Here is a 57,671-nt window from a genome sequence, read left to right as displayed (position 1 = left end):
AAGGGCTGGTCCTCACGAACTCCGGCTGGCGGCGCCCGGGCGAGTGCCTCATCGGCGAGCCACTGTTCGGAGCGTCACGGGCCTTCGCTCCTGTGTTCACTGGTGGCGAGGCGTTCTGGACGCGGCTCGGGGCGCGTCGGCCGACCGTCGACGACGCTGTGAAGGTGATCAGGGAGTTGGCGCAGCAGGACAGGAGGGAGCGACGGAACGTTCCGGAGGGAACTACTCAATCGGTAGTCCTGGAGACCCTGAAGATGCTCCGTCGCCCCTCTGCCGTCCGGTCGGAGGAGCTGACAGCCGGGCGGCTGGGAAGACTTCCCCTGGTCACGAGCAAGGGATGGCTTAGCAAGCGGCCTGTGTACGCGGTCGAGGACCCCATGGTCGCCGACGGCTTGGGCCGTGACCACGCCGTGTGGCGGCCGGGGGCAGAGCTGGATCAGTTCCGTCCACTGGCCGGGGCCCTGCGCCTCACGTGGATCGGAGTGGAGCAACTCAGTGTGCACAGCTCCACTGTCGCTTCGCACGATCCGGACGCGACGGAACTGGTCCGCGCGGCTGTCACCCATCTGCGCGAGGACCTGCAACGCAACGCCCCGGAGGTGGCCCGCGGCCTGGACGGCTCCTGGGACGGACTCGCGACACTCACGGTGAGCGTGGCACCGGACCTGATCTGCCGGGTGGAACTGTCCGGTACTCCGGTGGAAGTACCCGTCGACGCCGGTGTCGACTGGGCTTCCAGCACCCTGTACGTCCGTGACCTGTCAGCGGTTAACCGGCCCTCTGCGGGCGGTGCTTCGATCGCCACCAAGTTCCCTGGACACCGCAGGGCGGCGGCCCTCGCCTGGACCGCCGCGTGTGACCGGGCGGAGCGGGGCCGCACTGCCGTGGACCTTAGCCTCGCGGAGGATCAGGTCCGCCGTGAACAGGAAGCCGCCGTCGCCGAACGCTATCGCCGGCTCATGGAGATGCGGGAAGAAGCGGACCGACGCGGCCGGACGAACGGACGGGAAAGGCGTCCGGTTGCGGGAGCCCCGTCGACGATCAGTGGCCGGGCGCCCGCACTACCCGCGATCCCGCACGGCCGGGGCCCCTCCGTCCCCGCCGTGCGGCCCCCCGCTTCGTTCCGCCGACTGGTGGATCCCGCCACCCTCCGTCTCGTCGTGGACCGGGGAAACCTCACGGCACCGCAATCCGGGGCCGGGCCCGCTACGGGCACCGCCCCGAAGAAGGGCCCGGTCGGCCTGCCCCAGCCCCGGTCTGGCTCGGCCGTCTCCCAGCAGCGCACCGCCGCACGTCCCTATACGGCCGTGGAGCAGGAGAAGGCGGCACTGGACCTCGTACGCCGGGCTCTGGCGCTGGACGAGACCGAGCTGCGTGACCTGAGGGCTCAGCACGGTTTGGGGGCGGACGCAGTGGACGAGCTGGCCCGGTTCTACGAACTCAAGACGTACGGCGGTGCCGAGCCGGACACGATCCAGCTCACCCCTGCGGAGTTCCAGCGGGCGATCGAAAGCGACGATTTCTTCCTTGTGGTCGTCTCCGGTTTGGAGGCCGGAGCCGCACCGGTCACCGTACGGATCATCCTGGAGCCGTTGAAGCACCTGCCCTACCGTCCGAGCAGCAACGTGCTCGTCTCCGGCATCCGGGGCGCGCAGAGCCTTGTCTACCCGTTCGAGAGCACGGAGTAATCCTCGGCCGTGACTGCCATGAGAATGATGACAGCGACTCGAGAACGTGATTTCGGACCGCCCCTTAACGTGGGCGCCGAAGTGCCGCAGGGGTGGCGGCGGAGGGGACGTACCAGCATGCGCAGGGTTCCGCCGGAGATGTTCCGGTTCACCACGGGGGAGACGGCCGACTTGAACGGGGCCGTGCTCGAGGCTTTCGGGGTGGCCGGCGAGCACCTGGAGACCGCGCTCGGGCTCGACGGCGTACGGGAGCGGCTGCGTGCGGTCGGCTGGGTCTCGGACCTCGAGGACGAGGAACTGCACGAGACGCTGAAACGGCTGGTGAAGTGGGAACTCCTCGACGTGGTTCACAACCACGCCCAGAACTACCGCACGGCCGAGGAGTACGAGCGGCGCAACCTGCACTACTCGCTGACCCGTCGGGGCGAGGCCGCGCTCGTCGGGGTGCGACACGCCCTGGAGGTGCTGGCCTCCACAGGGGCGCTGCAGACCGCGGTGCTGGAGGCGATCGCCGACCGGCTCGACGAGCTGACCGTGCTGTCCGGCGAGCCTGCCGCGGCCGACCGACGGATCTTCAGCACCCTGCGGGAGCTGGAGGGTCATCTAGAGGGCCTGGTGGAGAACACCAAGGCCTTCAACGGCCAGTTGCAGAGGCTCCTTCGCACCGAAGGAGTGGATCTGGACGTGTTCCGTGAGGTGAAGGCCGCCACCGTCGCGTATCTCCAGGAGTTCCTGGTCAATCTCGACCGGCGCGGCGAGACGGTGGCTGCCGCCGTGGCCCGCGTGGAGGAGCGGGGCATCGCGGTGCTGCGTGAGCGGGCCCTGCGCGGTGCCGAGCTGCCTCCGACCCCGGGAGAGGACCCGGCAGCCGGCTGGCTGGAGAGCCGGCGGGCGCGCTGGGCGGGGCTGAGGGCCTGGTTCCTGCCGGGCGACGGGGCGCGCCCCCGGATCGAGCAGCTGCACGACATCGCCCGGCGCGCCATCGTCTCCCTCCTGCAGGTGCTGGAGCGGATCAACGAGTCCCGGCGCCGCCCCTCCAGCGCCGTACAGGACTTCCGCGAGCTCGCGCGCTGGTTCGCTGCGGCTCCCGACGAGGAGGACCTGCACCGGCTGTGGTCGGCCGCCTTCGGCCTCGGCCCGGCCCGCCATGCCCACCTCGCCCACCCGGACCCGGAGCTAATCCCCTCGTCCCACTCCTGGTCCGTGGCGCCGCCGGTACAGGTGTCGGCCCTGCTGAGGACCAGCGGACGGACCGAACGCTTCACTCGTACGGCCACGGTGCGGGACGTTGCGGCGGTCAGGGCGGAACGCGCCGAGCGGGCCCGGGCGGAGCGAGCGGAGCTGGCACGCGCCTGGCAGGCGCTGGAGACGGACGGCCCGGTACGGCTCTCCTCTTTCAGCACCCTCGACCCCGCGGCCTTCGACCGTCTCCTCGATCTGCTTGGCCGGGCGCTGGCCGCCCGGCCGGACGCGGGTGGCCGGCGACGGGCCACGACCGGCGACGGCCGGGTGGAGGTGGCGCTGTCGCCGCCCCCCGACGGGCGCACCGCCGTACTGCGTACCGTGCAGGGGACGATGGCAGGACCGGACTACGTCATCCACGTCACGGCCGTGGGTGGGGCGATCTCCTTCCCGGCAGTCCGCGCCGCCACGGGGCAGGAGGCCGCAGGATGAGCACCCTCGCCAACCAACTGGCTTCCGCCGAACGGGAGGAGGTCGCCCGTGCCATCCGCCTCCTTCTGGCCCGCCCGCTGCTCACCGAGGCAGCCGACCCGACCGGTTTCGATCTGGTGCGCCGCCGCCGTGACCCGCTGACTCGTTGGTTCGACTACACCTGCGGCTGGAATCTGGTCGTGGAGCCCCGCCGGGGCTACGCCCGCCTCACCAAGGTCCGCGTCAACCCCGACGGCTCCCGCCCCGCTCGCCGGGCGCGTTCCGGCCGGGCCCCGTTCGACCGCCGACGGTACGTCCTGCTGTGCGTGGCCGCCGCGGAGCTGCTGTCGATGCCGATGACGACCATCGGCATGCTCGCCGACCGCGTCGTCCAGGCCATGGCGGCCGACCGCGCGCTGGCGGGGTTCGACCCGGTCCACCGGCCGGAGCGCATGGCGTTCGTCGACGTCCTGAAGCTGCTGGAGTCGTACGACGTACTGCGTGTGGTGGACGGCACGACCGAGACGTACGTCGACTCCGCGGAGGCGAAGGTCCTCTACCGCGTGGACAACACGCTGCTCATGCGGCTGCCCGCCGCACCGGTCGGCGCCTCCCGGCTCGCCGTGCCTCCGGAGGAGGTGCCCGCGCGGTTCGAGGACCTCCTTGTCGGCCTGGTCAGGGAGCGCCGCTACGGAGGCGCTTCTGCCGACGACACGCACGCCGAGACCACCGCGATCACGGACGCCCAGCGCAACCTGAGGCTGCGCCACTCGGTGCTGCGCCGCCTCTTCGACGACCCCGTGCTCTACCGGGCCGATCTCGCCGACGACGAGCTCGCTTACGTCACCTCTTTGACCGGACGCCAGATCCTGCGCCGCTCTGTCGAACAGGCCGGTTTCCTCCTGGAGGAACGGGCGGAGGGCTTTCTACTCGTCGACCCGGACGCCATCGCCACCGACGTCCGCTTCCCCGACGACAGCTCCACAGCCCGAGTCGCCGCGCTGCTCCTCCTCGCACCGCTCTGCGCCACGCCCGCGGGTCTGCTGCCCGAGCAGCTGGCCGAAGCCGGAGCGGAGCTGCTGCGCCGCTTCCCGGGCTGGGCCAAGGCGTACCAGTCGGAGGAAGGCCCGGCCCGCCTTGCCGACGACGCCATACGGATCCTGCTCGACGTCGGCCTGGCAGGCAGGGCCCGAGACCGTGTCGTCGCGCGACCGGCCGCGTACCGCTACCGCCTGACGGAGACCACCGGCCCAGCCCCGAAGAACGATCCGCTAGCCGTGACCACCGCCGGCAGCGTCGGAGAAGGAGACAAGCAGTGAGCGTGACGGAACTCCCCCTCCAGCGACGGCCCGAGGAGACCATCGAACCGTCACCCGTTCACGAGGCGGACACCGGCCGCGGACGCTGGCAGCCCCATCGCGCGGGCATCCTCAACGTCTGGCGCTACTACGACGAGACCTTCACCTTCCACCAGGGTCGCCTGCTGCTGCGCGGTCAGAACGGCACCGGCAAGTCCAAGGCCCTGGAACTGCTGCTCCCCTTCCTCTTCGACGCCAGCCTCCGCCCCAACCGCCTCTCCACGTTCGGCGGTTCGGAGCGCACGATGCACTGGAACCTGCTCGGCCAGGGAGCGTCCGGAAAGACCCGTGTTGGGTATGTGTGGATGGAGTTCCGCCGCGTCGGAGACGACGGCACCGAGCACTGGTTCGGCTGCGGAGCCCGCCTGCACGCGAGCGTGCACACCACCACGGCGCACGCCGACTACTTCACCACCACCGCTCGGATTGCCCACCCCGACGGGGTTCACCTCGTCAACGACGCCGGGCAGCCCCTGACCAAGACGGCCCTCACCGAAGCCCTGCGCGACCGCGGCGAGGTACATCCGGCAGCCACCGACTACCGCGCCACTGTGCGGCGCGAACTCTTCGCGGGCATGGGCGAGCAGCGGTACGAGTCCCTGCTCTCCGCCTTGCTCCAGCTCCGCCAGCCCAAGCTGTCCGAACGGCTCGACCCCTCCCTCCTGTCCACCCTGCTGTCCCGCGCCCTGCCCCCGCTCGGCGAAGGAGAGATCACCGAGCTCGCCGAGGGCTTCGAGCGCCTGGACCGACAGCGGGACCACCTCGACCGGCTCGACGCCGAGGTGACGGCCGCCGAGAACGTCGCCTCCCGGCAGCGCGCCTACGCCCGTCGGGTCCTGCGGGCCGGCGCGGCAGCGCTGATCTCTGCGACCACCGAGATGGACGACCTCACCCGGAACGCCCGCGTCAGCGCCGAGGAGTACGAGAAGGCGTGCGAGGAGCGCGCCTCCACCCTGGCCCTGCGCGAGGAGCTGGAACTGCGGGCGCACGCCTTGGACGAGATCATCGAAGGGCTTCGGGAGAGCGACGCCTACCAGAAGGGGGAGGAGCTCGACCGGCTCCGCCGCGGCACCGAGGAACAGGTCGCGGCCGCCGCGGAGCTGCGTACCGCCGCCCGGTCCGCCGAGGCCGAGGCGGAGGAGGACCGGAAGCACGCCGACGAGGTCGCGGGACACGCCCGCTCGCGCGACGAACACGCCCGCGCGACTGCGGACGAGGCACACCGCTCGGCCCGGGCCGCAGGCATGGAGTCCATTCACCACGAGGTGAAGACGATGCTGGACGCGGAAGGGGAGGTGAAGCCCCTCGGCAACGAGTCGGCGAACACCCCGGTCAGGACGGGGAGCAGGCGGTCCGATGCTCCTGGCACCGCCGCCCGCCGACTGCTCCGGGGCGCGGTCACCGCCCGACGGCAGCAGGTCGCCGACATCACCGACGCGATCGACGCCCACGACCGGGCGGTACGCGACCGGGGTACCGCCGAGGGCCTGCTGGACGAGGCCCGAACCCGGCTCGCGGACGCGATCACCCACCGCGACACGACCGCCGCCGCCTGGGACGAAGCCCTGGCAGCCCAGGCGGAGCGGCTGCTCGCCTGGGCCCGGGACTGCACCGAGCTGCGCATCCCCGACCTCGATGAACTGGCCGCCAGGGCGGCCGTCGAGGCAGACGTGCGCGAGCTGGTCGAAACGGTCGCACGACCGCTGGACCAGGAGATCACCACGGAGCGGGCCGGAGTCCGCACGGCGCAACAGGGGTTGGAGCAGGAACGTGCCCTGCTCGACGCGCGGAGGCGCAAGCTCAGCGGCGAGACCGATCTCCAGCCCGTCGCTCCACCCACCCGCACCACCGTCCGCACGGCTGCGGCGGGCGCGCCGCTGTGGCGGCTGATCGCCTTCCACGAGGACGTCCCGCTCCCCGTACAGGCCGGGGTGGAAGCGGCACTGGAGGCGTCGGGCCTCCTGGACGCATGGGTGAGCGCATCCGAAGGGCTCACCCTTCCTGGGCACGACACCCGTGTCGAGGTCGGCCTCGCCACGACCGCCCCCGGCTCCAGCCTGCTGGACGTGCTGAGGCCCGAGGAGGACATTCCCGTACCGGCCGGCACGGTGACCCGCATCCTCGCCGGCATCGCGTACGGCACCACCCTGCCCGGCGGTCACCCTGCGGCAGTCTCCTCCGACGGCGCCTGGCGCCTCGCGCCGGCCACGGGTTCCTGGAGCAAGCCGGAGCCCGCCCACATCGGAGCCCTCGCCCGGCAGCGGGCCAAGCAGCGTGAGATCGCCGAGCTGACCGAGCTGATCGCCGAGAAGGACGCCTCCCTGGCCACCCTCGCCGACCGGCTGCGGGAACTCGGAGCCCGCGCCGCCCGGCTGGCGGAGGACCGCACCGCCCGGCCCGACCACCGGGAACTCGACGCCTGCCGACGGGACTGGGACCGGGCCGAGGAGAAGGTGGCCGCCCGGGACGACGCCGTGCGTGACGCGACCGAGCATCTGGCCGCACGCGAGGGTGACGTGGCCGGCGCGCTGCGCACGCTGAGCCGCAGGGCCGCCGAACACGGACTGCCCACGGACCGCGACCGGCTGCGCGAACTCGGCCGCGACGTGGAGAGCTTCCGCGACCTCGCCGATGCCTGGACGGACGCCCGCATCGACGCGATCGCGGCCGCTGAAAGGGCTGGTGAGACGGCCGCACGGGCGGACCGGTCACGCCTTCGCGCGGAGAAGCAGACCGCCGACGCGGCCGCTGCGGAAGCGAAGGCGGCTGGTATGACAGCACGCCTGAAGGCGGTGGAGCAGACGGTCGGCGCGGACTACCGGCAGATCGTCGCGCGCGTTGCGGAGACCCGTGCCGAGCGGGTCCGCTGCGGCAAGGAAGCCCGCCAGGCAGCCGAGCTCCTCCTGGGCCTGGAAGGCCGCATCGGAGAGCTGCGGGCCACCAGTGGCCAGGACGCCGACCGGCAGGAGAAGGCAGCCGAGGCCCGCGACGGCGCGGCGCGGCGGTTCCGGCACCTGTGCCTGGTGGGTCTGGCCGAGGACGCGGGCGTCGTACCCGAACTCGACGCCGGGGACGGCACCAAGGCCACTCTGGAGGCCGCGCGCGCCATGGCGGCACGGTGGCCCCAGGTCCCGCACGCCCCGCGCCACCTCGGCGACGCCGCCACCCGCCTCTCCGAAGCCGTCCACGAGGCCCGCCGCCACCTCGGCGTCCGCGCCGACCTGGAGCTGGAGCCCGACGACGACATCCAGATCTTCACCGCCAGCCTGGAGGGCGTCCGCGTGGGGGCGACCGGTCTGCTCGCCGCGCTCACCCAGGAGCGCGACCGCAGCCGCGAGGACATCAGCACCGCCGAACGGCGCCTCTTCGACCAGATCCTCACCGGTGACATCCGCCGCCACCTCGCCGCCCGCATCCGCCGGGCCGGCGAACTCGTCGCGCACATGAACGGGCACCTGGAGCGGGTCCGTACCGCCTCCAACGTCGCCGTCCAGCTCGTTTGGGACGTCCGCCCGGACCTCCCCGACAGCACCCGCACCGCCCGCCAGCTGCTCCTGAAGGATCCCGGTCGGGTCACCGAGTCCGACCGGGAGGCCCTGCACGCCTTTTTCCGTGCCCGCATCGAGGAGGCCAAGGGCAGCGACACGGCCGCGAGCTGGGAGGAGCACCTCGGCGAGGTGCTCGACTACACCGCCTGGCACACCTTCACCGTCCGCCTCGACCGGGCGGACGGGAGCGGCTGGCAGCCCCTGACCAAGCGGCTGCACGGCGCGCTCTCCGGCGGGGAGAAAGCCATCGCACTGCACCTGCCTCTGTTCGCCGCCGTCGCTGCCCACTACGAGGACGTGCCCCTGGCACCCCGCCCGATCCTCCTCGACGAAGTCTTCGTCGGCGTCGACACCGTCAACCGCGGACAGGTCTTCGCCCTGCTCACCGCACTCGACCTGGACCTCATGATCACCTCCGACCATGAGTGGGGAAACTACAGGGAGCTACCTGGAATCGCCGTCCACCAACTCCTGACCGACGGAGACGAGGCCGTCACCAGCGCGCGTTTCGTTTGGAACGGCATCGGAATGGAGGAAGGATGACCTTGCGAGACCACCCCGTGTCGGGCGGAACGACCTCTCGGGAGCATCTTGCGTCGGGCGGCGCGACCCTTCGCCGCCCCGAACTCCATCCCGTCTGGCAGACGGTCCACGACCGTCTCTCCTCCGGCCGCCCCGTCACACGCGTACGCCTCGGACTGCTGGACGAGACCCAGCGCGAAGCTCTCGCGGACCTCCTCGGCATGGACCGCCTGCCGGACCCGCGGCCCTCCGTCGCTCTGGCCCGTTTGGAGGAGGCCGTCACCGAGCTCTCCGGCCACACCGTACGAGAAGTCGTTGCCGAGCTCATCGGCCCTCTCAGGGACAGAGCCGGTGAACGCCGCCGCCAGGAGGGCGAACGCGCCGACCTGTGGACCTGGCTGGCTGGTCACGACACGGTGCGGGCGCAGCCGGTGCTCGCCGACTGGGCTGCGTCCTGTCGAGCTGGAGGACTGGTCGGCGGCTCGGTGGAACGTACCCGTGCGCTCCTCACCGACGCGCTCAAGGTGCTCGCCGAACTACCGGGCCAGGCCGAACCCCTGCCCGTCTTCGCCGCCCGAGTCCTGAACGGCCACGCGCACGCTCTCGACGACGGCACACCCGTCTCCACTCTCGTCCTCCGTGCCCTGGCAACTCTGTACGACATTGCACCGCCGCAGTCTGCGGCGGAGCGGCGCGCCCTGTGGTCCCGTGCTGGCGTCGCCGACGACGAGCTCTCCGCCACCGTCATCGCCTGCGGACTGCGCCCTGTCGGCGACGGTCTTCTCGCCCGTGTGGCCCGCCTGTGCACCGAGGCCGGTCAGGCCGCCAGCCTGACCCTCGCCCACGTCAGGAGCCCGGGCGAGCTCACCCTGCCCGCCACGCCTGCCCCACTCCTCGTCCACGTAGTGGAGAACCCCAGTGTCTTGGCTCTCGCTCTCCGCCACTTCGGCTCCGACTGCCCGCCGCTTGTCTGCACGTCCGGCTGGCCCAACAACGCAGCTATCCAGCTCCTTCGCCTACTCGCGGACCAAGGCGCTGCTCTCCGTTACCACGGTGACTTCGACGGCGAAGGCATCCGCATTGCCGCGTACGTCGTGGAGAAAACAGGGGCACACCCCTGGCGCATGACGGCGGGAGAATACCGATCCGCGATCGTCCGCAACCCGCACGGTCCTCGACCGGGGCGTATCACCGGAGCACCGTGGGATGCCGAGTTGGCCGAGGTCATGGCTGAGCACGACATCGCCGTCGTGGAGGAGCTGGTAGCCGATGTGCTGTTGGAAGATCTCGCGGCTGCGGCTCCCCAGCAGCACCTCTCCGGCAACTCGTAACGCTCCAGGCGATTGAAGGGCCGTAGGCTGGTGCTGACCTGTGGTGATGTCGACTGCCGTTCTGCGTGGCCTAGTTTCGATGACGCATCACATGGAGCGTGCCACCAGGTAGCTTGGAGTTGTCTTAACGGAGTTTGGTGGAGTCGAGGGTCACCACCTTAGACAACTGCGGAGCATGCGCCGAGCGCTTAATGGCGCACCCGTTCGGTGCCGTGTCGTACGCGCGGTGCTCCCCAGAGGCGGTCGCTTCTCAGATGTCGAGTAGTTGCCGGAGGGCGTCCGGGCCGAGGCGCTTGTCCGCATCGGCGACAGCCCCGTTGAAGCGGACTCCTTCGGTTCCGAGGATTTCTGCGGGGGTGTCCGTTCGGGTCTGGTCCGCCCACTGGAAGCCGTTGCTGACGCGTCCTGCTGCATTCAAGACACGCCAGGGGCTGGGACATTGGCCGCAGGTACTCAGGTGTCTTCCGACCGGAACGGCGTGGCTGCCTATCAACCGGATTCACTGGCGGCCCTTCTGGTCGACCCCGGCGGCCCGGGGCGAGCTGCGCCGACTGACGGCGGGGGACCAGAAGGTGGACGCTGCGTGAGGCGGGAGCCTCGTCCCCTCACCGGCCGGCAGGAGGCGGTCCTGGCGGTGATCCGGGTGTGGCTCGCGGATCGCGGGCGCACGGTGGGGGAGATCGGGGCCCTGGTCGGTCTCTCCAGCACCAGTTTCGGTGGCCCATCAGCTCGGCCGGTTCGAAGCGCGGGAGCTGATCGTTCGGACCGGCCGCCGGTGGCCGGGCGCGTCGGCCCACCCCGCAGGCGTCCCGAGGCCGTGCTCGGGGACAAGGCGTACGACTCCCGAGCTGCCTTTCGCAAACTACCCAAGCGCCGGATCATGCCGGTGATCTCCCGCAAGGGCGCCCCGAACTTCAAGGACCTGGGCAGACTCCGCCACGTCGTCGAGCAGACCTTCGCTCTGCTCCACCAGTTCAAACGCCTCGCTGTGCGGTGGGAGCGACGTCTCGAACTCCACGAGACTTCCTCTCGTTGGCGTGCCTTATCTGCTGGCGGCGCCTCAAGAGCGCGACTGCGGAGCCACCAAGGGCGCCAGCGGCCTGTACGGGGCTGGCGGCCATTACTCGCCTACTCGACGATGCGCTTCTGCGTCCAGTCCTGTTCCCCGAGGTGCCGGATTCGCCAGCTCGGCAGAGGGTGACGGGCCTCCCTGGTGAGGAAGTGCATCATGTCGATCAGCATGCGGCGAACACCTGCAATGGGCACGAGCAGCACTGGGAAACGATCTCCTCCGCGGCCCAGCACAGCGCCTGGGGAGTGCCTTCCGGCGCGCTGATGACGGTGGGGTTGAAGGCGGGGGCAACACGATGGATGTCCCGTCCTCGCCACTGTCGTACGCAGGAATCTCCTCCAGACCAAAAACCCAACGGTCCTTCGGGATGTCCCAGCGCTCATTCGTCTCGCTCATCCGTACGACAGTGCCAGGACACGCCGTCACCCCGGATATCACAACCCTCCGTTCCACGGCTACGTGATCCAGCTACGTGCTCTCAGTGCTACAGCCGTAGATCGTGATTTTGCTGGCGGTGGCGGTGGCGGTGGCGGTGGCGGTGGCGGTCAGGGAACGGCGCGTTCCACCGGTGACCACCGGTGCATGGAGGCAGAAGATCAGCCAGCCGCGTCGTGGGCGCCGAGGTTGCCGTCATGCAGGCGTGCTGTCGCCTGCGTGGGTGTGGCTCGCATGGAGGAGTCCTGCACTGGGATACTTCCGCTGACGAGCACGCCGGTCGGCGCGCAGACTGCGGCAGTGGGGGATGAGCCACATTGGCCCGCACGAGATGGCTGGACAAAAGGTTCCTTTTGTTCTTTGGGGGGTTGGGCCTGCTGCTCGCGTTCGCGGGTATCGCGCTCTTCTCTGCGGTTCAGGAGAACCAGGCGAACCTCGGGTCTCTGGAGAACTCCGGCAAAGCGTTCCTGGAAGCCCTTGGCTCAGGGGAGGGCGATGAAGCCTGCGCGCTGATGACCCGGACAGCGCGGTCCGAACTCGCTGCTGTCCAGCGCAAGGACACATGTCCGCAAGCCATCGAAGCGTTCATAGGCCCCTTGAGCGACGCAGAACGAGACGAACTGGCCGGCTCCTACGCATCCCGGTTCTTCCCGAAAAGCGGCAGCCTCGGACACATCAACGTCGATGACAACCCCCTCCAGATCAGCGAGCTGCTGCTTTCCGAGGTCGACGGGAGGTGGCTGGTGGCCGAATGGCGTTAGCAGCCCGGCTACGAATCGTGATCTTCAGGGCTACGTGGCTTGCCTGCGGCAATGGCTAGCCCGGGCTCGCGCATGGTGGCGCCGCCGCCAGGCGGACCAGTGCAGCCGGTGAGCTGCCTCGTGTCCGGGCCGGACGAGGAGCGTTGTGAACAGGCGCTGGATCTCGTTGCAGGTGAGCGGGATCAGTCAGTCCGCGGCGGGGTGGCGGGTGTGTTCGTCGGCGCGGACGACGGCAAGGAAGGCGTGAGCGAGCATGGCCAGGGTGACTCAGCGAGACCATGAGGTGCAGTGGCGGGTCTGGTGCTCGTCCAGCCCGGCCAGGCACTTTCCGGCCTGAAATGTCTCCTCCACCCGCCACCTCGACCCGGCGACACGGACCAGCGTGGCCAGGGGGCCGGGGTCGGCGAGCAGCAGCGTTCGTAGGCGAGTTCGCCGGTGGTGCGGTTGCGGCGGATCAGCAGCCGGTGGCTGCCGGGCCGCACTTCGGCCAGGTCGATGACGGCCCAGTCATAGAAGCGGTGCATCTTGACGCCGGCCCGGCCGGCAGCTTCTGCCAGGCCGGCTTCGGCACCTTCGCAGCCAGAGCGTCCGCACGGAAGTTCCCCGCGCCGGTGACTTACAGGCGCCACTCCTCCGCCAGCAGGCCGAGGAGTTCCGACTGGCGCTTCTCCAGGTGCTCCGGTGTCCAGGTCTCCTGCCCCAGAACCTGCGTGGTGAGAGGGAAGGTGACGACGCCCCGCTTGAGGTAGCGCTCCTTCTTGGCGGTGAAGTCGAGGTTCTGCACCTGTGAGTTCTTCGCACGGCTGAGCAGCACCAGGTTGGCCAGCCGGTGTGTCCACAGGGTGCGTTCGTCCGCGGTGAAGTCCGCGCGCCACTGCGATTCCGGACCGGGGTTCTGGGGGAGCACGTGTTCGACTGTGATCCGCGGGGCGTCGTAGGTTGCCACGATGTCGTCCTCGGCGACCAGCTCGTCGAGCCGTAGCAGGATGAACCGGCGTGTTCGCAACTCGTGGTAGACCTCGCCGTCGAGCCGGCGCAGTGTCTCGGCCCGCTCGGTCTCCGTCAGCTGGAGGGCCGGCGCTTCGAGGCCTTTGCCGGCGTTCAGTTCCGTGAGGAGATCGGCAAATCGGAATACGCGTGGAGTGGTGTAGACGCGTCGGACGAACATGCTCGCAGCGAGGCGCTCCAGCAGCCGGAGGAAGGCCCCCAGCCACAACGGATCGTCTCCGTGGGACCGGAGCGCCCAGAGCGCGGCGGGCCACCAGTCGTTGTTGTCGAGCTGCAGCAGTCTGCGGAACCACAGGTTGACCTGGTCCGAACCGCTTCCGGCCGCGTACGCTCTGTCCCGGATCACCGCGGACGCCTCGGCGTAGGGAACGAGTACCTGGTTCACGAACTCCTCGGCTCGTCCGCCCTTGTAGTGGACCAGCACCTGGCTCTGGAACTCCTTGAGGAGTTCCTGCCGCGCCCGTTCGCCGGAGAAGATCATGCGGATGTGGAGGAAGAGGTCGGAGAAGTCTTCGCGGCCGAGGCTCTCCTCCGCGTCCTCCCACCGCCTGGCGTAGATCTCCGATACCTCCTCGTCGATCTCTCCGATGATCTGAGCCTTGAAGATGTCGGCAGGTGACAGGTCCAGCCCCCGGGAGTTCATGACGCTGAAGATCCGGTGAGCACTGTCCAGATCGGGAGTGCTCACCGCGACGAGGAAGGTCTGGACTCCCATCAGCTTGCACAACGAGAGGCGCTGCTCGTCGCTCCAGGAGGCCAGAGTGGTATATAGCGCCCGCGCGTTTGCCTGAACAGCCCTCTGCGCGTCCGTCTTGAGGTTGTGCGGGTTCAGGTCCAGAAGCGTCTCGATGGAACCGGCGGTCTGGATGTGCTGGTGAAAGAAGTCGGCGTCTCTGGGGCGCAGAGTGAGCCGGGGTTTGGCCTTCAACCCAAGAACCGTGTTGCCCGGCTCGGAGATCATGGCGATCAGATTGGTCACCACGTCGGCCTGCTGAGCCAGATCACGCAGCACAGCCAGCAGGATGGTCAAGGTGGTCAGACGCTGCTGGCCGTCGATGACGTCTGCCCCGGCGGTGCGACTGTCCTTGACGAGCACCAATGAGCCGAGAAAATAGGGTTCTCCGTCGCCCCTCAGGAGGGCCTCCTCAAGGTCCGCGAGGAGTTGCTGAGCCTGCTCGGGCTGCCATGCGTACGGACGTTGGTAGTCCGGGATCCTGAAGTCGTAGTCACTGCAGAAGACTTTGTGCAGCGGTACTTCGCGCGCTTCGAGCTGAGCCATGATCACCATCATTCCGCACCGCGGGCATGCTCCGCAGCGAAGTGCAAGAAGACGGGGGGCCCGGCGCTGCGCCCGCCCGTGTGCCTCGTCATGTGGGCGCGGCGATCGGGGGCGTGGACGAGTCCGGGCGGAAGTACGGCCGGACGATGCACGTCATCGGCACAGTCGGCATCGGCGGAAGGGGCCGCACTGCCCGTCGGCGCAGTTGAGAACCGCGCCACCGGCGTGGGAGGAGCCGGCTTGGGCCCCGGCTCCACGGTCACGTCTCCCGCGCCCGCCGAATCGGCTTGAAGGAGTTCCGCGAGGACGTCGTGCGGGTCGCGCGCAACCGTGAGCGCGGCGTCACGCTGGAACAGATCGCCGCCGGCTTCGGCGTCCACCCGATCACGCTGTCGACGTGGCTGCGCCGCGCCGACACCGACGAGGGCGCCAGAGACGCCTGGGTCGTCTGGGCCCTGTTGAGTTCGAGATCATCGTGACCCCACCACCAGCTCCGGCTGCATGAGCTCCGCTGTCACTATCCATGCGGCAGCCCTGAGCTTGGAGAACATCCTTTTGCCGGAAGCCACCCCTCGGGTACCTGATGCACCGCAACAGGCCTGTCCTTTCCGGGGGGACTTCGTTCGACTCCGGGAGGGGGTGTGGGACCGAGCCACACACGGGGCGCTCACGAGGTCCCGTATTGCCCTTTTACGGAGTTCGCGAAGGCGACAGTCGTAGAGCCTGCTACGTCGGTCCCCCAGTTGCACGTCCAGAATCAGCCAAGACCAGACGAGACCAGCGGCACGAACAGGGCAATGGGTGAGAGCAACATCGTCGACACATGCGCGAGCAGAGCTTTTGGCATGCGCAGCACGGCGAAAGACGTCGCGCCTACCACCAGCCAGCCGAAGTACAGCTTCCCGGCGGACTGCCAAGCAGCTGTCTCCTCCGCTCGGGTGGTTGGCTCCGTACCGACGACCCCTATGGACGCAAGGAGCAGCACGGCACACACAAGCAGATCGCCGAGAACGACGAACGCAGCCACCGGCCCGCCCGTGAGCTTGGCTTGGCCCCAGGGTCGTATAGCACTCATAAGATCCGGAGCCTACCCGTGGCAGCCTGACCGGTGGACAATCGTTCGGCTCCAGGTCAAGTTTGCTGCAGGGTGCATGTGGTGGCGGTAGGGTCGGGGTTGCCCTAACGGAGTTTGGTGGAGTCGAGGGTCAGCAACCTAGACAACAGCGGAGCAAGCCTATAGCCGGAAAGCGGCCTGTGCTCCCGGATGTCGGGCGGGGGTGGCGGGAAGTCCTGCAGCGGGCAGACGGCCTGACATCATCCGCTGATGACCGTCACCCCCCATACCCGGAACCCACCGGGATAACGTGCTCAGCGCTCTGTGGTCCGTCTCTGTTGCTGCGGGAAACCTGGACTCGCAGCACCACAGTTCGGCCTACGGCCGTCTCCTGGCTTACCTGGAATGGGTCAACGAGTCCCTGCGCATGCTGGTCAGCCAGATCAGTGCGAGCGATATCGATCGTCTGATCAGGACTCGGATGTATCAGTCCCTGCTGGATGGTGTGGGGCATCTGGCAGGCAGTGACCAGCAGCGGTTGGTGAATGGGCTCCTTACGAACGAGGTTAGGGAGCGCGTAGTTGCTCTGGGTGCGGCGGTGGATGCGTTCCAGGTGCAGATGCAGCGGTGGCCGGCGATGACTTCCGTGCTTGTGCTCGACACCAGTGTGTTCATCAAGCATGAAAAGAAGCTGGAGGACATTGAGCTTCTTCGAGTTGGCCACCGATCGGGTGATGGGCCGTGGGGCGCAAGGGACGAGGCCTCCGGGCTGTTGATCGAGATGTCTGACGTCTCAACAACACTGCTCGAGGGCCTCGTTGGTCATCCATCCTGCCGCACTCGACCTGCCGCACTCGACCTGCCGCACTCGACCTGCCGCATGCACTCGTGGAGTGGGTCACCATGCTGATCATCACCCGTGAGGGCGACCGCCGCTGCAAGCTCCGCCCGTCCCAGCGCGCGATGGTGGCACTGGTGTACCTGCGCGAACACACCACACTTGCGAAGATCGCCGCCGGGTTCGGGATCAGCGAGTCCACCGCCCACGCCTACACCAGCACGGTCGTCGACCTGCTCGCCGAACGAGCACCGGGCCTGCTCAAGACGCTGCGCGAGCACGAACCCGACTTCGTCCTGCTCGACGGCACCCTCGCCGAATGCGACCGGGTCGGCGACGGCCGGGCCGACTACTCCCGCAAACACCGGCGCCATGGTGTGAACGTGCAGGTCGTCACCGACCCCGGCGGCCGGCTGCTGTGGCTCTCGCCCGCCCTGCCGGGCCGCACCCACGACCTGACCGCCGCCCGCACCCACCGGATCATCCGGATCTGCGAGCGCCAGGGCATCCCGATCCTGGCCGATCTCGCCTACCAGGGTGCCGGCCCGTGGCTGACCACCGGCATCAAACGCAGGCCCCTGTAGGAACTCACCCCCACCGAAAAGACCCTCAATCAGGCACTGGCCGCAGCGCGAGCACCCGTCGAACGCGGCGTCGCGAGACTGAAGTCCTGGCGGATCTTCCGCAGGTCCCGATGCAGCCCCAACCGCATGACGTCAATCGCCAAAGCTGTCCTCACACTGGAGCGGCAACGCTGAAGAAGCTCACTGACTTCTTTGTGCTTGCGGGCGCTGGGGCGGATGCAGTTCGGGTGACGGTGCCGATGGTGGTTGTTGACGAGCTGGACCGTCTGAAGGAGTCGAGGGACAAGCCGGTCCGGTGGCGGGCCGGGTACAGCCTCGCGGTGCTGGACCGGCTCCTGGATAGCGATGAGCGCCTGGGGCGGGTGAGGGTCGAGGTGCTCTTCGGCAACCCGTGGCATGTGCGGCTGCCGGACGAGGACGACGAGATCGTGGACCGGGCCCTCGCAGTGCACACGATTGCGGCCGGGCCGGTTCACTTGGTCACGTATGACACGGGGATGTCGATGCGGGCGAAGTGGGTGAACTTGCCGGTGCTGAAGCTGCGGACGGATGCGGGTACGGGCCCGGAGCCGGAGAAGGGGTGACTGCCCATCCGTGACGACAGCAGCCCCCTCCCAACGTTCCGACTGGGTGGCCGATGCCCTGCGGCGGCCGGTCGGCAGCGGCGACTGAGAGATGGCGTCCGGCGGCGTCCGGGCACGTCCGGTTGATATCCTTACAGTTCGCCCAACGACACCTGTGGGCGAGCCGAGTTCGTGGCCCGGGGGAGGCTCGATGAGACCGCGACTGGTCTTCGTGCACGGTGTTGGCAGGCCGCGCGACGCCGAGACCGTCATGGAGGAATGGCTGCCCGCTCTCGCCGACGGCGCGCGTGCCGCCGGACACTCCCGAAGGGCCGTCGAACTGCTCGACGGCGAGGCGGTCGACCTGCGGTGCGCCTCCTACGGTGACCTCTTTCCCGCCCCCGGAGCTCCTGCCCGGGGACCGGCGGCCCCCGACGATCCTGCCGAGGACGAGGCACTCCAGGATATGCTCCTCGACGTTGTCGACGAGCGCCTGGCCGCCACCGAGGACGACCACGAGGCACGGCTGCTTCGGCAGGCCAGGAACAAGCTGGCCCCGACCGGCGAGCAGCAGGGGGCCGGTGACATCGTGCGGCGGCTGTCCGCCGCGGCCAACGCGCTCTTTGCGCTTCCCGGGCTGCGGACCCTGGGCGGCTGGGTGAGCGCGGGGGCGATGCTGAGCGACCTGCGCCAGGTCAGATGGTATTTGGCGCGCAAGCATGTCGACGACGCGGGAACGAGTATCGACCAGCGCATCCGCGCCCGGATAGCCGCGGAGATCGACCCCGTCGGCCCCACGGTCGTCGTCGCGCACTCCCTGGGGACCGTGGTGGCGTTCGAAACCCTCCATCGGCAATCCGCCCAGGTGCCGCTGCTCGTCACGCTCGGATCGCCGCTGGGGATGCGCACGGCCGTGCATCCCCGGCTGCGCCCCCAGCCGGTGCGGACCCCGGGGGGGGTCGCCCGCTGGCTGAACTTCTGGGACCGCGACGACTTCGTCACCGGCGGGACCGGGCTGGAACGGTGCATCGCCCCGAACGACTCGCAGGTCGTCCCAGAGTCGCGGCGGGTGGACTCCGACGGACTGTACGTGCACCCCGCGGCCACGTACTTGGCGCAGCCGGCCGTTGCGGGGCCGCTCGTCGAAGCGCTCGAAGAAGCCATCGACGGATGAGACGGACAACGCCGGCGCGTCAGCTGCTGGTGATCGCACCGCAGTGCCCCGCCATGGGCCTCCTCACCGGTCTGGAAGACACCGCCGAAGCCCTCCACCGGGCTCTCCTGGACCCGCAGTTGGGTGGCTGCGAGCAGGACCCATCCGGGGCACCTTCCCTGCTCTGCGGGGTGGACGTCCAGCGTGATGACGTCGAGAAGGCAGTGCGGGCGGCGGCGGAAAGAGCCGGAGAAGCGGAGGCCGTGTTGATCCTCGCCTTCCTGGGGCACGGCACCAACCTCGGTCAGGTGCCCAAGCTCTCCTTCATGGCGAGCGACTCCCGCGAGGATGTGTCGACCAGCGTGGTGGACGTCGGCCATCTCCTCGGGCAGAGCCTGGACGTCCATGGCGTGCAGGGGGTGGTGGCCGTGGTGGACGCCTGCCATGCGGGCGGGGCCAGCCCCAATCTCGACCTGCTGGCCGGAGGCGTCCGACAGGGCGCCACCAGGCTGTCGCTCCTGATGTCCGCGGGCGCCACGGAGTCCTCCTACGGTCTCGCCTACACCCGCGCGCTCGCACGCATCCTGGGCGAGGGCCTTCCCGGCGCCGGGGAGTTCCTCTCACCGGTGGACGTGAGCGAGGCCGTCGACAACGAGACGGGCACGGACTCCCGACTGGTGATCGTGGACGGCCTGTCCCACCAGCCCCGGCCCTGGCTGGCGCGCAACGCGCAGCACACCATCAGAGCGGGAGGCCTGCTCCGCGCCTTGGGCGACGAGGACCTGCGGCGAGCGCTCGAACCCTTCGGCGAGGCGGTCGTCGACATCCCGATCGCCACGGTGGGAGACCTCGGGCGCCTGCGCCGGACGCTGGAGTCCCTGGAGCCGGCCCCGGCGACGCCTGACCAGCACACGGTCAACGCCCTGCGTGTCCTCGACCGGCTCATGGACGCCGCGCGGACCAGCGAGTTCCTCTCGTCGAGCTGGCCGGGCAGACCCTTGCAGTCGGACCATATCCGGCGTGCGTACGCGATAGCCGCGCGCCGACCGGCGCCCGACTCCGATGCCGACGAACTGCTGCGAGAATGCGTCGAGTCGTTGTGCCTGCGGGTCCCCCTCGTCAAGGGCAGCCCCACAGCGCCCCTGACCGACTTCGTCGCCGTGCTGGCCATGGGGGACGGTCTCGCTTGCGACACGCCCCGGCTGGCGGCCTGGGCGAGGAGCCGGGGCGCCACCGTGGAACTCGCCGACGCGTTCGCCGCGCAGGAGCAGCGGGCCGCCGAGCACCGGCTGCGGCTGGTGATCAGCCTGCACGCGGCCGTCGCCGACGAGTGGCCCGAGACCCTGCTGGCCTGGCTCCTCGACGGCGACACGCCGGTGGACCGCAAGGACTTCGTCTGCACTCCGACGCAGTCCGGGGTCGAGCTGCAGTTGGGCGCCGTGCTGAAGTGGGCGACCGTGAACGCCCGGAACACGGGGTTCAGGCTCCGATGCATCGACATCGCCGCGCCCGCCGCGCTGCTCGCCTCCTGGCGCCCGGAGGAGACCAGACTCGGCCCCCGACTGGGCCTCCACTACGACCTCGTCCTGCGGTGGAGCGACAGGTTGTCCCTGCCCGCTCACCTCGGACTGATCAACGAGTTCGCCCGGCAGCAACTCGACGCGATGAAATCCGGCGGAGCACCGGTGAGCTGGCTCGGCAGGACGGAGACCGACGAACTGTACGAACTGATGGGGCGCATCGGCGACGGCTGGTACGAGCGTGCCCTGGCGCTGAGCCACCGACCGGAACGGCTCGCGGAGCTCCTGGAACTCCTGCTCGCCTCCGCCCCCATCATCTTCTGGCCGGACGGCCCGGAAGATCTTCCCGCGGCCTCGCGGGACAGCCTGGAACGGTGTTGGGAACAGCTTCCCGGAGAATTCAGCGCTGCCTACCGGGCTGCCTGGCGCCGGGCCGCCGGGCAGCCGGATCCTGTGGACGGCCACACGGACCTCGCCCGTCTGCGGTCCGTGTGGCTCGACGAGCAGTGGCTGGACTTCTGCGACTGGTTCGAGACCCGTTCCTTCGACGGAGAGAAAGCATCATGACCTGGACTCCCTTCTACCTGGGCGACGGCACCCCCCGGAACGTGGATCTCGGTGCTCCGCCGCCCTGGCGGACCTTCCCCAGGGAGGCGACGCCCGAGCGCTTCCAGCCCCCGCCCCGGCTGGTCGAAGCGGTGAACGCCGCGCTCGCCCTTCGCCGCCCGCTGCTGCTGACCGGTGCCCCGGGTTCGGGCAAGTCGTCCGTGATCAAGCAGGTCGCGGCCGAGGTGGGGCTCGGTGCTCCGCTGCGCTGGCACATCACCTCCCGCAGCACCCTGGTGGACGCCCTCTACCACTACGACGCCCTGGGTCGGATCCACGCGCAACGCCTGGCGGGCGAATCCGACGACGACATCGCTCCCTTCGTACGGCTCGGGCCGTTGGGTACTGCCCTGCTGCCGTCGGAGCGGCCCCGCGCGCTGCTCATCGACGAGATCGACAAGAGCGACCTCGATCTGCCCAGCGACCTCCTGGAGGTGCTGGAGTACGGCGAGTTCGAGATCCCGGAGCTGGCGCGCTACCGACAGGACGTCGTCGAGGTACGCGAATGGGACAGCGACGAATGCCACCCGATCGCCCGGGGGCGCGTGCAGTGCAGCAACTTCCCCTTCGTCGTGCTGACGAGCAACGGCGAGCGCGACTTCCCCGCCGCCTTTCTGAGGCGCTGCATCCGCTACACCATGCCGGTGCCCGACGCCGAGGCGCTGCGCCGGGTCGTGGCAGCCCACTTCGGGGCGGACGTGGAGCCCTCCGGCCCGGTGGACTCGCTGGTCCTGTCGTTCGTGGCACGGCTGAGGGCGGGCGAGAGCCTGGCCGTCGACCAGCTACTGAATGCCGTACATGTGCTGACCGGCGACCAGGCTCCGGAGGGTGATGCCGCGCAGGGTGTCAGGGATCTGATCCTGCGTGAGCTGACCGGTGCCTGAGGACTGGCCCGCGGAATACCCCGTGCCTCCGATGTTCACGGCCGACGGTCCGGACCGGGTCGTGACAGCGCTCGGCACCGCGGCTCCCAACCTTGATGCGACGGCGCTCGTCGAGGCCCTCTGGCTGGCCTCCCGGATGGCCGCGTCGGACCCTCCCCGAGTCGGCAGCACCGTTGTCGAGCCCGCCGCGGAGGAGCCGCCGCCCGCGGCACTGGACGTTCCCGCCCCGCGCGGCGAGGTGGCCGAGCCGCGCACCCGTCCGACGGCGCCGGACGACGACCAGCCGGCCCGTCCGCTGCACGAACGGCTGCCGGAGTCCTCCGGCCGCGTCGTCGGCCACGCGGTAGCCGTCCCCGGGGCCACCGTGCTGCCCTTCGCGCTGGAGCTGACGCGAGCGCTGCGTCCGTGGAAGCGGTCGTGGCGGGCGGGCCGAAGGCACGTGCTCGACCTGGACGCGACCGTGGACGGTTACGGCCGCAGCGGGGAGCTGATCCCGGCCTTCGCGCCCGCTCCCGAGCGCTGGTTTGACCTGGTACTCGTCGTCGACCGCTCGCCCTCGATGCAGGTGTGGCGAGAGACGGCCGACGCCCTCGCCGACCTGCTCGACCGGCTCGGCGCCTTTCGTACGCTCCAGGTCCGTGACCTCGCCCTTCACCCGGATTCCGGAGTCGAACTCACCGACCGCCGGGGGCAGCCGACATCGGCGGGACAGCTGCGTTCCCCCGACGGGCGGCGCCTGGTCCTCGTGATGTCTGACTGCACCGATCCGGCCTGGCGGCGCCCCGAGATCTGGCAGCAGCTGCGGGAGTGGGCGCAGCACGAACCCGTCGCCCTGCTCAATCCGCTGCCGCCCAAGCTTTGGCGCCGCACCGGGCTCGACCTGCCCACCGTCCGGGCGTCCCTGGACGTCCCCGGCGCCTCCAACACGGGGTTCGCCTTCCGGGTGCCTCCTCTGCTGGCGCGCAGCGCGGAAGCCACCGACCGCGACTCCTGGTTCGCCCTGCCGGTCCTGTCCCTCTCGCCGTACTCCCTCGGACGGTGGGCGCGGGCGGTGATGCTCGCGGCGCCCGACGGCTGCTCCGCGGCCTTGATCCCACCAGGCGACCGCCTGAATCGGCTGGGCTCCTCTCGGCCCCCGACGCCGAGAACCCCCGAAGAACGCACGGAGGGATTCCTGCGCACGGCAGCCCCCGCCGCTGCGCGACTGGCGGTGCTCTCTTGCTCCTTCGGCGAGCTGAGCCTGCATTTCCTGCACGTACTCCGCCGTGAACTGGTCCCGGAGGCGACGACGGAGGATCTCGCGGAGCTGCTCTGCTCCGGCCTGTACGAGCTGACCACGGGGCCCACGGGGCGGATGGTCATGCGGCCGGCGCCACGGGTACGCGTGCGTCTGGAACAGGAGCTGACCGAGCACGAGGTGCTGCTGCTGAGCCAGGTGCTGGGACGTCACATCGCCTCCGGCCGGAACAGCGGGGAACGGCTCTTGGCGGTGGCGGGCGGAGCGGACAGCACGGAGGAAATCGCCGCGGAGTCGGCGTCTGCCGGGACGGCCCTGGCGCGGACGCTCGAACTCCTCGGCGTGCCGATGCCACCTCGCTCCCCGGGCCCGCGGGAGATCCCCGATTCCGCCATGCCCCTGGCCGGCGAGCACGCCCTGCGACTGGCGCTCGCTCTTCTGCCCCAGGGCCGGTCCGTGGTTCACGAGGAAGTCGTCCGGGCTGCGGACATGGTTCTCGGCATGCTCGCCAAGCAGGGCATTGCGGTCGACCGGTCCGTGTTGCTCCGGCAACTGGAGGCCACGGTCGCCCAGTTCGCGCCCGCCGCCGCGTGGGAAGACCCTCGGGGGCACGCGGCTTGGTACCTGCACGGCGAGTTGGGGAGGGAGCGGCACTTCTGGGAGCGCTACCGAGTCTTCCTTAACCGCGGGTTGTTCTTCCCCGCGAACGTGGTCCACCGGCTCGACATGGTCACGGACGCCCTCCTGTCCAGGCTGGAGGACCCGCGCCGTCCCGGGTACTGGCGGCGCTCGGGTCTGGCCATCGATCACCTCGGCTCCGGCACGGTCACCTCCGTGATCGGTCTCGCGGCGAAGGCGGTCGATGCTGGCTACCTGAAGATCGTCATCATCGCCGGTCCGAGCAATATCGAGCGAGCTCAGCTGCAGCGGCAGGTGGACGAGGGGCTGCTGGGCTTCGACAGCGCGTCGACAGCCTCCGCGGACGGGGGCGCGGCCATCGGTGCGGGCGCCTCGTGGAACTCCCGCCGCCTCCCCGTCCTCTCCATGACCGACAGCACCGAGAACGGCGACTTCTCGTTGGTCAGGGCCTTGCGGTGGAATTCCGCACCGGACCACTTCCCACGCGTCTCCGTGATCAAGAGGAACCAGCGGGTCGTCGACGGGCTCTACCGCTGGCTGGAGAACGGGGCATCGCCTCCGGACGCCCCGCTGCTGGTCATCGACACGACGAGCGGCGGAACGGGGGCACGGAAGCCCCCTTCGGCGCTGGACGAGAGAGTTGACCGTCTGCTGAGCGCCGCTTCGAGGTCCGCCTATGTCGGCTTCACCATCGCGCCCATCCGGGCGCTTTCGCACCTGGTCCCGGACTTCATCTACAGCATTCCGCCACCGCCGGACCAGGCCGGACCCGAAGAGCGTCTTCCGCTCGTCCGCCCGGTGACGGACGAGGAAGCGTGGCTGCCCGCAGGACATCGTTCCGGTCATGTGCCCTCTCCCGCACTGCCGGACTCGCTGCACTCCGCGATCGACGCGTTCGTGCTGGCCTGTGCCGTGCGCAGGGCGCGCGGGCAGACCCGGGCGCACAACTCCATGCTGGTGTCGGTCAGCCGGTTCGTCGCCGTGCAGGCACAGGTCCGTGACCAGGTGGCCGAGCGCGTCAGGCGCATCGCTGACGGCCTCCGGGAGCCGGGCAGTCCGCACGAGAGCCGGCTGATGTCCGGCTTCAAAAGTTTGTGGCGAACGGACTTCGTCCCGACGAGCGCAGCCTCCTCGGACACGGACACTTCGCAGATCTCTTGGGACGAGGTCGCCGGGCACCTGTTCGCTGCAGTCCGCAAGATCACCGTCATGTCGGTCAACGGCAACTCCGTCAGCTTGCCCAGATGGCGCGAGTCCGGCCGCAACGGCCTGAGTGTCGTGGCCGTGGGGGGTGCCAAGCTGGGTCCGGGAACCGTCCTAGAAGGCCTCACCATCAGCTACTGCCTCAGATCCTCGTCCACCTACGACACGCTGAGCCAGTTCACCATGTCGCTCGCACGTCGGACCGGCTACGCGGACTTGTGCCGCCTCTATGCCGGCCGCGAGGTCCTGGACGCTCAGGAGCGTCTGACGGCGATGCTCGACGACCAGCGCCAGGAGATAGGAGGGATGGCCGAGCTCGGCATTTCCCCCCGGGAGGTGGCACTGCGGCTGCATCCCGCCCGCGCCTTGCGGAGCGTTTCCGCGGACCACGATCTGTCGCCGGTTGGGATGGAGCCGCTGAACCTGTCCGGTATGTCATGGGAGACACTGCGCTTCACACTCGCGCCGGAGGCACTTGACGAAAACCAGCGAGAGCTGGCGCGCTTCGTCCAGCACCTCGGGGGACCCGGTGCGGCCCAGAAGGCCCACGCTGACGGGAGCCTCGTGTGGAGAGGCGTGCGGCCCGAGACGGTTCTGGAGCGATTCCTCGATGTCTACCGGCCGGCCTCCCCCCGGCTGGCCGAGCGCATGGACCGGCTCCGCGCCTACATCCGCCGATGCGTGGCCCGGGGCGAGTTGAGGCAGTGGACGGTCCAGTTGGTGAGCTCGTCGAGGGCAGCCAGTACGACCGAGGTGGCCGGCCATCGCATCGGGCTGGTCGTCCGCAGGCCCGTCGCAGCCTTCACCGGGGAGACGTTCGCGGTCCGTCGGCTGTCCAACCCGAGAAACGAACTCGTGGACCTCGACGAGGACCAGTACGCCGCCGCACTCGACGCGACCCGCGCCGCCGTGATCGGCGAGGAGCCGGGCGCTGGCACGACCCGCGTGCCCACGTTGCCCTCCCGTCCGGCTGTGAACGCCGTAAGGCGTCCCGATCAGGTCTTGCTGTCCATCTACCTGGTCAGCCATCCGTTCCAGGACCATGCGAAGGAGACCGGCTGCCCCCTGGTAGGGATCGCCGTCGCTTTTCCAGCGTCGCCGACGTCCACCGAGCCAGGGGCCGGTGTGCGTCCCGATAGGCCTGGCGGCAGCTGACCGGGCACACGAATGGATATAGGGCTCTGGCTGATTTTGTGCATAAATGGCGGTTTTGTTGCGAATTCAGGTAGACGGGGCCCACGCCTCCCCGGGCTGCATATCCGAAGGTCAGCGGTGGCAGAGGTACTCTGCAGCGGCTCTGCCGGGCGCTGCACAGGAACGTGAGGCGCTCAGGCTGCGGCTTTGCCGACGCCCTCTTCCTCTGAGGCGTCGTCCAGGTACATCCATCGGCGAACCACGGTGTAACCGGACGGGAGTTCGTTGCCCGTCAGCTATCTGTACCTCGCCTTTGCTGCATCGCTGGCCCGATGTCCAGGAGGGAGCCTCCGAAGGAAGGGGTCGCGGTCTGGGTCGAGGGAGGACTGACGCGGCTCCGTGGGCTCACTGCCGGACTCATGTTCGGGGGAAGCCTCGATGTCCCCGGATTCGTACTCTTCGCCGTCCTTGCTCAGGTAGAGATGGGCGACGACGACTAGGCCTACGGCCAGAGTCACGCCGAAGGCGACACGGATCGTCGGCTCGTGCTTCTTGTACCAGTCCTTCGTCTTCTGGCCGAAGGAGGTGGGCTCGTCATCCTCGGGTGTCAAGTCAGTCACGCACACACATCTACCGGACACATCCCGCACCTGTCAGTCAATCAGGCGACTGTATGCGGCGCGGTCAACATCCCGCCGTGAAATGGCTGGAGATCAACACGGGAGTTGGCTTCTTGCGTATCAGTCCCGTTCGTGTGCCCTTTGACCGTGAACACGTACAGCCGCGCTCCGGACAGGGCAATGGTTTCGAAGAAGTCCCGGACCAGCAGGGCGTTGGCCTGGGGCCGGAGGGAGCTGGCCCACGTACGGGAGCCGCACTCGGGTGCTGGCTCGATCCCGGCCCGTTTCAGAATCTCCCACGCGGTCCGGCGGCGGTGCGTGACTTTGTCGAGACCAGTAGGTACGTGGCTCGCGAGTGGACTGTCATGGGTCGAGCGAACGTGCCGCTGCTACGGGGGAGAACGGTGAAGCGTTCAGCTGGGTCGGCGTCTTGTTTTCGGGTGCGCCAAAAGCGCCTTCGATATTAGGTCACGAGTAGATAACGGTGTGAAGGGTTGCGTCCCTGCGGCGAGTGCCCGACGGCATCGTGTACGGCGGCCCTCGCTGTGCCGCCGCACGAAGCACAGCTGGACACGCCGTCCCTTAGCGCCCCGATGTGGCTTCCGCCCGGGAGAGGGAGAAGGGGGAGTAGCGACCCGTTCCAAAAAAACCGAATACCCGAGTACGGCGTGCGGGCTTGGTCCTCGACTCGATCACTAGATTAGGTGGCCGATTCGAGCTGCCTTTCCGCCCGGATCGTCCACCCTTCTCAGGAAGGTGAATCGGTCCGTATGGATACGGTCGGTTGGGCTACAACGACTGTGGCCGCGCTTGGTGGGTGCGTCCTAGTGTTGGGCTACGTCCTCGATCAAGTGCCCGCGCTTTCTGACAAGGCGGTGCGCGCTATAGCTGCCGTTCGTCGGCTTCGTGATGAGTGGCAGCGAAGGTGAGGCCCGGTCGCTGGCGCACGTCCCGGGCCTGTCCTCGCACGGCGATGCGCTCCTCGATGGAGGTGAGGGCGCCGACGAGGGTAACGAGGTCACCCGCCCCCGCATGCGCTGCCAAGAGCCTCTATCGCTGAAGCCGACAGGTGAGGGCTATCCTCAGGGTTGCCTTAACGGAGTTTGGTGGACACGAACGTCGACAATTCCAATCGTCAGGTGCGGCTGAGCTTCTTGGACTGACCAAGATCGTTCAACTGGGGGGTGCCGCCGACTCTCCGTACGGTGCGCGCTGGAACGGAGAGAGGAAGTGCGCGGTACGGACCTCAATGCGATCGAACGACCCCACGACGGATGCGGCACGTGCGGTCCCACCCCGCGCCCGCGGCTCCACCATGGAAGCCTGGGGCGCGCAGACGGAACTGCGCGCGTTCCAGCGCGGGAGCGGTGACGCCACCGTTCGCCCGAAGGGGCCGGTCCGTACGTGGACGCTCATGCCATGCCGCTTGTGCTTGGCTGAGTAGGACGGGGTGTCGGCTGCGATCCGGCCGGTCGGCAGCAGGGTGCCGTCCAGGATGACGAACGCCTTCGCACAGATCGTCTTCATGCCCTCGTCCAGGGTCGGCGCGAGGGCGGCCAGCACCTCGACAGCCTCGCGTATGTAGCGGAACGCGGTCGCGACTCCGATGCCAACCCCGCGGCGAGCCGGCCATACGTATCGCCGCACCGCAGGTGGGCCAGGCCCAGCAAAGCCTGACGGCCGACCGGCAGGCGGCGCCACCGTGTCCCCGATCTCCCGCTGCCGAGAGGCGAGTTGCCTGCCCAGGTATCGCAGAATGCGGCTGGACAGGTCGATCGAGGGCGGCTGGACAAACAGGCGAAGGCTTTTGGCAGACGTAGGTGATCTGTCGAGAACCCGTCTGTCAGGGTCGTTCCGTACAGCCCTTGCACGTCAACGTCCCGACCCGGCCGTCAGGCGAGAAAGGGCTCAGTGATTCTGCTTGACATTACTCGAAACCGATATCCCCTATTTGCTCGAACGACGGCACCCCTTGAATGACGGGAACGTCAAGTTCCTCGCGCAGCGCAGCCCGGAGAAAATTGGCAAAAGTCATCTCGAAGATGAACCACGCCCCCATTTCCACTGCGACCTGCCACTGCCTTCTGTTCTCATCAGGGGGAACAAGAAAGACGTGATTGCCGGAAATCGACCTGGCAATCGCAAAGTACCCGCCCCCTTCTGGGTGTATGGGGTGCCGGTGCGAATGAGGATCGCTTCGGGTCAGTTCTCCGTAGGAGTAGGATGCCTGGTCCCATAGCGATTCGAGGTGCAGACCGTGATCCCCCCTCGCGGCTCGTGGGTGAAAGAGGTACACCTGATCATTGAGGCACCCCGGCCCGTAAGCGGAGATGAACTCCTTGTAATCGTCGGGTAGGGTGATGCGGTGCGTTCTTTCAACGGCTTCCCAGTCTCCGACGATGTCGCCGTTGACCAGGGGTGATCCTAGAAGTTCACGGAACTGAGAGTTCTGCATCTGATGACCTTTGTGAGCAAGAGTATCCATCAACTGCACGATTGCAGACCGCGCAGTCCAACCAGTAGCCCTTTTTGTCGGCCGCGTACATTCTTATTTCTGTAGCGATCACCGGATCTTTATCTTTATGTACGGGTGGCACGCCCAGAGGTATGGCCTCTCCGGACTTCGCGGCGGTGGTGACATCGCCCTCGCGTCCCTCATGTGCGGGGAGTCGGTGGAGTTCGGCATCCCGCCATGAAATGGCGAAATGTATCATTTTGCCGCCCGTTTGGTCGCCGATCAGATGAAGTCTACTTCGGGTCCAGCCGCTAGGGGCGAAGATCGTATTGATCAATATGGGCAATGGCTCCCGTAGCCCGGCAATCGTTCGCATCCGTACCGAACCTCGTCATAGGTGCGCAGGGCTTGCCGGGAAACAAGTCGTTGCTTCCGGCTGGAGGGCCCGTTGTTCTGGTATGGGGAGACCGGAGGGGGTCGAGGGTGTTCTGGCGGCGAAGTTCGAGGTGTTGTTGCCGCACCTGGACGAGCGTCAGCGTCGGCTGGCCGTGAGGGCGGAAGCGCTGTCACCATCGAAGGCGCTCAGTACCTCGGCAGGGACGCCCAGTTTCACTACCGCAACGAGCAGGCGCAGACCACGGAGACGCCGGTGACCCGGTGATCAGCGTGGACAGCAAGAAGAAAGGAACTGGTCGGCCACTACAAGAACGCCGGCCACGATTGGCAGCCCGTGAGGGCAAGACGCACCGAGGTGCAGGTCGAGCATGCCGGGCAGGTCGCCCGGGACCTGACGCACTGGGCGACAGGTCGAGCCACCCTGCCTTGAGGTGGGCCAAGACGGTGCCGGTGGCGCGTGAGAAGCGCGCCCCGTACGCCTTTTCGCCGTCGCTGCAAGCCGCGATGACCCACTTGGTGTCCCTGGCCGGGAGGTACAGCTCTTCGGCCGCTCCTTTGATGCCATGACCGATGAAGTGAACGATCAGTGCAGAACCGGCCTGCGCAGCCGCCAGGAAGGCATCGCGCCACGCGTCTTCCAACGCGTCGTACGACAAGTCGATGCGAGGGCCGCCGCCATGCAGGATCACATGGGGTGGCCGCCGAGCGCGTCGCCCACCTTGGCGGTGGCATTCGGTACGAAGGCAAGCGGTTGCAGCGCTGTAGCCGCTGTCGGATCCTCCGGACTCCGCTGATTCGCCTCAAAGCTGCCCATTCCGACGACGAGTGCTGTGACCACGGTCCCTCCCGCGACAACGAACGCCCATCTTCTTGGCGGCGCTGATCAGGTAGGGGTCGACCTCGCCATCCGGTGCGGAGCCGCATGGCGTGGAGTGGGGGGCGGGCGTAGCGTGAACCAGGGGGCGAGGTACTGCATGTGGGAGTTTCGCATGCATCATTCCGACTTGCCGGGAGGTAGCGGCATGGTACGGGGTATCCGCAACACCATAGGAATCATCCTGGCGGTCGCCGGCGCTGCCGCGGCCCTCTGGGCGCCCTTTCGCAGTTGGTACGACGGTCGGGTCGGACATGACTTCCGTGTCTGGGAACTCTTCACCGGAGCCGGCGTGACGGACTCGGGCGCGGGATTGTTCGCGTCCATGTTCCTGCCCCTCCTGGTCGGCGCGGTCCTTGCGGTTCTCGGAGTGGTGTTCCGGTCGCGACTGCTGGTCCTCGCCGGCGGAGTCATCACCCTCGGGTTCGCCATCCTCTGGATGGTGCGACAAGGGCAGGCTGAAGGCAGTCTGACGGTCACGGGCGACAGCACCGGGCTCGGCGTCGGAGTGGGGCTCGCCCTGCTCGGTGGTCTCCTCATGCTGATCGGCGCGGCCGTGATGGGTGGCCGTGAGCGCAGGGCCGTGCGCAAGGCGCGTCACGAGCAGGACCAGCAGGAGCGGAACGCGTTGGACCATGAGGACCGGGGCAGTCGCGGCGCCGAGGCCGAGCGCCCTTACGGCATGGCCGCCCGGGACCAGGAGACACGGGACGTGGCCGGCGCCGGTTCCGCCCGTCGGGCCGCGTCGGGAGAGGCCGGCCCACCGCAGCGCACGGTCCGGCGGCCGGAGCAGCAGGCGTCGGCACCGCGCGGTCGGCCGGTCCCGGCCAGGGACTCGTACAGCGGTGATCGAGGGCGCGAGGGTTCCGACCGCACGCAGTACGAGCAGAACGATGGATCCGGTGGTTCCCACGACCCGAAGTAGGGCCGACCGGGAGGGTCGGACGGTCGGCACGATCGCGCTGGTCAAGGCGGTCGACCGCTTCGAGGTCAGCCGTGAATGGGCGGGCCCGGGCCTGGACACAGCCTTCCGCCGCGCGAGCGGAACCACCGCCGGTGTCTGACCGGCCATCCTCAGTACGTGTTCGTGCTCGTGCGTGGCGACAGCGCCTACCGGACCCTTCGCGAGGCGCCCCGCTGACAGGGCGTCGTAGAGCCCGCCGTGTCACCGCGGGCGTTCGCCGTCCGGTGACAGTGAGCCCCTTCCGACTTCGGGCGGCCGGGCGTCAACGCCGTGTCGTGGGCACCTGATACACCCTGGCTATGACGTTCGTGGCGGTGGTCGAGGGTGATGCGGGCGGATGGCGCGTCGAGGGGGTGCGCTGACCAAGGTCATCCAAGCTCGGTGGACTGACGTCGGGATCGATTCGTCGGCCCGTGGCGGCGCAGCGCGCAGTCTCATCTGGGAGCTCGACACGGCGAACGGCCCGGGTGAGGCTTATCTGCACGAGGACGGCACATGCCTGTACATGGACGTGTGGGAGGAGGAGGCCGTCTGGTTGGCGATCGCCTTCCGCAGGCTGACACCCACCCACCTTGACCTGGTGTTCTGCGATGAGAGTTACACCTTCGACGTGCGCGTGCCAGCAGGGACCACCGAGGTCGAACTGATGGCCCTGGTGAAGGCCGCGGGTTGAGCTCGGCCCGCAGTGGCGAGGTGGAAGGCCAGGACGGCCCGCAAACGTGACCGGCTGGCGCCACGACACCGGCGGTGGGCCCGTAGGGGGGCCGCCAGGAAACGCGGGGCGGGGCTGGACACGTCGATCCTGGACGGATGGACAAGCGTGCGAGGCCGCTGATGGAGAGGGTTCTCCTGGTCGAGAGCCCGTCGCCCAGGGCTTCACCGCGCTGTCGGCCCACCCAGTCTTCCGTCTGCTCCGAGAAGCCCGAACCCCCGCCGAGGTACCCGCGGGGAGCCGGCGAACTCGGTGTACGACCTCGCGATGAGCCCGGCCTTCAGCGGCCCTCCAAGGACTCGGCGGCTTCGTCGCGACCGGCATCGCTGGTTCGACTCACCGTCTGCCGCTGTACGCCGCCCGGGTGCGGGACCGGTGGGGGATCGACCTGGACCTCGGTCTGATCCGGGCCGGCAAGCTCGCCGGCTCGACGTCGACGGGCCGCCACTCGCTCCACGAGGTGATGAGCGGCGTCCCGTCGGCGCTCGACGGCCTTCCCGACCACTACCCGGCACTGGACCACCAGGACAACCGGGGCCGGTGCGGGAACGTCCACCCGCTCACCGAGCGGGACCCGCGCGGACTACGTCGCCGGGACGAGCTCTTCCCCCGGCGAGTCCCCCAGGGCCGGCCCGACGCCCGAGGACAGGGCCGGCGGGCCCGCCTCGGCGCCCGGGCCCGCTACCGCTCCCGGCCGAGGAGGAAGAAGAGCCCCCTGTGCGCCCAGCCCGTGCGGCGCAGTCCTGTCCAGACGCAGCCGGCGGCGATACAGAGAGCGAGTACCGTCGCAGCGGCCGCGGAGGGAAGCGCGGCCATCAGGGCGACGCCCGTCGACACGACGACGAACCCGTCGAACTGCCAGGCGACGACACGCAGCCCGGAGAGGTCGCCGAACGGTGTGATGACGGGAAGGAGCAGTTCGAGCGGAAGGTCCATTTTCATCTCGCGCAGGAACCTGGCGCCCAGTGCCATGACCACCGACCCGGCGACAAGAAGGGCCGTGTCACCCGGATGCCCGCCGTGGCGGTCCCACCGGGCGACGACGGCGGAGCCACCCCCCAGGAGGGCACCGGTCGTCACCGCGACGACGGGCCAGGCCAGCGTGCGGGCAAGGGTGCCACCCCACCGTTCGCCGAACAGCGGAGCCAGGGTCAGCTCGTCTCGCAGTCCGCGCCATGTCTCACCCACCCACCCCGATCCCAGGTACACACACAGCGCCCCCAGCGCCCACAGCCACGGTGCCGGTCCGTGCCCCCGCCCGCCTGCCCCGTGCGTCAGCACGAAGGAACCGATCAGCAGGAGTCCAGCGCCCGCGCTCGCGCGCCCGGGTGTCCGCAGCGCTCGGATCGCACCCTGCGCGAGATATCCGCGCAGACGCCCGTCCGGACGGATCAGGGCCGACGGGAAACCGGACGGCTCCGGCCGGTACAGATCCAGCGCGTGATGGAGTGTCCCGGTCCAGGCGTATGTCCGGGCCTGGGAGGCGCGGGCCGACTCGCGGGCGAGCCGGGCCAGGTCGACGGTGTGGATCGCCCGGAGGGCCGCCCGTCCCAAGGCCGCCGCGGTGGCCGCCAGCACTCCCGCGAGGAGCCACAGCCCCGTTCCGCTGTCCGGCGCCACTCGGCTCACCCAGGCGACCACGACTGCCGCGCCGACGAGGACGGAAGCCAGCAGGAGATTGTCGCGCAACGGCCGAACCTGGCCCCAGAGCCACGCGAACGCCGCGAGGGCGCTGAGTCCCGCCCCGGACGCGATGCCCTGCACCGCGGAACCGAGGTGGTCGAAGAGGTCGGTCGCGAGGTACGACGCCGCGCAGGCCGACAGCAGCCCGGTCGCACCGACGTACGTCAGTCTGCGCCGGGCGATCGTGCCGAGGTAGTGCGTCGGGGAGAGGTCAGTGGACATGAACACGTGCAGCAGGAAGGGCTGGACCACCACCGGCCCCCAGAACCGCCCGGCGATCTGGGCCCCCCAGCACACCGCCACCGCGAGCGCGCAGACCCGGGGCGCCGCCTCCGTGAGGGACCCTACGGAGACCGATGCGGGCGAAGTGCTCCGGGCGTGGACCACCGGCACCAGGTAGAACGCGGCGAACAGGGCGACGAGGTAGAGCGTGTACGCGTGCCCCCGCACCGTGCCGCGGTCGCCCCGGCGGGCGTAACGCTGCCGCACGGCACGGACGCGGCCCGCGGCGTCGGGCTCGGGTGCCGGGAGAGTGTCCACCGTCATCCCAGCTCCACGAGGCCGTCACGCGCCTCTGCCAGGGCGGGCTCGTGGGTGGCGACCAGGAAGGCTGTGCCCTCCTCCGCCCGCTCCGTGAGCAAGGTCGCCACCAGTTCGACGCGGTCGCCGTCGAGGTGCCGCTCGGGCTCGTCGAGCAGTACCACCTCGGCGGGGCGCACCAACGTCAGTGCGAGGCTGAAGAGTTGGAGCTGGCCCGAGGAGACCTGGTGGGGAAACCGTCCGCCCAGAGAGGACAGTCCCAGTCGCTCGACGACCTCTTCGGCGGCTGCGGCGGTCGTCGCGCTGTTGCCGTACCAGGAGGCGGCGACCAGGATCACCTGCTCGCGCAGTGTCATGTCACGGGCGAACGGGATCGCGTCGACCAAGGAAGCCATGAGGCGTCGGTGCCGCGGCTTGGCCATGTCGGCGGGTTCGCCCCGCAGCGAACACGAACCGGCCGTGAGGCTCCGGCTGCCCAGAAAGGCCCGTAGGAGCGTCGTCTTCCCCGACCCGTTGCCGCCGGTGAGGCACCAGACCTCGCCCGGCATCACCGCGAACGAGGTCGGCTCCAGCAGGGTGACGTCGCCCAGGGTGACCGTGGCGCCCTCGGCCGCGATGATGGGAACAGCGGTCACGTCGCCTCCAGAACCACAAGCGTCTCTCGTGGGCGTGCAGTTTATGCGTCGCCCACGTACGATCCGTCGGCTGTCGTCATCTCCTGGTCGGCGATGCGTTCCGGCGGTCGCATCTCCGGCAGTGACGCCCAGGTGGCCCTCCCGGGGAACGTCAGGCGCCCCGCACCTCGACCTCGAAGGGGCGTCGTCGGGGCGGTGGCGGGCTCCGGCACAACGGGCAGGACGCGCCGCACCTCACCGGCGAGACGGGGCGCGAACGCCGCCGTCAAGACGGGAGCGACGTTCGACGGATCCCGTTGCCCCGCACCACAGCGGGATAGGCGCCCCTCGGGCCACGGGCTCTGCCGGTACGGTGATCGCCTGCCGCGTGGAAGGTCCATGCGTCCGGCCGGCCCGTGCGAGGGATGCCGGTGGCGAGCGATGGGGCCGTGATGAGCGAACTGACGAAGCCCGGAGTCGAGGTTCCGGAGGGGGAGGCGCCCACCGAGCTGACGATCCGGGACCTCGTGGTGGGAGACGGAGCCGAGGCGCGGCCGGGCCGGGTCGTCCAGGTTCACTATGTAGGGGTCACGTTCGCTTCCGGAAGGGAGTTCGACTCCTCCTGGGAACAGGGCCGGCCGTTCAAGTTCGCGGTGGGTGGTGGCAGGGTCATCAAGGGCTGGGACCGGGGGGTCAGGGGGATGAAGGTCGGCGGCCGCCGCGAGATCATCGTTCCCCCGCGCCTCGGTTACGGCAAGCAGTCGCCCTCAGCGTCGATCCCGGCGGGCTCGACGCTGATCTTCGTCGTCGACCTGCTCACCGTCGTGGGTGGGCCCACCGGGGCTGGGTCCGGCCCGACCTGCTCGGCCTGAACGCGATGTCTCCGGGGTACCTTGTCCCGCTCTGCGACAGCCGACGGGTCGGCGGCCGGGACCGGGCATAGGCCCCGAGGCCCTTGTCCGCCCGGCGGCCGACGCCTGATCCTTGCACTCCCGCGCCCCGACGGGACGCGGAGGCCGGCTACCCGGGAACGTGAACGGAGTCGTACATGAGCGGGATGAAGAGAGTTCTGCGCCGCACGGCGGTGGGGGCGAGCGCGCTGCTCACGGCGGTGGGCATCACCACGACGGGCGCGTCCCCGGCCGCGGCGGTGGACTACTCCTACGAGCTGCCGTACCCGGCTGGTGAGGCCTACACGGTGACCCAGGGGCCGGAGGGCACGTACTCCCACACCGGTCCCTACAACGAGTACGCGTGGGACTTCGGGCTCCCCGCCGACTACGAGGTGTCCGCCGCGCAGGCGGGAACCATCGTCTTCTCGAACTGGTCGCCGTACTGGCAGAACGGCATCGAGGTGATCATCCGGCACTCGAACGGCCAGTGCACCCACTACGCGCACCTGAACCGGTCGTTCCACGAGCCGGGTGACTGGGTTCCGCAGGGCCGGATCGTCGGCTGGTCGGGCAGCACGGGCGCTTCCACGGGCCCGCATCTGCACTTCCAGGTCATCGACTGCGACAGCCGCGTGGGCCTGCCCGCCACTCTCCAGGGCTGGACGCCCTACACAGGGACGCGCCCTGTCAGCGTGAACCACTACGCCTGACCGGGCCGGACCCGCGCGGGTGCTCCCGGCACCACCCGCATGCCCAGCCCCCGCACCCGGTAGATGCACCGATCGTCGCCCCACAGCGACGCGTCCGCCACGGCGTAGGGACCCCGGGCGTCCGTGCCGCTCTCCACGATGTCCATGTCCACCCGGATCAGCCGGTTGGCCGGGGTGATCTGGCCGCGGTACGTCCAGGTCGCCTCGCGGCCCGGCAGCACCGGTTCGAAACCGGGGTCGCGGAGCCCGTCCGCCGCGCCCTGCTCCAGCAGGTGGTACTGAAGCAGTTGGCACATGGCCTCGATCCCCAACGAGCCCGGCTGCACGGGGTCCTGGAAGAAGTGGGCCCGGAAGAACCAGGCGTCCGGGTGGACGTCCTTCTCCGACCGCAACCGGCCGAGCCCGGCGCTGCCGCCGTCCGGCCAGTGGCCCGTGACCCGGTCCAGCATCAGCAACATCGCGCCCGGCAGGCGTGGTTCACCGTCGCAGTACCGGGCGGGGCGCGCGGTCAGATCGACCACTCGGCCACCGGGCTCGTCGAGGCGGGCCCGGTCGTCGGCCGAAGTCACCAGCCCCTGCTGGTCGTCGAAGGCCGACCGAGGGAAGTAACCGAAGACCGTGGAGAGTTCGAAGAGGGGCGCGCCGTCGGCCGTGCACGTCACCCGGAACGACTCGATGATCATGTCCCCGCTGCGCGAGACGCGGGTCAGTTCGGCCCTGGTGCGGACCGTACGTGTCGCCGGGGTGACCTCGCCGGTGACCGTTCCCGACCCGTCGAGATTGCGGAACAGCAGATCCGCCTCGCTGGTCGTCGCGCTGCCGACGTACGAGGCGAGCCACCCGCAGGGCTGGAGCGCCGCCTCCATGAGGACGGCGAACGGCATCAGGCGACCGCCGTTCTGCTCGAAGTACCACGCCCGGTCCGGTACGTCGTACTCGGCGACGACGACGCTGCCCTCGCGCATTCCGCCCTGCGGACCGTCCACCGACACGATCCGGCTCATGAAGTGATAGGGCGGGCCGGGAAGCCGCGCCACCCTGCGGGTGCCGTCGAACGGCTCGTACATGGCGCCGAACGCCTCGCTCGGCCTGCCCCAGGCGCACGCCAGCAGCGAGGCGTGGTCAAAGGCGAAGCCGTCGGCCGCCACCGCCACCGGCTTCTCCTCCCGATGCCCGGTCAGCCCGCCGAGACGGGACAGCGGCACCGGGCCCCCGTCGGTCTGGACGGTGGGCGGACCCGAGTGCCGCCAGTGCGCCAGCGGCCAGTCGGGGACCAGCCGGAGGGCCATGTCGGTGCCGAGGAACGCCTTCCGTCCGTCCACCGAGCCGAGGACATCGGCGTAAAGCGTGGGCACCGGCCCGGCCGAGACGCCCCGGACGAACACCTCGTAGACGACCCGCCGGTTCTCCGGGGTCGCCTGGCCCCGGCACAGGGCCCTGGAAGGGTGCTCGTCGACCGTCTCGAAGCGCCAGCCGTCCCGGTCGACGGTGAAGCCCATGGCCGTCAGGTAGAACGCCATCGCCTGGAGACCGCCCTGCAGCATCAGCGTGCCCGGCATGCAGGGGTCGTTCTTGAAATGGCCGGTGAAGAACCAGTCGTCCGGGGACAACGCGGTCTCGGCCCGCAGATACCCGCGCCCCCAGGGCCCTCCGGCCGGGTCGAACGCGGTGACCTCGTCCAGCAGGCGCAGCCGCTCCTCGTCGAGTACGGGCGAACGGACGTGCGCCGCCGTCGCCTCCCAGCCGGGTCCGAAACAGTCCCCGGGCCGCCCCAGCGTCAGGGCCCGCACCCGGTCGGCGTCGAAGCGGGTCCGTTCGCAGCGCACGGTCGGCGGGTCGCACGGCAGAGCGTCCCCGGGCACGCGGCCGGCGGGATCCCAGCGCACACCTCCGCTGCCGGCGAGCTCCGCGGGAGTGAAGAACCCCGCCTGCCCCTCGCGGACACTGAGCCGCAGCTCGCCGTCCACGTAGCAGTCGTAGTGGAAGAAGGCCAGCCGGACTCCGTCCGCCTCCGCATGTCCATCCAGATGGATCTCGAAGCACAGGGTGTCGCCGGGGCGCGGTGGGCCGCCGTGGAACGTCACCTCACAGCCCAGCAGCCGGTACGCGCGCTCGCCCCGGTTCAGCAGGTCGACGCCCAGCCAGCTGAGCAGGAGCAGGTCGGCCTGGCCCGCCTCGATCAGCACGCCGGCCGGCACACGCCCCGTCGCATCCAGGTACCAGCTGTCGGGCAGGACATCCGTCTCCGTCCAGATCCTTCCGTCCGTGCGAACCGGGCCCGGCAGGACGAGCGCCGCGGGCACCGCGTCGATGCCGGTGACCCGGTCGGCGAGCAGCATGGGCGGCCCGGGCATCCGGGTCTGTACCGCGTAGCCGTCCTGCTCGGCGAAGAGCGGACCGAACAGCGTGGAGATCTCGCGGGAGGCGAGGTGCTCCAGTTGGGTCCGGTCGAACGTCGGCCCGGGGCGCTGAGCCTGCCCGGGCCGCGGAGTCTGCTCCGGCTTCGGTCCCGGAGCCCGGACGGGCGCCGGAGCCGTGACGGGCTGGGGCTGGGGCAGCGGTCGTACGGGAACGGGTACGGGGCCGGGCCGCCCGGGTACCGCCGCGCCCGCTGCGGTCAGCGCGCTGACGGCGAGCGCCGACACGCGCAGGAACCGCCGGTGCGATTCCGCGTGCGCGGCCATGACCTCCTGGTGCAGCACGGCGACCCGCAGACTCTGCCGGGCGACCACGCCCCCGACTCCCGTCGCCCCCGGACCACGGGCGTCTTCGACGTGCGCCCGGGGCCGCTGTACGGGTGCGGCGGGGGAGTGCGCAACGGGGGCGGCCGGGGCGGCCAGGTGCTCGTTCTCCTCGTGCGCCGGGGCGGCGAAGCGCCCGGTCTCCTCGCCCGCCGCGGCGACCACGTGGCCCGGGCCCCGGTCCGGCGGGGCGGGGAGACCGAGGGGCGTCTCCGGTACCGGGGCGAGTTCCGGGGCCCGGGGCAGTACGGTCACGGTGCGCTCCAGGGGCGGCAGGCACGGAGAGGGCGGTACGGGAACGGTGACGGTGGGGCCGGGCCGGGGGAGGCCGGTCGCGGCCCCGGCGAGCCGGGCGAGCAACGCGTCGGCCTCCACCGGCACTCCGGCGACGACGAGTTCGCCCACCGCATGACACAGGTGCCGCAGGTTCGTGTCCCCCGGAGTGTCCAGCGCGACGGCCACGTGCTCCCGGTCGCCGAGCACCCGTTTGATCCAGCCGGTGCACAGCCTCCGCGGGCCGTGCTCCACGAAGACCCGAACACCGTCCGCCCACGCCTGTTCGATCGTGGCCGCGAAGTCGATCGTGCCGAGCCCCTGGGCCGTGAGCGCCTCGGCGGCCCGCTCGGACGTCGGCCGGTACGCCCGGCCGGAGGCGCCGCTGTAGAAGCGAACGCCGGGGACCTCGACCGTGGGGCGGCGGTGGGCCTCGTGCCACACCTCCCGCACCTCCGCCAACTCCGGTGCGTGGGCGGCCATGTCGTAGTCCAGCTCGATCGCCCGGTCGACGCCGATCCTGGCCACGACGGCCGCGCACGCCCGGGACTCGCCACCGATGACGCAGACCCCGGGCGCGTTCACCGCCATCAGGTGGACCGCCCGCTCCCCGGCGAGCTCCGCGCGAACCGCCGCCAGGGGCGCGGCGATCAGATGGCTCGACCACCGGTCGCCACGGATGCCCCGCCGCCGCCAGTAGCGCCGCACCGCCCGCAGCTCGCCCGCGAGCTCCGTGGTGAACAGACCGCTGTCCCGGGTCGCCTCATAGAGCCCCGAGGCGTCCGGCCAGGCTCCCAGGGCGACCAACGCCGTCGACTCCCCCGAGGAGTACCCGATCGCGGCGTCCGGCCGCAGGCCGAGCACCTCACGGCTGAACACCGTGTGCAACACGGCCAGTTCGGCGACGGACCAGATCTGGCCGAGGACCCCGGGCTCGGTGCCGGCCCGCAGCCGCGCCCCCACGGCCCCGTGCCGCTCACGGACCCGCTCGCCCAGCGACGGCAACGCGAGGGCCAGCTCATGGCCCATCCCCGGGTACGCGGCCGAGCCGTTCGTGTACACGAAAGCGGTCTGCCCGACGACCGGCCCGTCCCGGTACGACACGTCCGCCGGGCGGGCCCCGCCCCCCGCCAGCCAGCGACGGGCCGCTTCCCCGCGCTCCCGCCACGTGGTGTCGCCGTCGGCCACGAAGGCCAGCCGGGCCGGGCCGGTCGAGGACTCCGTACCGGCCTCCAGCGCTGCCAGCACCGCCCGGCGGTCGGCCCCGGAGTAGACGTGCAGGCGCGGGGCGGGGCCCCGCAGCCACGGACGGGCGTCCCCCGCGCGCAGCCGTACGTCGGCGGCCGGCCCCTCCAACGGCGTGACGACGGCCCGCGCGGTGTGGGCGACGGCCGCGGTGTCCGCCGGTCCGCCGGGGCGGGGTACCGCGCGGTGCTGGAGCGAGAGCGCCGCGACCGCGACGGAGACCAGCCCGGACGCGGCATGAGCACGCCCGAAGCAGTCCACCGGATCGAAGACCGCGTCGGCGCCGTCGCCGATGACCATGTCGGGTTCGCCGGTGGCCTCTTCGTCCAGCAGGGCCATGACGCTGTCGCCGTCCCTGCGGGCGGCGTCGAGGGACTTGAGGATCAGGACGACGGCCGCGTCCCCGGGCTCCTCGTCGCGGCCGAGATCCCGCAGGGCGGCCCGGTGGACCGCCTCGCAGGACAGGTCGGTGGCGCCGACGAGGGCGGCGTCGGCCTCCCCCGACCGAATGGCCCGAGCCGCGATCCCCAGCGCCACCAGCCCGGACGCCTCCTCCGCCGACACCGTGAACCCGGGTCCGGCCAGGTCGAGCTGGGTGCTGATGCGGTTCGCCGCGAGGTTCGGCATGCTGCCCACCACGCCCTCCGCCGTCATGGCCGGGGTGAACGCCTCCCGGGTGAGGTCCGCCGAAGCCGCGCCGACCGGTGTTCCCGACTGCTCCAGCCAGTGCGGAATCCGCCAACGCGCGCCCGCGCGGGCCACCTCGGGGTCCACCCCCGTACCGACGACCACCATGGTCCGCTCGCGGGGCAGGCTCACCGTCCGGGCGGCCTCCCGGGCGGCCTCCAGCACCAGGAGCTGATGACGTACGGTCCGCTCCAGGGCCAGCGGCGGGAAGCACAGGTCCGTCAGCTCCACGGCGATCTCCGCGACGCGGCCACGCCGTTCGCCGCCCAGCACCGCCCGGCGGAAGTCCTCCAGCGACGTCCCCTCGCCGACCCGGGCTCCGACGGCGACGATCGCCACCGGCGTACGGTCGCCCGGTGCGTCGCCTCCCGCAGCGGGGTCGGGGGCCCCGGCGGCCGGCCCGGCACCCCGGACGGCGGGCCGCGTGCCGCCCGCCGACCGGGGCACGGCGGGCGGGGGAGAGCAGTCCGGGGCGTCGACGATCAGATGGGCGTTGGTCCCGCCGAACCCGAAGGCGCTGACCGCCGCCCTGCGCGGTCCCACCCACTCCTCGGCCGCGGCCAGCACCCGCAACGGCGTGCCCGCCAGTACGTCCAGCGGTCGTCCGGCGCCGAGCGTCGCCGGACGCACCCCCGCACGCATCGCACCGAGCACCTTCAGCAGTCCCGCCACACCCGCGGAGGCCAGCAGATGCCCGATGTTCGACTTCGCCGAACCGATGGGAACGTCCGCACCGGCCCCGAAGACCCGGGCCATGGAGCGCGCCTCCACCGCGTCCCCGACCGGCGTCCCCGTGGCGTGGCACTCGACGAGCGACACCGACTCGGGAGCGACGCCCGCGCTCTCGTACGCCAGGCGCACGGCCCGTACCTGGCCCTCCTCGGACGGGCTGATCAACCCGGAACCGCGCCCGTCGTTGGACAGCCCCACACCGCGGATCACACCGAGCACGGGCAGGCCGGCGGCGTGGGCGTCGGACAGCCGTGTCAGGGTGACGAATCCGGCGCCCTCGCCGTGCACCAGCCCGTCCGCGTCCCGGTGGAAGGGCCGGCTGCGCCCCGTGCGGCTGGTCGCGGAGAGCGCGCAGAACCCCACATGCAGGTAGAGGGGATCGGGGCGGCTGACCGCACCGGCCACCATGAGATCCGCCGTGCCGTCGTGCAGCCGGTCGCACGCCTGCTTGACGGCGTACAACGAGGAAGCACAGGCGGCGTCGAGGGACCACGCGCCCGCCCCGAGCCCGAGTGCGCGCGCCGCGAGCCGGGCGGGCAGCCCGGAGGAGAAACGGTTGCGGGCATCGGGCCGGGTCCGCAGCTCACCCGCCAGCAGCGCGTCGCGGAGCGGGGGTTGTTGCGCGGACAGCCATACGTGTTCGGCGAAGGCCGCCCCGGCGGGCGTGGGGTACGACAGGTTCCCCAGCACCAGACCTCCGCGCGGCAGCGGGCCCGAGTGCCCCGCCTCGGCGAGCGCCTGGCGCACCCCGTACAGGACCCAGTGGAAGAGCGGGTCCAGCGATGCGATCCGCTCCGGGGGGAGTTCGAAGGCGGCCGGGTCGAAGACGGACTCGAACCCGTGGACGTAACCGCCGACATCCGTCCAGGTGCGGTCGAGATGATCCTCCACCGAACCCATGGCCCACCGGCGCGGCAACCGCCACCGGCCCTCCGGGGCGGCCGACAGGCTCGTGCGGCCGGCGGCGATGTTCTCCCAGAACGTGTCCGGGTCCAGCGCGCCGGGCAGCACACAGCCCCGGCCGACGACGGCGATCGGTTCGAAACGCATTGGGGTCTCACTTCGCGGCGGGCGGGACGGGATGTGGCGCGGCGGGCCGGGGCCAGGAGGGGCGGGGCCGGGGCCAGGAGGGGCGGGGCCGGGCGACCGGGGTGCGGAGGGAGGGACAGGGTCAGGAGGGGCGGAGGACGAGTTCGACACCGATCAGCTCGACCAGGACGGACCCGTCGGCGTCGATCAGTGCCGCGTCGCAGCGCGCCCCGGTCTCGTGTGCCTTCCGACCCCGCACCACACAGCGCACGGTGCCGTCCACCGGGCCGCGCCGGTGCACCCGGCACTCCGCGACGGCCATCGGCAGCGTCGCCGCCCCGATCACCTTCTCGCCCCAGAGCAGGGCGAGTTGCAGCGCGCCGTCCACGGCCGCCGGATCGAGCGGGCCATGCTCGTCCGCCCAGCCCAGGGCCCGCAGGCCCGCGACGGTCGCCTCCGCCCCGTGCTCCGACAAGCCGCGCACCGTCCGCAGGGCCTGGAACCGGGGGCCGTGGAAGAGGACCTCCCCGTCGTAGGGCGTGGCCCGGTCGAGAGGCTTCAGACCGTCCGGGGTGTCCCACGCGGTTGTGTCGGGCTGGCCTGTCCCGGTGTCCCACGCGGTTGTGTCGGGCTGGCCTGTCCCGGTGTCCCACGCGGTTGTGTCGGGCTGGCCTGTCCCGGTGTCCCACGCGGTCGTGTCGGGCTCGCCTGTCCCGGTGTCCAACACGGCCCGGAAGTGCGCCGGGCCGTCCTCGCCCCGCAGCTCCGCGTCCAGACCCGACGGTGCACCGGGCGCGCCCCGGCTGCCGAGCAGGGTGAGCCGGTGGCCCGGTCCGGACAGCTCCGGCAGGGCGTACTTCTGATACACCCGCAGGTCACGCAGGACGAGCCGCCCGGCAGCCGGCAGCCAGGCCGTGGCCGCGCCCGCGAACCAGTTCAGGACCAGGGCCACGGGCAGCACCGGAACACCGGCGGGCGCGTGGTCGGCCAGCTGCGGCAGGGTGTCCGAGCGCACCAGCACCTGTGCGCGCCGCAGGTCGCCCGCCGGGGCCAGGGCGGCCGGATCGTCTCCCGCCGCCAGGACCACGCGGGCCTCGCCGACGACACCGTCCACCTCGGCCGTGCAGGCCGCGGCCCCCTGGGCCAGGGGGATGAGCGGAACCCCGGACCGGCCGAAGTGCGCGGCCAGGACCGGGGTGACCATGCCGCCCTGCCAGGGCCCCCAGGCCACACACCGCACCAGGCAGCCGGGCCGACGGGCCTGTTCGGCCGACGCGACCTGGAGGAGGACCTCGTTGGCCATCGCGTAGTCGCTCTGCCCCGCGTTGCCGAACACGGCGGCCACCGACGAGAACAGGAGCATCGTGTCCAGTGGATCGTCCGCCGTCGCCGCCAGCAGCGCCCGCAGACCGTCCACCTTCGTCGCCATGACCGGCTCGGCCTGCTCGTCGGTCTTGTCGACGATCCGCTTGTCGGCCAGCACCCCCGCACCGTGGACGATGCCGGTGACCGGCCCCCACGTCTCGCGCACGGTGCGCAGAGCGGCCGAGAGGGCGTCACCGTCGCGGACGTCCACCCGCAGGTACCGGGCGGGTGATCCGGCGGCCTCCAACTCCGCCAGGGTCGCCCGCACTTCACGCGCGGCCAGAATCTCCCGGGCCCGCTCCGCGACCCGGGCGGGCGAGGAGTCCGCCGCGTCCGGGGTCCGCTCCGCGAGCAGCCGGGTGAGCGCCGGTTCGTCGGTGGCCGACGTCAGCCCGGCCGGCTCGGCGGCCAACTCCGTCCGCCCGAGCAGCACGATCCGCGGGCGGTGGGTCCTGGCCAGGTCGAGCAGGGCCGCCGCGGTCACCCCGCGGGCCCCTCCGGTGGCCACGATCACGGAAGCCCCGGAGATCCGCCGGGTCCCGGCGGGCGTGACCGGCTGGGGCGCCATCCGCGGCAGCACGCGCGTGCCGTCCGCGCGGAGGCCCGCCTCCAGGTCGGCCCCGCCTTCGAGCAGCTCCCCGACGATCGCGTCGGCGATCTCCTCGTCGTCCCGGCCGCCCCGCTCGCAGTCGACGACCTTGACCGAGGAGTCCGGCCACTCCTTCGCCGCGGTCCTGGCCAGACCGGCGACCCCGCCCAGCCACGCACGGCCGGGCGCGCGACCCGAGAGCCCGAAGTCGCCCCCGGTGTCCTGGACGGTCACGAACAGCCCGCCGCCCGCTGCGGCCCGGGGCGCCACGGCGCGTGCCGCGCGGAGCGCCGACCGGTGGACCTCCCGTGCTTCGTCGGGCGTACCGCCCGCGGTGAGTCCGCCGAGGTGGACGACGCCGCGGGCGTCGTCGGGCACGTTCGCCACGGCGGTGGCGGCCACGCCGCGTTCCGTCAGCTTCCGGGCCACCAGGCCGACGATCGAGCACCCGTCCGGGCCCCCGCCGGTCACCGCGACGGCTCCGTCCAGGAGTCCCGCCGTGGTGAGCCCGGACGCGGGCGACTCCACCGGACGCGGTACCAGCCGCGTCAGTGGCGTACGCTCACCCGTCCGGTCGTCGGGGGCGGGCGGGGCGGACGGGCCGGACGCCTCGCGGACGGCCGGGGACCCGGCCGCCACGGAGTGCTGCCCGGCCCGGGCGTCCGGCTCCGGGGCCCCGGGAGGCCGGGGGCCGCCGGTGAGCGTCTCGACGATCTCGCGCAGTGTACGGAGCCTGCCGAGCTGCCCGGGGTCCCCCGTCGCCACGTCGCCCACCTGCCGGCGCACCGCCGACAGGATCTCCACGCGTTTGATGGAGTCGACGCCCAGATCGGCCTCCAGCTCCATGTCCATGTTGAGCATCGCGGTGGGATAGCCGGTGAGGCGGGCCACCACCGACAGGAGCAACTCCTCCAGCTCCGACGGTGACAGGGACACCGCGTCGTCGACGGGAGCGTCGTCCACGGGAGCGGCAGTCGTCTCCGGCGCGGGGAAGGGCGCCGCCGGGGCCGCTGCGGCCCCGGCGGCGGGAAGGGTGGGTGTGGTAGGAGCGGACGTGGGCGCTGGTGCCGGGGCAACGGTCACGACCGGAGCCGACGGCGTCACGGCCGGCGCCGGCACGTGCCGCGGTGACGAGGAACGGGGGAGCGGCAGTGGAGTCGCGGGAGTCGCGGGGGCCGGAACGCCCCCGTCCACGGCCGGGTTCGGCGCCCCGAGCATCGCGGCCAGGGTCGTCTCCGTCAGCCGCAGAAAGGCCAGATGGCTGTCTGTCAGGAGGCGCTGGCAGACCGCGTGGGTCTCCGCCGTCTGCTGTTGGATGCTCTCGACGGCGGCGACCCATTCGCCCCCGGCGGTGGGCCCGACTCCGGCGGTCTCGGCGGCGTCGGCCTCGTACGCCGAAGGCCGCTGGGCGTGGGACGGGGAGGGGATGTCGTGCGCGGGCATGGGGGCCGCCGGGGTGTCGGACGTGGACATGGACGTGGACGTGGGTACGGGGGCGGGCCGCGGTCGGTGCCGGGGCTCGGGTGCCGGAGCGGGCGACGGCTCGTCGGACGCGGCGCGGGTCGGCGGCGACTGACCGTAGTTGGCTCCGCTGATTCTCACGGTCATGCGCGGCTCGCGCTCCTTCGCTGGGGTCACGGGCGGGGCGTACGGCGCCCAGAGCGGATCGAGATCGAGGGGGACGCCACGTACGGCGAGTTCGCCGAGCGCGGCGTGCAGGGTGTCGGCACCGGGCCGGTCCTGCCGGTCCAGGGGGACGGCCGCGTGCCCGCGGTCGCCGAGGATCTGGTGGACCAGCCCGGTCAGCGTGGCGCCCGCGCCGATCTCGACGAAGGTGCGAACCCCCGCCGCGTACATCGCCTCGATCTGGTCCTGGAAGAGCACCGGGGAGGCGAGATGACCGGCGACCCGGCGGCGCACCTCATCGGGGGACGAGGGGTACGGCGCCGCGTCCGCGTTGCCGTAGACCTCGATCCGGGGCTCCGCGAGCGGCACCGTGCGCAGGTACGCGGCGAGCGGCTCGACGGCCGGGGCGACCAGCGGGCTGTGGAAGGCCGTCGACGCGGCCAGCCGACGGGTGCCGACCCCCTCGGCCGCGAACGCCTTCTCGGCGCGCGCGACCGCCTCCACCGATCCCGAGAGCACCACTTGGCGCGGGGAGTTGTGGTTGGCCGGCCAGAGGTCGCCGAACCCTCCACCGGCCAGTACCCCGGCCACGTGCGTACGGTCCGCCGCCACCGCAAGCATCGCGCCCGGGGCGTCCGCCGCGTCCCGCATCAGCTCGCCGCGGTGACGGGCCAGCCCCACCAGGGACTCCGCGTCCAGCGCGCCCGCGCACGTCAGCGCCACCAGCTCGCCGAAGCTGTGGCCCGCCACGCAGTCCGGCCGCAGCCCCAGCCCCCGCACCACCTCCAGCTGGGCCAGCGCGTGCACCGCCAGCGCGGGCTGCGCCCACTCGGTGGCGTCCAGCAGGGTCCGCCGGGCGGCACGTTCCCCGTCGGTGAAAGCGGGCGGCGGGAACACGACCCGGTGCAGGGGCCGCCCGTCGAAGCGGGTGCCGCCCAGCCGGTCCCACACGGCCTGGGCGGCCGGCGCCAGCATCGCGAGTCCTGCTCCCATCCCGACGTACTGGGACCCCTGTCCCGGGAACAGGAAACCGATACGGCCGGGCGCGGCCTCCCCGTACGCGTACCGGACCCCCGTGGGGGTCGAGAACGCCGCGTCGGGGCGCCGCCGGATGCGTGCGAGCGCCTGCGCGTACTTCTCCCGCAGCTCCTCGGCGTCGGTGGCGACGACGGCCAGCCGCACCCGGGCGGAGGAGGAGAAGGCGGCCTGGCTCTCCCGCGCCAGCGCGGCCAGCGGACGATCGTCGTCCGTCCGGGGCTCCGTCAGGTCCGACGGGGAGTCGCCACCGAACAGGACGAGCTCGCTCGGCGCCGAGCGGTGGCGCAGGGCCGGGCGCCCCGGGCCGCCCGACGGCGCGTACTCCTCCAGCGTGACGTGGAAGTTGCTGCCGCCGAAACCGAAACTCGACACCGCCGCCCGCCGGGGATGGCCGGCCGGCCGGACCCACGGGCGGGTCTCGGTGTTGACGTAGAACGGACCGTCCGGGGTGGCGGCCGCCGGGTTCGGCCGCTCCACCTTGACCGTCGGAGGCAGCACCTGGTGGTGCAGGGCCATGACCGCCTTGAGCAGACCCGCCGCGCCCGCGGCGCACTTGGTGTGGCCGATCTGCGACTTGACCGAACCGATCGCGCACCACTGCCCGTCAGGGCGCCCCGACGCTTTGAACACCGCCTCCAGTGCCGCCAGTTCGGCGGTGTCGCCGGCCTTCGTGCCGGTCCCGTGCGCCTCGACCAGCTCCACGGTCTCCGGTCCGTAGCAGGCTCCCTCGTAGGCGCGTCGCAGGGCCCGTTCCTGGCCCTCGGGCAGCGGAGCGTAGATCGCCGTGCTCCGGCCGTCGGACGACGTGCCGAGACCTCGGATCACCGCGTGGATGCGGTCGCCGTCACGCTCCGCGTCGGACAACCGCTTCAGCGCGTACATGACGACCGCTTCGCCGAGCATGGTGCCGTCCGCCGCGGCCGATAACGGCCGGCAGTCGCCCGTGGGGGACAGCGCGGGCGTCTTGGAGAAGCACAGGAACATGCCGATGTCGTTCCCGGTGTCCACCCCACCGCTGATCACCAGGTCGGCCCGGCCCAGGGACAGTTCGCCGACGGCCGTCGACAGGGCCGCGAGTGAGCTGGCACAGGCGGCGTCGGTGGTGTGGTTGATGCCGTGCAGATCGAACCGGTTGGCGATCCGGCCCGCGACGACGTTGCCGAGCAGTCCGGGGAAGGACGATTCCCGCCACGGCTCGAAGCGGGCCGCGATGCGGTCGCACACCGCTTGCGCCTCGGTCTCGTCGAGTCCGCTCTCCCGCAGCCCCGCGAGCCACGCGGGGCGGTGGGCTCGCCCGTACATGTGCGGAAGGAGTTCGAGAGCCGCCGCGCCGAGGACGACGCCGGTCCGGTCACGGTCCACCCCGGCCGGGCCGTCGGCATCCGTCAGCACCTGGTCGGCGACCATCAGGGCGAGCAGTTGGGAGGTGTCCGTCGCCGACAGACTGGCGGGCGGCACCCCGTAGGCCATCGGGTCGAAGTCCACCTCGGGAAGGAACGCGCCCCGGCGGGCGTACGTCTTGTCGGGGGCGGCCGGATCCGGGTCGTAGTGGTCCTCCACGCGCCAGCGGGTCGCCGGCACCTCGGTGATCAGGTCGCGGCCACCGGTCACGATCCGCCAGTAGCCTGCCGCGTCCGTGGCGCCCGGCACCAGGGCCCCCACGCCGACCACGGCGATGGGGAGCTGACGGGGGGCGGGGTCGGACATGCTCGCTCCTCGGGGTCGTACGGCCGGTACCGACGCCCCGGTGGCGCCGAGGCCGCTCACGCCAGCTCGCACGGCACGTAGGTGAACGCCTCGGACGGCAGGGGAACGCCGTACGTGCGCAGTTGATGGGCGCGTGTGAGCACGGCGGCCCCCTCCAGCAGATTGAGCCCGATCCGCACCACGGACCGGTGCGCCGGGTCGGCCAGGAACGTGCCCGCCACCCACTGGTTGAACGCGCCCATCGCCGGCCCGCACCAGATCTGGAAGTCGGCCCGCCGCGACTCCTCCCCGGTGATCGCCCACCGGCTGGAACGGCCCAGATACCAGCGGAAGACCAGCGCCATACGGTGCTTCGGGTCGGCTTCCGCACGGCTGATCTCCGCGGGATCGCGCTGCTCCCAGAACGCGCGAGAGTGCCGCCAGACCTCGTCGAACGAGGCGCGCAGCACGTCGCGTTCGATGGTGGCGCGCAGCGCGGACGGGATCTCCTCCAGCGATCCGTGGGCCCGGTACGCCGCGTGGAGCCGAGCTGCCCGCTGGGCGAACATCGTCCCCCGGGACAGCACCTGGAGCTTCACACCCAGTTCGAACATGTCGGCCGCCGGCGCCATGGCCACATCGGAGACGTCCGCGTCGCAGAGCATCGCCTTGGCCGCGTCGGACAGTCCGGCCTCGACGGCCGTCTGGTTCACCGACCCGACGACCACATAGGAGGCGCCGAGGGCGAAGGCGGCGGCCACCGCGTCCGGTGTCCCGAGGCCGCCGGCCGCACCGAGCCGGACCGGCCGACGGTAACCGAACCGCCGGCACAGCGCGTCACGCAGCGCGGCGATCCTCGGCAGCAGGACCGACAACGGCCGGTTGTCGGTGTGCCCGCCGCTGTCCGCCTCCACGGTGATGTCCTCGGCCACCGGCACCAGGGCCGCCAGAGACGCCTCCTGGCGGGTCAGTTTCCCCCGGGCGACGAGGGAGTCCAGCAGCGCGGGCGGCGCGGGGGAGAGGAACCTCTCGGCCACCTCGGGCCGGGAGACCTTCGCCAGCAGGCGCGTACGCCGGACGACGGCGCCGTCCGGGCCCCGGCGCAGCCCGTGCGCCGAGCACAGGACGACCGCCGGGGTCAGCTCCATGAAAGCCGAGGCCGAGATCCGGGGAACACCGCGACGCAGCAGCAGCTCCGCGACGCGGAACTCCAGTGCCGGTTCGGCCGGTGAGTGGATGAGATTGACGCCCCAGTTCGAGCGGGCCCCCAGCTCCCGCACCAGTGTGTGCACGGCCCGCTCCACGTCGGGGTAGGCCAGACCGCCCGCGCCGAAGAAGCCGATCATCTCCGCCCGGGCCATCGCGGAGACCATCCGGGTCGTCGCGATGCCGTTGGCCATCTCCCCCGCGACATAGGGGAAACGGACGCCGTGCGCCTCGCAGAAGGTACGGCCGCCGAGCCACTCGGGGTACAGCGGCGGCAGCGTGCCGACCACCGGACCGGCGGGCGCGGCGCCGGTCGCGACCCCCAGCTCCCGGCCGTCCGGCCCGCTGACGATGTGCACGGGTTCCCGGATCTGCCGGACACGGGCCGTGATCCCCTCGGGAGAGAAGACCGGCAAGGAGTCGGCAGTCTGGCCGAGAGCTGTGAGGACGGACACGGGAGAGGCTCCAACGGGGTGGGTCGGCGGCTGGTCAGGCGTACCGGGCGGACGGGAGAGGGGCCGGGGGGACGCCCGAAGACAGGGGCAGGGCCCCGCCCCGGGGGGCCAGCCCGGACCACAGGTAGTCGAGGCCCACCGGGGCGGAGGCCGCCGAAGGCCCGAGCCGGGTCCTGACCCGGGTGTCGTCGAACCGCCGCCGGTGGGCGAGGTAGGCCGTCATGCCCGGGTAGAAGTCGAGCAGCGCCTCCAACGCCGACGGGGCGTCCGGCTTGGCGGAGACCAGGTCGATCGAGAGCGGGACCAGCCGTTCCATGAGATCCACGACCGTGGGTACGGGCACATCGCGGTCGTGGACGACGTGGTACGTGTCGACGCCGCCCGACGGCGTCAGCCCGGCCAGCCGCACCATGACATCGGCAGCGTGCTCCACCTGCAAGAGGTTGAGCCGGCCGTGCGGATGCCCCACCATCCGGACCCGGAGCCGGTCGCCCGACCCGGCGGCGCCGAGCGCGTCGCGCAGAATGCGCTCGACGACCTGCAACGGGTGCGAGGGCAGCTCGGGGTGCGGCGGCCGGTCGGTGACCAGGACGCCCGGCCGCAGGACCAGGGCCGGGCGGCGGTGCTCCCGGGACCAGTCGTGAACCAGCAGCTCCGCCTCGTACTTGGACTGCTCATAGGCGTTCTCGAAGCCGTCGGGGGCGTCCAACTCGTCCTCGTACGCCACCCCGGTGCGCCGTCCACCGGCCACGAACGCGGTGCTCACATGACGGATCAGGGGTGCCCCGCGACCGGCGGCCGCCAATTCCAGTACATGCCGGGTCCCTTCGACGTTGGTCCGTCGCAGCGCGGGAAGGTCGCCTTCCAGATTGATGCTGCCCGCGCTGTGCCAGATCTCGCCGAGGCCGTCGGCCAGCTCCTGGAACGTCCGTGCGGACAGGCCCATGCGCGGCAGCGCCAGGTCGGTCTCCACCACCCGCAGCCGACCGGGGAGCCGGTCGAGGAAGGCCTGCGGCGAGCCTGTCAGTTCGCAGAACCGGGTGATGCGGTGCAGCGCGGTCCCTGACCCGGCATGGGCCAGGACGGTCACCGACCGGTGCGTGGCGAGGAGGCGACGCAGCAGACGCAGTCCGAGGAATCCGGTGGCGCCGGTGAGGGCGACGTGCACGAGCGTGGCTCCAAGGGCGGTGAGAGGGGCGGTCCCTGACCGGGTGCGGAGGGGGAGGAGGCGGAGTAGCGCCGCTGCGGCGGCCGGGTGCGGGGGCGACGGAATGCCACCGGCCGTCCCGCGTCGCGGATCGTGACGACGATCGCACCGCACACGGTCGGCCGATCCGGTGCGGCCGGTGCTCGCCGGCCCTCCGGTGCCCCTCCGACGGGGGTTTCCCGGGCCTCGCAGCCCGGTGATCTCCGGCGCACGGCACACAATGGCAGACGGCGAACGGCACAGGCCCCTCGATTCCTCGCGCTCACCCGAACGAAGTACGGAGCGGCGCGGCCGGTGCGCTTGCGCACGGTCCGGGGCGCGGAACGCCGTCGGCCGAGCGGCTCCGGGCGGCGGTGCGGCCGAGACGGCCGGATCTCCACGGTGGTGATCGGAGCCTTATCCCTCTTTCGAGGGAACCCGCCGCCGAGGATCCGGATCAGCCTCTCGACGGGTCGTCATGCCGGCCGTGGCAGACGGTGCGGGGGCCGCTGCCCCTCTGAGGCACGGGCGCCGGGAGCCGCGGGGGCCCGGTACGGGGCGGGCCGACGGCCGCGGGGCGGACACGGATCCGGCCTGCGGAGCCAGGGGCGGCGGGCGGACACCGCACGGACCCGCCCCGTCCGGTGGTCATCCTGATGGGCGGTCGGTTCCGACGGCGTGCTGCGGTCCGGGCGGCTCGCTGAGGCCGGCCCGGCGGGTGGGCCGCCCGGGGACGACGCCTCCTGCCATCGCCCGCTCGCGTCCCTCACCGCCTCACCGCCTCACCGCCTCTCCGTGCTTTTGCCTTTCCGCTCCCGCCTCTCCGCCCTGCTCTTACCCCCGCTTCTCGTACCGCCTGTCATCAACGCGATCCCCACCGGACCGAATCGGAGCACAGAAGTCCCATGCCTGACCCCGAGCAGCCCACCCCTACCGGCCCGTCCGACCGCTCCGCCCGGCGCTATCGGGCCGACCGGCCGATTCCCTCGCCCCGCCGCTCCACCCACGCGGTCGACCGCGCGTTCCTCAAGCTGGAGCGCCGTCGGCCCGACGTCCGCTGGGACGCGGGCGGTGTCGCGTATCTCAGTGGTCCGGCCCCGGCCCTGGCGGACCTTCGCGCGTACGTGGGATACCGCCTCGGCCAACTGCCCCTGCTCACGAGCCGGGTGGCGGGAGGACGGCGGTCCCGGTGGCAGCCGGACGCGGACTTCGCCGTCGACCGGCATGTGCACGAGGTGGTCGCCGACGGACCCGGCGCCTGGGACTCCGCCCTGCACACCGCGCTCAGCGCCCCGTTCGCCCCTGGCTGTTACTGGGGGATCTGGTTGGTCCACGGCCACGACCCCGACGCGTACGCCGTCTGCTACCGCTTTCACCACGCCTGCCAGGACGGTTCGGCCGCCGCCATGACCTTCCGGGCCATGCTGGGCGAGGGGGAGCCGTCGGCGCGCCCGGTACCGGGCCGGAACCGTCGGTCCGGGGTGCCCCGGCGGGTCGGCACGGCCGTCGGGCTGGCCACGAGGTTCGTGGCCGGTTCCCTGGCCGTTCGCGGTCACCGCCCGGACGCGGCCTTCGCCCCCTCCGGGGAGCGGCGGCTGTGGCGGGGCAGGGCACCCGTGGACACCCTCCGCCGGATCGGCGCCGGGCGGGGCGGCTCGGCCCACGACGTGCATCTGGCGGCGCTCGCCGGGGCGTTGGCGGCCTGGTCGGACCGTGCGGGGGTGCCGCTTCGCCGGGTGACGGCCGTACTGCCCGTCGACGCACGACGCGCCGACGAGGAACAGACGTGGGGGAACCGCTGCTTCGCCCTGCCGCTCGAACTGCCCGTCCGTACCGTCCCGGAACACCCGGACGGTTCCCGGGACGGGGAGGAGCCCCTGCGCCGACTGGATCGGGTCATGGAGACGACCCGGAAGCTGCGGGGCGAGACCTGGCGGCAGGCCATTCAGGACCTGGTCCGCTTCATGCCGGACGGCCCCACCGAGTGGTACCTGCGCAGGATGCTCTCGCCACGCGTCACCGACGTCATGGCCACGTCCATGCCGCTCGCCGACAAGGGGAGCCTGGGGGAGACGCGGGTGACGGGAACCGCCTTGTTGCCGCTGCTCGTGCCGGGGCATCTCTTCGCCGTGGGGCTGTCGTTCTTCGGCGACTGGGCGGAGGTGTCCTTCGTCGCCGACCGCGCCCTCCCGCTGGGGGAACTGCTGCCGGAGCTGTGGGAGCGGGCCGTGGGCGAGCTGGAGGAGAGCTCGACGGCCGTGTGAGCCGGGCGGGAACTCTCCCGTGCCGACCGCACGGAGCGGGCGGGCGGATCACACGGTGTCGGGCACGGGCCTGGGGGAGCTCGCCCCGGGCCGGGGCGGGAGCACACCGCGGGCCCGGCGCCTGCCTGCCCGGAGTTCCCGCCGGAGGGCTCGCCGGTAGGAGCGGATGTCGATCTCGATCCCGTGACGGTAGGTGGGTGCGTAGGCCTTGTCGTGGTGTCGCCCCGCGCGGGCGATCGCCCGTGTCATCTCCGCCGGCGCCGGCAGGCGCACCGCTCCCTCGATCAGGTCGGCGACCCATTCGGCCTGCGGTTCGAGCAACGGGAAGGCGGCGCCGGCGGGTTGGGCGAGTCCCATGAAGTAGAGCCCGGGGCGCCGGGGCGGCACCGTGCGCAGATAGAGCTCCGTGCGGCCGCCCGGGGCGGCGAAGACGGAGGGGGCCAGAAAGGGGAAGGAGATGGAGTACCCGGTGGCGTACACCACGGCGTCCACGCTCTCGCGGCTGCCGTCCGCGAAGAACGCCGTGTCCCGGCCGAAGGAGCTGACGCCGGGCTTGGGGGTGACCGCGCCCCTGGCCAGCTGGACGAGGAGTTCGTCCGAAGTGGAGGGGTGGGCGGCGAGGGGCCCACGGACCGGTTCGGGAAGCCCGTATTGAGCGGGGGCACCCCGGGTCAGCCGCAGGAGAAGCGCCATCGCCGGCTCCTTGAGGAACCGAGGCAGGCCGGCCAGGGGGCTCCCCGCCAAGTGGTCGGCCGGCCGGCCGAGCAGCATCTTGGGGAACAGGTGGGCCGTGTCCCGCGCGGAGAGGAACGTCCGCGCCGCCGTACGGGAGACCTCCGCCGCGATCTCGCAAGCGGAGTTGCCCATGCCGATCACGAGCACCCGTCGGCCGGCGTACGGCTCGGGGGAGCGGTAGTCGTGCGAGTGGAGAGCGGGGCCCTCGAAGTCCTCGGCTCCCGGCACGGCGGGGTCCGGCAACCGCGGGTCCCAGTGGTGCCCGTTGGCCACCACCACCTCGGTGTAGCGCCGCGTCCGCGCCTCCGTCTCGCCACGGCGCCGGCGGACGACCTCCCAGCCGCCGTCCTCCAGGGGCCGCACGGAGGTGACCTCCGTGCCGAATCCGATGTGTTGGTGCAGACCGAACGCAGCGGCGTACTGCTCCAGGTAGGCGAGGACCTTGCTGTGGTGCGGGAAGACCGGGTAGGTCTCCGGCATCGCCAGGGAGGAGAACGACATGCTCTCCTTGGAGATGTTCGCGTGCAGCGACGCGTACACCCCCGACATGCCGTTGTCGTTGCCGTAGCGCCAGAGTCCGCCGATCCCCGACCCCGCCTCGAAGCAGTCGAACGGAAGGCCGCGCGAGGCAAGGACCTTGCTCGCCGCCAGGCCGGACGGGCCCGCTCCGATCACGCACGTTCTCCGCATGGCCGACCGGCCTTTCCTGTGTAGGTACGTCACGACGGATCCAGGCCCGTGACGCAGGGGCTCCGAGCCCGGTCACGCTATGGGCCGGCGCCGCGCCGGGAGCGGTTTCCGCGGTAGTCCCGTCGCACGCGTGACGGGTCGTGCACCGGGTTGACGCCGGGCGAACGGGCGCGTCTCCGGCGCCGTTTCCGCCGCGTGGCCGACTCGTTGGGCAGGAGCGGATCGGTTCCGCGATCACAGGAAACACACCTGGTACGACGGAGCGAGACGATGGACGTCCACGATGTGCACCACTCCTACCGGCAGTACGCCGTTCTCCGGGGAGTCGACCTCCGGCTACGGCCCGGCACCCTCGCCGGGATCGTCGGGGAGAACGGCGCGGGCAAGACGACGCTGCTGAAGATCCTCTCCGGTGAGCTGCGGCCGGACCGCGGCTCGGTGCGGCACCACGGCAGGTTCGGCTACTGCCCGCAGTCCGTGGTTCTGGACGACTCCTTCACCGTCCGCCAGCATCTCGAGCTCTTCCGGGCCGCGTTCGGCCTCGACGACCTGCGGCGGGCCGAGGAGGTGATGGAGACCCTGGCCTTCACCGAGTACCTCGACCGGCGTGCGGGCCTGCTCAGCGGTGGCTCGCGGCAGAAGCTGAACCTGACCCTGGCGCTCATGCACGACCCGGACGTGCTCCTGCCGGACGAGCCCTACCAGGGCTTCGACTGGGAGACGTACCTGCGCTTCTGGGAGCTGGCGACGAGGTTGCGCGACGCCGGGCGTTCGGTGCTGGTCGTCTCGCACCTGGCGTACGACATCGACCGGCTGGATCTGCTCTGGCGCCTGGAGAACGGGCGCCTGCACCGCCAGGAGCGGCCCGCGGGGGCGGCGGCATGAGGCGGCACTGGTTCCTGTTCGCCACGGCGTCGAGGTACGCGTTGACCGGGCACGCCCGCAACCGGTTCGCGATGCTGCTGGTGTTCGTGTACGTCCCCGTGTGGATCGCCCTCGCCTACGCGACCATTCCCGATCAGCCGGCCCCGTTCCGGCTCCGGGCCACCGGCGAGGTCCTGTCCCCGCCCGGCAACCACCTCACCCAGATCACCGGCGCGCTGAACGCGGTCACCCTGATCGCCGGGTTCATGATGTTCGCGGCCACCTTCACGGGAGGGGCTTTCGACCGCCGCCTGGCGATGGCGGGCTACCCTCGCTACCACCTCGTCCTCGCGAAGCTGTCCGCGCTCACGCTGGTCTGTGTCGCGGTCGCCGCGTACGCCACGGTCGTCGTCGGATTCACCTGGCAGCCGGCGCAGCCCCTCCTCCTCGCCACCGCCCTGTTCTGCGCGGCTCTGACCTACGGCGCGCTGGGCGTGGTCCTCGGATCGGTGCTCCGCCGAGAGGTCGAGGGCATGTTCGCCATCCTGATGATCAGCATCCTCGACGTCGCCCTCCAGAACCCCCTCTCCAGCTCCGGGTCGGACAGCGCCGTCGTGCGCTTCCTCCCGACGTACGGAGCCGTGCAGGCGAGCATGGCCGCGGCCTTCTCCGACGCGTCGGCCGTCCGGGGGCTCGTGCTCCAGTGCCTCTGGCTCGTCGGCGCCGCGT

Annotated in this window: 34 protein-coding genes and 3 pseudogenes (2 of these 37 only partly in view); 22 read left to right on the top strand and 15 right to left on the bottom strand. The window is 71.1% G+C overall.

Annotated features, from left to right (window positions below; translation table 11 throughout):
- From ACH4RG_RS31615 to ACH4RG_RS31595, 5 genes are all read left to right on the top strand, one after another.
- Nucleotides 1-1,688: the final stretch of a sacsin N-terminal ATP-binding-like domain-containing protein gene (locus tag ACH4RG_RS31615; RefSeq protein ID WP_319272759.1), read on the top strand. The gene continues 2,857 nt to the left of window position 1, outside the view; 1,688 of the gene's 4,545 nt are visible here — the last part of the coding sequence; its start codon lies beyond the left edge, outside the window; it ends in the stop codon at nucleotides 1,686-1,688.
- Nucleotides 1,689-1,805: 117 nt separating this feature from the next.
- A complete protein-coding gene (locus ACH4RG_RS31610) occupies nucleotides 1,806-3,362 on the top strand; it encodes a TIGR02677 family protein (RefSeq protein ID WP_319272757.1) in 1,557 nt (518 codons plus the stop codon).
- The gene (locus ACH4RG_RS31605; protein ID WP_093436620.1) at nucleotides 3,359-4,660 is read left to right on the top strand and encodes a TIGR02678 family protein; all 1,302 of its coding nucleotides are present in this window, start codon (nucleotides 3,359-3,361) and stop codon (nucleotides 4,658-4,660) included. Before ACH4RG_RS31610 ends, ACH4RG_RS31605 begins: the two co-directional genes overlap by 4 nt.
- Nucleotides 4,657-8,790, top strand: a complete 4,134-nt coding sequence (locus ACH4RG_RS31600; protein WP_398540594.1) for a TIGR02680 family protein — start codon at nucleotides 4,657-4,659, stop codon at nucleotides 8,788-8,790. The genes ACH4RG_RS31605 and ACH4RG_RS31600 overlap by 4 nt, the downstream gene beginning before the upstream one ends.
- Entirely contained in the window at nucleotides 8,787-10,100 is a 1,314-nt protein-coding gene (locus ACH4RG_RS31595; protein ID WP_319272751.1) for a TIGR02679 family protein, read from the top strand. Before ACH4RG_RS31600 ends, ACH4RG_RS31595 begins: the two co-directional genes overlap by 4 nt.
- Before the next feature lie 250 nt (nucleotides 10,101-10,350).
- Here the strand turns inward: ACH4RG_RS31595 and ACH4RG_RS31590 are convergent, their stop codons facing one another.
- Together ACH4RG_RS31590 and ACH4RG_RS31585 are read right to left on the bottom strand one after the other, a co-directional pair.
- Complete coding sequence (locus ACH4RG_RS31590; protein ID WP_179222387.1) at nucleotides 10,351-10,518, bottom strand: hypothetical protein; 168 nt, start codon at nucleotides 10,516-10,518, stop codon at nucleotides 10,351-10,353.
- 444 nt (nucleotides 10,519-10,962) lie between these two features.
- Complete coding sequence (locus ACH4RG_RS31585; RefSeq protein ID WP_398540593.1) at nucleotides 10,963-11,118, bottom strand: hypothetical protein; 156 nt, start codon at nucleotides 11,116-11,118, stop codon at nucleotides 10,963-10,965.
- Nucleotides 11,119-11,975: 857 nt separating this feature from the next.
- On the opposite strand from ACH4RG_RS31585, the gene ACH4RG_RS31580 reads away from it, so the two are divergent.
- The gene (locus tag ACH4RG_RS31580; protein WP_128846462.1) at nucleotides 11,976-12,368 is read left to right on the top strand and encodes a hypothetical protein; all 393 of its coding nucleotides are present in this window, start codon (nucleotides 11,976-11,978) and stop codon (nucleotides 12,366-12,368) included.
- Between the two features lie 30 nt (nucleotides 12,369-12,398).
- Here ACH4RG_RS31580 and ACH4RG_RS31575 read toward each other — a convergent pair.
- Together ACH4RG_RS31575 and ACH4RG_RS31570 are read right to left on the bottom strand one after the other, a co-directional pair.
- Nucleotides 12,399-12,981: pseudogene (locus ACH4RG_RS31575) on the bottom strand (IS701 family transposase); the annotation flags it as partial.
- Nucleotides 12,982-12,984: 3 nt separating this feature from the next.
- Entirely contained in the window at nucleotides 12,985-14,655 is a 1,671-nt protein-coding gene (locus ACH4RG_RS31570; protein WP_128846463.1) for a DUF262 domain-containing protein, read from the bottom strand.
- 287 nt (nucleotides 14,656-14,942) lie between these two features.
- On the opposite strand from ACH4RG_RS31570, the gene ACH4RG_RS31565 reads away from it, so the two are divergent.
- Nucleotides 14,943-15,134, top strand: coding sequence for a hypothetical protein (locus ACH4RG_RS31565; protein ID WP_218781524.1), 192 nt, complete (start codon nucleotides 14,943-14,945; stop codon nucleotides 15,132-15,134).
- A 278-nt stretch (nucleotides 15,135-15,412) separates the two neighbouring features.
- Here the strand turns inward: ACH4RG_RS31565 and ACH4RG_RS31560 are convergent, their stop codons facing one another.
- Nucleotides 15,413-15,682, bottom strand: a complete 270-nt coding sequence (locus ACH4RG_RS31560; protein WP_256962951.1) for a hypothetical protein — start codon at nucleotides 15,680-15,682, stop codon at nucleotides 15,413-15,415.
- Nucleotides 15,683-16,136: 454 nt separating this feature from the next.
- Here ACH4RG_RS31560 and ACH4RG_RS31555 point away from each other — a divergent pair, with 454 nt between their 5' ends.
- From ACH4RG_RS31555 to ACH4RG_RS31525, 7 genes and pseudogenes are all read left to right on the top strand, one after another.
- Nucleotides 16,137-16,619, top strand: a complete 483-nt coding sequence (locus ACH4RG_RS31555; protein WP_398540592.1) for a hypothetical protein — start codon at nucleotides 16,137-16,139, stop codon at nucleotides 16,617-16,619.
- A pseudogene (locus ACH4RG_RS31550) lies at nucleotides 16,613-17,305 on the top strand (transposase family protein). The gene ACH4RG_RS31555 and the pseudogene ACH4RG_RS31550 overlap by 7 nt, the downstream one beginning before the upstream one ends.
- On the top strand, nucleotides 17,242-17,715 hold the full coding sequence (locus ACH4RG_RS31545) for a PIN domain-containing protein (RefSeq protein WP_359241688.1): 474 nt from the start codon (nucleotides 17,242-17,244) through the stop codon (nucleotides 17,713-17,715). Before ACH4RG_RS31550 ends, ACH4RG_RS31545 begins: the two are co-directional and overlap by 64 nt.
- 190 nt (nucleotides 17,716-17,905) lie before the next feature.
- Nucleotides 17,906-18,868, top strand: a complete 963-nt coding sequence (locus ACH4RG_RS31540) for an alpha/beta hydrolase (protein ID WP_398540591.1) — start codon at nucleotides 17,906-17,908, stop codon at nucleotides 18,866-18,868.
- Nucleotides 18,865-20,934, top strand: a complete 2,070-nt coding sequence (locus ACH4RG_RS31535) for a hypothetical protein (protein ID WP_398540590.1) — start codon at nucleotides 18,865-18,867, stop codon at nucleotides 20,932-20,934. Before ACH4RG_RS31540 ends, ACH4RG_RS31535 begins: the two co-directional genes overlap by 4 nt.
- A complete protein-coding gene (locus ACH4RG_RS31530) occupies nucleotides 20,931-21,857 on the top strand; it encodes an AAA family ATPase (protein ID WP_382793837.1) in 927 nt (308 codons plus the stop codon). Before ACH4RG_RS31535 ends, ACH4RG_RS31530 begins: the two co-directional genes overlap by 4 nt.
- A 31-nt stretch (nucleotides 21,858-21,888) precedes the next feature.
- On the top strand, nucleotides 21,889-26,091 hold the full coding sequence (locus ACH4RG_RS31525) for an SAV_2336 N-terminal domain-related protein (RefSeq protein WP_398540647.1): 4,203 nt from the start codon (nucleotides 21,889-21,891) through the stop codon (nucleotides 26,089-26,091).
- A gap of 275 nt (nucleotides 26,092-26,366) precedes the next feature.
- Here ACH4RG_RS31525 and ACH4RG_RS31520 read toward each other — a convergent pair whose 3' ends face one another.
- The 3 genes and pseudogenes from ACH4RG_RS31520 to ACH4RG_RS31510 all read right to left on the bottom strand — a co-directional run bounded on the left by ACH4RG_RS31520 (nucleotide 26,367) and on the right by ACH4RG_RS31510 (nucleotide 29,145).
- Nucleotides 26,367-26,690: a hypothetical protein gene (locus ACH4RG_RS31520; protein ID WP_398540589.1), complete on the bottom strand. Its 324-nt coding sequence runs from the start codon at nucleotides 26,688-26,690 to the stop codon at nucleotides 26,367-26,369.
- Between the two features lie 1,312 nt (nucleotides 26,691-28,002).
- Nucleotides 28,003-28,487, bottom strand: a pseudogene (locus ACH4RG_RS31515) (transposase family protein); the annotation flags it as partial.
- 130 nt (nucleotides 28,488-28,617) lie between these two features.
- Nucleotides 28,618-29,145 carry an SMI1/KNR4 family protein gene (locus ACH4RG_RS31510; RefSeq protein WP_397923538.1) on the bottom strand — a complete coding sequence of 176 codons (528 nt, stop codon included), beginning with the start codon at nucleotides 29,143-29,145 and terminating at the stop codon, nucleotides 28,618-28,620.
- Nucleotides 29,146-30,740: 1,595 nt separating this feature from the next.
- On the opposite strand from ACH4RG_RS31510, the gene ACH4RG_RS31505 reads away from it, so the two are divergent.
- The 3 genes from ACH4RG_RS31505 to ACH4RG_RS31495 all read left to right on the top strand — a co-directional run bounded on the left by ACH4RG_RS31505 (nucleotide 30,741) and on the right by ACH4RG_RS31495 (nucleotide 32,052).
- Nucleotides 30,741-31,340: a hypothetical protein gene (locus tag ACH4RG_RS31505; protein WP_397923541.1), complete on the top strand. Its 600-nt coding sequence runs from the start codon at nucleotides 30,741-30,743 to the stop codon at nucleotides 31,338-31,340.
- Complete coding sequence (locus ACH4RG_RS31500; protein ID WP_397923543.1) at nucleotides 31,318-31,479, top strand: hypothetical protein; 162 nt, start codon at nucleotides 31,318-31,320, stop codon at nucleotides 31,477-31,479. Before ACH4RG_RS31505 ends, ACH4RG_RS31500 begins: the two co-directional genes overlap by 23 nt.
- Before the next feature lie 237 nt (nucleotides 31,480-31,716).
- The gene (locus ACH4RG_RS31495; RefSeq protein WP_398540588.1) at nucleotides 31,717-32,052 is read left to right on the top strand and encodes a hypothetical protein; all 336 of its coding nucleotides are present in this window, start codon (nucleotides 31,717-31,719) and stop codon (nucleotides 32,050-32,052) included.
- A 720-nt stretch (nucleotides 32,053-32,772) separates the two neighbouring features.
- On the opposite strand, the gene ACH4RG_RS31490 is transcribed toward ACH4RG_RS31495, so the two are convergent.
- Together ACH4RG_RS31490 and ACH4RG_RS31485 are read right to left on the bottom strand one after the other, a co-directional pair.
- Nucleotides 32,773-34,320, bottom strand: a complete 1,548-nt coding sequence (locus ACH4RG_RS31490; protein WP_398540587.1) for a hypothetical protein — start codon at nucleotides 34,318-34,320, stop codon at nucleotides 32,773-32,775.
- Nucleotides 34,317-34,949: an ATP-binding cassette domain-containing protein gene (locus ACH4RG_RS31485; protein WP_397923549.1), complete on the bottom strand. Its 633-nt coding sequence runs from the start codon at nucleotides 34,947-34,949 to the stop codon at nucleotides 34,317-34,319. Before ACH4RG_RS31485 ends, ACH4RG_RS31490 begins: the two co-directional genes overlap by 4 nt.
- A 431-nt stretch (nucleotides 34,950-35,380) precedes the next feature.
- On the opposite strand from ACH4RG_RS31485, the gene ACH4RG_RS31480 reads away from it, so the two are divergent.
- Both ACH4RG_RS31480 and ACH4RG_RS31475 read left to right on the top strand, forming a co-directional pair.
- Complete coding sequence (locus ACH4RG_RS31480) at nucleotides 35,381-35,800, top strand: FKBP-type peptidyl-prolyl cis-trans isomerase (RefSeq protein WP_397931497.1); 420 nt, start codon at nucleotides 35,381-35,383, stop codon at nucleotides 35,798-35,800.
- Nucleotides 35,801-35,976: 176 nt separating this feature from the next.
- Nucleotides 35,977-36,531 (top strand): M23 family metallopeptidase, encoded by a 555-nt coding sequence (locus tag ACH4RG_RS31475; RefSeq protein WP_397923553.1) that lies wholly within the window; start codon nucleotides 35,977-35,979, stop codon nucleotides 36,529-36,531.
- On the opposite strand, the gene ACH4RG_RS31470 is transcribed toward ACH4RG_RS31475, so the two are convergent.
- From ACH4RG_RS31470 to ACH4RG_RS31455, 4 genes are all read right to left on the bottom strand, one after another.
- The gene (locus tag ACH4RG_RS31470; protein ID WP_398540586.1) at nucleotides 36,522-43,259 is read right to left on the bottom strand and encodes a beta-ketoacyl synthase N-terminal-like domain-containing protein; all 6,738 of its coding nucleotides are present in this window, start codon (nucleotides 43,257-43,259) and stop codon (nucleotides 36,522-36,524) included. The genes ACH4RG_RS31475 and ACH4RG_RS31470 overlap by 10 nt on opposite strands.
- Before the next feature lie 121 nt (nucleotides 43,260-43,380).
- On the bottom strand, nucleotides 43,381-49,563 hold the full coding sequence (locus tag ACH4RG_RS31465; RefSeq protein ID WP_398540585.1) for an SDR family NAD(P)-dependent oxidoreductase: 6,183 nt from the start codon (nucleotides 49,561-49,563) through the stop codon (nucleotides 43,381-43,383).
- A gap of 56 nt (nucleotides 49,564-49,619) precedes the next feature.
- Nucleotides 49,620-51,203 (bottom strand): PfaD family polyunsaturated fatty acid/polyketide biosynthesis protein, encoded by a 1,584-nt coding sequence (locus ACH4RG_RS31460; protein WP_397931490.1) that lies wholly within the window; start codon nucleotides 51,201-51,203, stop codon nucleotides 49,620-49,622.
- 34 nt (nucleotides 51,204-51,237) lie between these two features.
- The gene (locus ACH4RG_RS31455) at nucleotides 51,238-52,371 is read right to left on the bottom strand and encodes an SDR family oxidoreductase (protein ID WP_398540584.1); all 1,134 of its coding nucleotides are present in this window, start codon (nucleotides 52,369-52,371) and stop codon (nucleotides 51,238-51,240) included.
- 923 nt (nucleotides 52,372-53,294) lie between these two features.
- Here ACH4RG_RS31455 and ACH4RG_RS31450 point away from each other — a divergent pair.
- Nucleotides 53,295-54,653 carry a wax ester/triacylglycerol synthase domain-containing protein gene (locus ACH4RG_RS31450; RefSeq protein ID WP_397931485.1) on the top strand — a complete coding sequence of 453 codons (1,359 nt, stop codon included), beginning with the start codon at nucleotides 53,295-53,297 and terminating at the stop codon, nucleotides 54,651-54,653.
- Nucleotides 54,654-54,701: 48 nt separating this feature from the next.
- Here ACH4RG_RS31450 and ACH4RG_RS31445 read toward each other — a convergent pair whose 3' ends face one another.
- Nucleotides 54,702-56,063, bottom strand: a complete 1,362-nt coding sequence (locus ACH4RG_RS31445) for a flavin-containing monooxygenase (protein WP_397931483.1) — start codon at nucleotides 56,061-56,063, stop codon at nucleotides 54,702-54,704.
- 285 nt (nucleotides 56,064-56,348) lie between these two features.
- Between ACH4RG_RS31445 and ACH4RG_RS31440 the strand changes: the two genes are divergently transcribed.
- A complete protein-coding gene (locus ACH4RG_RS31440; RefSeq protein ID WP_398540583.1) occupies nucleotides 56,349-56,963 on the top strand; it encodes an ABC transporter ATP-binding protein in 615 nt (204 codons plus the stop codon).
- A protein-coding gene (locus tag ACH4RG_RS31435) for an ABC transporter permease (protein ID WP_397923569.1) crosses the window boundary here: on the top strand, nucleotides 56,960-57,671 show its 5' portion. Its footprint extends 188 nt past the window's final position; the window shows 712 of its 900 coding nt (coding positions 1-712); the start codon lies at nucleotides 56,960-56,962; the stop codon falls past the right edge of the window. The genes ACH4RG_RS31440 and ACH4RG_RS31435 overlap by 4 nt, the downstream gene beginning before the upstream one ends.

The organism is Streptomyces sp. NPDC021019 (assembly GCF_044333295.1).
GTDB lineage: Bacteria > Actinomycetota > Actinomycetes > Streptomycetales > Streptomycetaceae > Streptomyces.
The sequence above is the reverse complement of the archived record's forward strand: the minus strand, read 5'-3'. Positions and strand labels throughout refer to the sequence as shown.

What these genes read in the sequence shown, in the direction of transcription:
- ACH4RG_RS31540 (WP_398540591.1), top strand. Translation starts at nt 17,906, where the DNA reads ATGAGACCGCGACTGGTCTTCGTGCACGGTGTTGGCAGGCCGCGCGAC.
- ACH4RG_RS31490 (WP_398540587.1), bottom strand. Translation starts at nt 34,320, where the DNA reads ATGACGGTGGACACTCTCCCGGCACCCGAGCCCGACGCCGCGGGCCGC.
- ACH4RG_RS31510 (WP_397923538.1), bottom strand. Translation starts at nt 29,145, where the DNA reads ATGCAGAACTCTCAGTTCCGTGAACTTCTAGGATCACCCCTGGTCAAC.
- ACH4RG_RS31545 (WP_359241688.1), top strand. Translation starts at nt 17,242, where the DNA reads ATGCAGCCCCAACCGCATGACGTCAATCGCCAAAGCTGTCCTCACACT.
- ACH4RG_RS31570 (WP_128846463.1), bottom strand. Translation starts at nt 14,655, where the DNA reads ATGGCTCAGCTCGAAGCGCGCGAAGTACCGCTGCACAAAGTCTTCTGC.
- ACH4RG_RS31555 (WP_398540592.1), top strand. Translation starts at nt 16,137, where the DNA reads ATGCTGGTCAGCCAGATCAGTGCGAGCGATATCGATCGTCTGATCAGG.
- ACH4RG_RS31450 (WP_397931485.1), top strand. Translation starts at nt 53,295, where the DNA reads ATGCCTGACCCCGAGCAGCCCACCCCTACCGGCCCGTCCGACCGCTCC.
- ACH4RG_RS31595 (WP_319272751.1), top strand. Translation starts at nt 8,787, where the DNA reads ATGACCTTGCGAGACCACCCCGTGTCGGGCGGAACGACCTCTCGGGAG.
- ACH4RG_RS31495 (WP_398540588.1), top strand. Translation starts at nt 31,717, where the DNA reads ATGGCGCGTCGAGGGGGTGCGCTGACCAAGGTCATCCAAGCTCGGTGG.
- ACH4RG_RS31610 (WP_319272757.1), top strand. Translation starts at nt 1,806, where the DNA reads ATGCGCAGGGTTCCGCCGGAGATGTTCCGGTTCACCACGGGGGAGACG.
- ACH4RG_RS31525 (WP_398540647.1), top strand. Translation starts at nt 21,889, where the DNA reads ATGTTCACGGCCGACGGTCCGGACCGGGTCGTGACAGCGCTCGGCACC.
- ACH4RG_RS31535 (WP_398540590.1), top strand. Translation starts at nt 18,865, where the DNA reads ATGAGACGGACAACGCCGGCGCGTCAGCTGCTGGTGATCGCACCGCAG.
- ACH4RG_RS31480 (WP_397931497.1), top strand. Translation starts at nt 35,381, where the DNA reads ATGAGCGAACTGACGAAGCCCGGAGTCGAGGTTCCGGAGGGGGAGGCG.
- ACH4RG_RS31505 (WP_397923541.1), top strand. Translation starts at nt 30,741, where the DNA reads ATGTTCCTGCCCCTCCTGGTCGGCGCGGTCCTTGCGGTTCTCGGAGTG.
- ACH4RG_RS31605 (WP_093436620.1), top strand. Translation starts at nt 3,359, where the DNA reads ATGAGCACCCTCGCCAACCAACTGGCTTCCGCCGAACGGGAGGAGGTC.
- ACH4RG_RS31530 (WP_382793837.1), top strand. Translation starts at nt 20,931, where the DNA reads ATGACCTGGACTCCCTTCTACCTGGGCGACGGCACCCCCCGGAACGTG.
- ACH4RG_RS31475 (WP_397923553.1), top strand. Translation starts at nt 35,977, where the DNA reads ATGAGCGGGATGAAGAGAGTTCTGCGCCGCACGGCGGTGGGGGCGAGC.
- ACH4RG_RS31465 (WP_398540585.1), bottom strand. Translation starts at nt 49,563, where the DNA reads ATGTCCGACCCCGCCCCCCGTCAGCTCCCCATCGCCGTGGTCGGCGTG.
- ACH4RG_RS31440 (WP_398540583.1), top strand. Translation starts at nt 56,349, where the DNA reads ATGGACGTCCACGATGTGCACCACTCCTACCGGCAGTACGCCGTTCTC.
- ACH4RG_RS31470 (WP_398540586.1), bottom strand. Translation starts at nt 43,259, where the DNA reads ATGCGTTTCGAACCGATCGCCGTCGTCGGCCGGGGCTGTGTGCTGCCC.